Origin of the sequence: Mesotoga sp. H07.pep.5.3 (assembly GCF_002752615.1) — a bacterium.
Lineage (GTDB): Bacteria > Thermotogota > Thermotogae > Petrotogales > Kosmotogaceae > Mesotoga > Mesotoga prima.
In genome coordinates, this window is the sequence record NZ_AYTV01000026.1 from 57,672 (window position 1) to 115,202 (window position 57,531).

Genomic DNA, 57,531 nt, shown 5'->3' on the forward strand with positions numbered 1-57,531 from the left:
TCTACTCACCTACTATATTGAGATTGTATCCAAGCAGGGAAGATTATCAAACAAAAGTCTTGACTCTAATTGTCAGAAATGGTAATTTATCTTCACCTCTTCAGTCTTCGACTCTCCAAAGCCATAGGTTATTTCTGCTACAAAAGTTGGTGATGCGTCTCTATCGGCCTCATAATAGACAGTTTTTGCTAACTCCTGCGAATTGCCTAACGGTAGAAAGAGAGTCTCTCTCGTATCCTGTCCTTCGACAACCTTTATTGCCGCTTCAGAAATTCTAAGCTCTTCATCTCTGCAATAGTGCGTGTATAGATCAAATGAGTAGTGGATCTTGTCCGTTTCAAGAAGCCAGGCATGTCCAAGCAGTTGATAGCGCTGAACGTTGTAAAGATCGTGAGGAATGGCAAATTCGTTGCTCAATGTCTCTTTGTTTCCATCTATAACTCTAACCTGACCGTGATATGTTTCATCAGGCAAGAGCTCGATCATGGCAGTAAAGACACCGTTCTCTGATTTGAGCTCATAAGAACGAACCTCTGCATCTTCATCGATTATATTGAGAAACAACTGACTTCCTTCAGTGGATTCAGAAAGAGTAACTGAGGCCTTGAGTGCTACTTTTTCAAGAGTTGTCGAAGATCTGGTGAAGTGAACCGATTTGACAACATCACCGGATTGCTCGATTCGGTTTCGAATATCGGATACAACTGTATCGAGAGAGGCAACTCTCGATTTGAGAGTGAAAAGGTCGGTGCGAACTGTCGAAATCTCTTCCAAGAGTTTGTTTGATGTAATAACTGTTGTTGCGAGATTAACGATTGCAGCCGCCGAAATCAATACAACCAATAACCATGCGATGCCCTTACTCATAACACCATCTCCTACTGAGTATTCACCCCGGCAATTTGAATAATATCACGACTTTCGTCTTAGCTCAAACACAATGGGATTCGATGCAATATAATTTACTAAAAGGGGGTCCGAAGATGATTGCTGAGAATGTGAAAAGGCTGAGAAGTGAAATACCTGATTATGTTACAATTGTAGCTGCATCGAAAACGAGAACCGCTTCAGAAATTTTGGAGATTCTGGAAAGTGGCTTGAAAGATGTCGGTGAGAACTACGTTCAGGAGGCAGAAGGAAAGTTCGAAGCCATAGGCAACAAAGCTAGATGGCATTGTATTGGGCACTTACAGAGAAACAAAGTGAAGAGGGCCATAGAGATATTCGATATAATTCAGACCGTAGATTCATTCAAGCTCGCAGAGGAGATAGACAAGAGATGTTCATACCTTAGTAAGAAGATGCCGGTCATGGTCGAAGTTAACAGCGGCAAGGAGGAGAACAAGGCCGGTGTCTTGCCGGAAAATGTTCTACAGCTGATAACCGAAATCTCACCGCTCAAGAATATTGCGGTGGTCGGTCTAATGACTATGGGGCCTTTCACAGAGGATCCTGAAGAGATAAGACCTAGTTTGAGGCTTACGAGAAGACTTTTCGAAGAGATCTCAAAAGAGAAGATCGAAGGAGTCGAGATGAAGTACCTATCGATGGGAATGTCCAATTCCTACAGGGTAGCGATCGAAGAGGGTTCAAATATGGTTAGACTGGGAACGATTATCTTCGGAGAGCGACAATAATGATTCTGGCCAGCTGATCTCGGTTGCGATAGGGAGTCAACAGGGTCAATCTTTCGCGGGATTTCTTTCGAGATTCAGAGGTTCAATGCCTAGAAAGATTAGATGCGAACAAAGGGCTTCACAAAGTCTTCAGCCTATGAAGATCAAGTGCTGCTGGCATTTGAGAGAAGTTCAAGTCCTATCCTCATTCTCTTCGTGTCGACTTCCAGGACCCTTACCTTCACAATCTGGCCCACGCTCAGTACCTCGAGAGGGTCTCTAACCCTTCTTCCCATCTTGCTCTTGTGAATAAGCCCATCCTGCTTGACCCCTATGTCAACAAAGGCTCCGAAATCTACGACATTTCGAACAGTCCCCTCCAGTTCCATCCCCGTGGACAGGTCTTCCATTGAAAGGACATCCGTTCTAAGGATCGGTTTTTCGAGTTCCTCCCTGGGGTCCAAACCCGGCTTTTTCAGCATGCCTACAACTTCTCTCACGGTTATCGGATTGAATCCCTTATCCTTAGAAAAAGCGTCGAGATCGATCCCGTCGAGTTTTGCCGAGACTTCTTCTTTCCTCGTGAACAACTCCTCAGGGTTGAAGCCAGCGCTCTTGAGGATAACCCTGGCAATCTCATAACTTTCGGGATGAACGGAAGTCCCATCGAGAGCCTCTGATCCATTGATGATTCTACAGAAACCGGCCGCCTGCTCGAAGGCCTTTGGGCCTAGACCGGAGACCTTCAGCAGTTCCTTTCTGTTCCTGAACCCTCCGTTTTCCGCCCTGTGTTTTACAATGTTCAACGCCGCTCTTGAGTTCAATCCAGATATGTATTTGAGTAAATGCTCCGATGCGGTGTTTAGACTGACGCCTACTAGATTCACAACGGATTCGACCTCTCTATCGAGCGTCTTCTTCAATTCCGACTGATTTACATCGTGCTGGTACATGCCGACACCAATAGCCTCCGGAGGGATTTTCACGTATTCGGCCATTGGGTCCTGAACCCTCCGCGCAATCGAGATCGCTCCTCTTGTTGTTACGTCTTCGTTCGGGAACTCCTCAATCGCAACTTTTGAGGCCGAGTAGACCGAAGCGCCCGACTCCGTTACAATCATATATTTGACCGGAAGTTTGTGCTCCTTTATCAGTCTGCTTACAAAGACCTCTGTTTCCCTGGAACCTGTACCGTTGCCGATAGATATGAGTTCAACCTCTAAGGTTTTTATGGCCTGAACCACTTTCATCGAAGAGTTTATGTAGTCGTTCTGAGGTGGGGTCGGATATATCACATCATGATAGAGAAGAGAGCCGTCCTTTCCAATTACCGCCACTTTGCATCCTGTCCTGTAACCCGGGTCGATACCCATTACGACTTTTTCCCCGAGAGGAGGCTGGAGGAAGAGATCCCTGAGATTTCTGGCGAAAACATGGATCGCCCTTCCCTCAGCCTCTTCTCTTATCATGTTTCTCACTTCTCGTTCAATAGAAGGCATGAGCAATCTAGAGTAAGAATCCGACGAAGCCTCTACCAGTTCTTCATAGTAAGCAAGATACTCTTTCCACCCTATCGAGTCTCTCAGAGAAGGCAGAATATCGAAGGGTAACTCCAGCTTCAACGAGAGAATCTCCTCCCGTTCTCCCCTGAAAAGAGCCATAATCTGGTGAGCGGCCAGCTTAGAGATCGGTTGAGAAAAATCGTAGTAGTCCCTGTAAACCTCGCGCTCGTCCTGCTTATCTGAATGAGAGCTTCTGATTGTCCCTTTTTCCTTAAGTTGATTTCTCAGCCTTTCCCTCACGGATATCTCCAGGGAGAACTCTTCGGCGAGAATATCCCTGGCTCCTTCTAGAGCCTCTTCTATCTGAAATATCTCCTGTTCGGTATTGACAAAAGTAACGATAAAGGTTTCGTCCTTGATCCTTGATGTCTTCAGGAAATCTGCCAGCGGTTGTAGCCCCTTTTCCCTTGCTTTGTCCGCTCTGGTTTTCTTCTTCGACTTGAAGGGAAGGTATAAGTCCTCAACCAGCTGAAGGTTTTTTGCATCATTGATGGCGGCTTCCAGTTCCTCAGTGAGTTTGCCCTTTTCTTCTATGATTCTGAGAACTTCTTCTTTTCTGGAACGAAGCTTCTTTGCGTATTCAAGTGCATCGGAGATTTCTCTTAACTGTATCTCGTTCAGTTCACCGGTCTTTTCCTTTCTGTATCTGGCAATGAATGGTATAGTCTTTCCTTCTTCCAGCAGTTCAACGGCACTTTCCACTTTCCATCTCGGTAGAGAGAGCGAGTTAGCAATGTCTGTTACAATTTCATTCATCCGATGTGACCTCCAGAACCGTCTTTATGGTCTCTATCGGGAAGGAACCGTAAGCCGTTTCGTTTGAGAGGACCACTCCCGCGAATCCTCGCCTTTGAATGTCCTTTAGATGACAAAGCTCACTCCTGGTGGCGAAGGGTGCATCTACCATGTGTTCAAGAACTTCACCAGCCATGAGCACAGGTTTGTAGAGTTTACGGAGATTATCCGAGAAGAATGTATAGAAATCCACGAGGCCTCTCGCCCCTAGTTGGGCTCCGAGGTCACCTCTACAGAACCAGATCTCGTCACTTGAAGCCGAGATCTCCTCTATTCTGGAAAACGGCAGCTCTCTTTCGATCTTGGAAGCTACTTCTCTTCCGGAGAGTTCCTTCAGTTCGATTACCTCGCTTGGACTGGAAACAAAGGAGAGCGCATATCTAACGAAGCCGTACTTCCTTGTGGCAAGCACGATGTCAGAATCTCTCGAGGAGAGTTCTATCTGGTTTATCGGATGGGGAGAGATATTCATACCTTTGGCCGGTCGAATAACGCCGCCTCTCAGAACCATAGCTCTTGCAAAATCTGCCTCGAGTTTGAGTACCTGCAGTTCAATCCTACCATCTTCTATTGAGACCCTCATTCCGGGAGAGAGGTATGAAAGGGTTCTGGGATCAACCGCTATGCTTCTTAGTTGAGAGGACTGGCAGCCAAGAACAACCTGTTCACCAGCCTTTACTTCCATTATCGGCTGACTTCTGGACAGCCGAAGCTTGGCACCCTGTAGATCGATATACAGAGGAAGAGCACAGTTATCCTCGTAGTAAGAGATGAATTTTTGAAGCTCTTCAAGAGAAACGTGAGAGGAATTGAAACGTATGGCCGATGCTCCCGACATTTCAATCGACTTGAGAAGTCTACGTTCATTTATTGTGGCAACGATTGAAAACTCTCCCATCTAGATCACCTCTAAAGAGATTATATCAGCAACGGGATTTGAGAACTCAGCGTTTTCAAAACGATGAAACATCTCGTTTCCAGCCAGTATGTGAAATGATGTTTATTTAGTCGATTACTCTGCGGAAAGAAGTCGGCAAAGAAAGGATTTTCATGATCGGTTGCAGCTATATTAGGCCCTCGTCTATACACTCCTCAAGGGCCTTGACGGCTTTGGAATCGTACAGCAAGCCGGCTTTGGACTTGAGCTCTTGAAGGGCTTCATTGCAGCTCATCGCCTCTCTATACGGTCTCTTTGAAGTCATGGCGTCAAATGAATCTGCAACGGCGACGATTCTAGCCTCCAGAGATAATTCGCTCCCCTTCAGCCCATCGGGATAGCCCGACCCGTCAAGTCGCTCGTGATGATGCCTTATTATGTCCTGGGTCTCTTCAAGGAAGTTCCCCTTAACCATCTCGCAACCAGTAACTGGATGAAGCTTGATTATCTCGAACTCCTCCTTGCTCAATCGAGAGGGTTTCTTCAATATCGAATCGTCTATTTCAATCTTTCCGATGTCATGGAACAAAGCTCCCATCGCAATAACTTCCTGTTTCTCTGAAGGAACGCCAAGTTTTCTTGCAATTGCCAGAGAAACATCTCTCACTCTCTTTCCGTGGCCATGAGTGTATGAGTCTTTAATCTCCACTTTGGAAAGAATATCCTTCATTACCGCCATATTATTGCTTATGTATTTGAACAGCGGTCTTGAAGATACATGAAGCAACCTAACGTCCGTCTGGGGCTTTAGTTCGACAGGAGACTTGAGATTGTGAGCATAAAAGTAGTCTCCGGGTCCTAAATTGACTTCTTTTTCGGAGTAATTGCACGAAATGGTTCCCTCTATGATGTAGTAGAATTCGAGCAGGTCCCCGCCCGAAAATGTATCCAGGAACGTTACAACTCCGGAGCGCAATTCATACATCGAAATCTCTACGCCATCGCCATGCGCCAACAGAGAGAGCGAAGAATTCTTCTGGGTAACCGTTTCGATGGTTTCGCTTGACTTGCAAACTTTGAAACCTTCCATCTCTTCCCCCAAAAATAAAGCCTATAGAATACGTTGATGCTCAAATACAGTGTATCATATATACTCTGAAGGTTTTAGCTAGTCAGAAATGCCGTAGATGACTACGGCATTTCTGGCACGATTAGTTTATTTGGCTCTTCTAGTCGTCGATTATCAGAATGGGATCGACCATGAAGATCTTGTAACCGAGTTTTACCGGCACATAGTAACAAATAGCATTGTAACCGATCTCTTTGATTTTCTCAATGGCACTTTGTGAAGTGCGTAGAGCCGTGTTCACGAGATCGTTCCCCAGATCGTCGATCAGATTCTCATAGGCCTCCAGAGAAAGACCGGTTTCTTCAAAACGCTCTGTAAAGCACTCTGCTTTCTCTATGGCGGTCTCAATTAGCGATTCGATCCGCTCGTTTGCCGATTCCGCTATCTCCTTCGCTACGTCCAATGAAGAACCGATTAGAGACGATGCAGACGACACAACGAAGAGGAGTACTAATAGATAAGCAAGAATTCTTCTCATACAAATCTCCTCCTTTTTCTTTCGAATGTATTAATCATATCATATAATCTATTGATTTCAAATAAAGATCTTTCCTTCATTAATAGAAAACTACCTTTGATTTGTTTCGCTCTGTAAAGCCTGTGCTGTGCTATTCTGTAGTTGCTGTATTTTCGTATAATAATAGCGAGGTGATGCTTTGACTAGATATGTCGATCTTACAAGAGTAATCGAAGACAATCAGCCGGTCTATCCAGGTGATGATCAGACGAGGCTCCACAGGTCGAGAGCCTTGAGCGAAGATGGATACAACAACCACAGACTTGAAATAAGTATGCACTCGGGAACCCATATAGACGGTCCCATGCATCTCACCCAATCAAATCTCTATGTAGATCAGATCGAGATCGATAGACTTATAGGCAAGGGAATTCTCCTAGATGTGAGGGGCGAAACAGAGATAACAATTAAGCCGCAATATGAAGAAGCGATCTCCGAAGACTCGGTTGTTCTTTTCTGGACTGGAAGGGATTCCCTGTTTGGTAGCGAGGACTATTTCTTGAAGAACCCATACCTGACTTCCGATCTGGCCGAATTTCTGGTAAAGCGTAAAACGAGAATGGTTGGTTTCGACTCATCTTCTCCGGATCGATACCCTTACGATATCCACAGAATTCTTTTCCGTGGAGGCTGCTTCATCGCAGAGAATCTTACCGGTCTTGAAAACCTGTCGAATTCGAAAGAACTGGAAATCTTCGCGATTCCGTTGAAGATCCATGCTGATTCCTCTATAGCCCGAATCTTTGCCGCGGTGAAACAGGGAGGAGACCCTTGAGGATTCGGACAGTCGGCAGAAGGGGAGTGTTGTTTACCTTTCAAGACGGAGATTCACCGATGGGTGGGGAAACATCCGTCTATTTGATAGAAGGCGGAGATCGCTTTTATTTGTGTGACACGTTTCTAGGAAGTAGGTTTATGAACGTTGTTAAGGATCGAATTAAAGAAAGCCCCAGAAAGGATCTCGTAATCTTTAACTCACATTCTGACTACGACCACGTCTGGGGAAACGGAGCGTTCGACGGGTGCGAAATCGTCGCTCATGAACTTGCAAGAAGAAGAATGGAAGAAAGGTGGGAGTACGATTTCGAAAATCTGGCAAGATTTCGAGACGGAGATGTTTTGAAGAGACTTCCCAATGTCACCTTCAGCGATAGGTTAGTCTTTGAAGATGACGAAATAGAGTTTCGTTATTTGCCGGGGCACACTCTCTGTTCTTCTGTATGCATCGACAGAAGAGATTCGGTGATCTTCGTAGGAGATCTTGTGGAAGATCCTTTACCACTAACTCTCTGGAGCGATCTGGTAACCTTCACGGAGAGTTTGAAGACTGTACTTAAGATGTCGTGTCAGACCGTAATTTCTGGACACTCTGGAATCGTCGCTCAGAGTCTTATAAGAAGGAATCTGGAGTATCTGAAATCTCTTTTCCTTGGTGAAGAAATAGATGTTGAAGAAGGCGAAGAGACACATTCATTCAACACAAAGTATCTCGAGTTTCTGCATTATGAAGACAAAGCAAGAGAAATTCTTGGCGAGAGGTTTGACTTCGTGCAGTTCAAGAGAGAGTTTTGGCAGATGCTCGGAGTGGAAAGGGAATCTCTAAAATTTGAATCGAGATTGATCCGACAGACTCCTTCTGAAAGACTTGAAGAGATCTGGCCGCAATTTGAAGAGCTGTTGAAGAGGAAGGATTAAAATGAAAGAGAGTAGAAAACTGAGCGCCATATGAATTCGATGGAGGTGAGAGGATGTTTGGATTTGCGATTATTCCTTTGATTATAGGCATCACGGTGGTTGTGGGACTGATTATGTACTTCACGATTGCAAGGTGAAACGAGAGACAGAGGTTCATAAGCCAACATAGACCTTATTTTCCTTATCACGGTCAAGTGAAATTTCTTTTTGATTAATTGGCATGAAATGTTATTTTCGGGCATCATTGCTCTTCCATCTTAAACTGCTGCCCCTCAAACGTAAGAAACGATTGAAGGGCAGCCGTCGGCTTCTTCCACGGGTTCATCTCCTTCCCTAGATAAAGCTGCTGAAGATGCAAAATAGTAGAATTGGGGATCTCAGCATTCCTCTCCTTCTCTGTAGAATCCTCTCGCCTCCATGCTTTCTTTTTTCAGTGAATCTCTTCGAATGTTTCTTCAACGGTAGGTTCGTACATCTCGTCTATCGGTTCTTCAGAAAAGACCGATCCGCCAAAAGTATTAGTGAGACTAAGAGAAAGCTGATAATACCTTCTTTCTTCTCAGTAATCTCCTCCTCGGGCCTATTAGGTCTCTTATCGGTTCGATCGCTTTATGTAAGGACGATTTGCTAACAGGTTTTTTCCTATCGCAACGAGAGTATAAACCCCGAAATAGGAACTGAAGGGCTACGTTTGCTTCTAAGTTAATGAGAATACTTCGGAAAGACCGCGCAAACAAGATTCGTTGGCTTTCCGTTCCTTCCATGGCCGTCAAATGGACTCGGTTAGTGTACTATGATAGCAGGTAGTCTCTGAAATGGCGGTTTTTCTTGAGATTAAGAAGTTCCGAGGAAAGAGCGAGGGTCGATGGGGAAGATGAAGATCCCTTAGCTTTTCATAGATCTTTCGATTCCTTCAATAATTGCAATGTTGAGAAATTCTTTCTACAATTCTGTCGATACTTTCTTCATTGGGTGGATAGGAACAAGCTCCGTAGGCTCTGTTTCATTTGCCTTTCCAATATTCAATCTTACAGGTGCCGTTGGCCTGACATACGGTGTAGGAGCCGCTTCAAATGTTTCGCGTCAACTGAACGCCGGAGATAAGAAGCAAGCCGATTAGGCGGCATCCACGGCTCTCTTCACAAGTTTTGCAACGGGAATTGCCTTCACCGTACCTGGACTGATATTCCTGGACCCTCTTCTTACCGCTTTCGGGCCTACCGAGACTATTATGGAGTACGCAAGGAAATACACAACGATAAGCATTATGGGGTCGATATTTATCACGATGAACATGACCATGAATAATCTCGTAAGAGCGAAGGGCAACGCCCAGAAATTCATGGTTGCCATGGTCTCTGGAGCTCTTCTCATTGTTGCGCTCTTTCCTGTTTTCATCTTCGGATGTGGAATGAGTATCGTGGGAGCTGCCGTTGCGACAGTCATCTCAGTCTGTTTCGACGATGATCATTCTCGAGTACTACATAAGAAAGAAGAGTTGCACGAATCTATCTATAATACTGTACAGGCTCTCTCTCTTCAGATATATTCTGAAATCTTCAAAATCCGTCTTTCGACACTCCTGAGGCAATCTCTGTCAAGTTTCGCACCGCACTTCTGAATCACGCTGCCGGAAACTACGAGGATCATGTCGTTTCGGCCGTCGGAACAACAATGAGGGTTCTCATGTTGGGGATGATGGTTCTATTCGGATACGATCTTTCATTTCAACCGGTTGCTGGCTATAATTACGGCGCGAAGAAGTCTTCTAGGGTTTTTGAAACTCTGAGATTTTTGTTGATAGTGATTACGGTCTTTGCAGTGGTTTTTACCATTACCGGGTCGACTATACCGAGTTCGATTATAAGCATCTCCTGTAACGACCCAGAAATCATCGATGCGGGTTCCAGAGCCTTTAGGGTGGTAAGCATCTTCTTTTCCACATTCAGCTTCGTGATAACTTCTACGGACCTGCTTCAGGTTTTTGGAAAGGGAATCGCAGCGAGATTGCTGTCGATGTCGAAACAAGATTTCTTCCTTATACCTGCGATTATCTTTTTGCAAAAGATCTTCGAGCTCAATGAGGATCATTTTTCTCGGACAGTTGCCAGTTACTTTGCGCTATTTGTTGCAGCTTTTCTTTCCGTAGCGATTGTCAAAAAACTGAAGTCTCAAAGCAGGGAGCTTTCTCTACGAGAAAGGCAGCCAGTGATTATTAGAATATCACCGGTGTATGACCATCTTTTATGAACGCCCATGACATATCCTTTGAAGTGTGCCCTATTCCGATATTGCCGTATCTGTCGAGCGCAATTAAACCGCACTCACAGTCGAAGTATCTGGCTCTCTCGAGAGCGATGTCGACGGACTTTTGAGCGGGGTACTGTTCCATGAAGAAGGCAACCAGCCTGCTCAGAGTGAGCTTCATAATCTTTTCTCCATGACCCGTTGCGGAGACTGCGCCGAATGAATCCGCGTAGGTTCCCGCGCCTATAATGGGGCTGTCTCCCACCCTGCCGAAGCTTTTCATCATCATTCCGCCCGTGGAGGTTCCGGCTGCCATTCTTCCGTGGTCATCTATCGCGACTGCACCACAGGTAGAATGATACTCCTCGGCCTTTTTCGCCAGCTTGACGCTCTTTCCAAATCTGGTCTTCTCGCCTCTGGCAATTTTCTCAAGTTCTTCTTTCCACTGTACGAGCCTTTTCGGAACGATCAGGTTATCCTCCCTCGGAAATCCTAGAACCGTAACAAATTCCTCCAGTTCAGCGCCGGCAAGTAAAACATGATCAGTCTGTTCCATGACGGCCCGTGCAACCGTTATGGGATGGAGAATCCTCTTCAGACCGGAAACAGCTCCCGCATTTAAATTATTGTCCATTATCGCAGCATCCATTTCGATATCGCCGCGATAAGTAAGCACCGATCCCCTGCCACAGTTGAAGGTCGGGTCCTCTTCCATCACGGACACGGCGGTAACAACGGCTTCTTCTGCGCTGTTTATCTTCTCGAGAGTTAGAAATCCTTGCCTGACTGCCTCTTCGATTCCCCTTCTGTGTTCATCGGCGTCAGTTACGCTCTTGAAACTTCCGGTACCGCCGTGCACAATGATGGCCTTCATACAAACACCTCGTTTCAAGCAAAAGAATCTTCCTTGATTAAAACTAGAACACTCCTCTCTAAAAAAGAACTCAGATGCCACAGCGGGCTAAATCAATTCCCCTCTTCGATTCCCTTAATCTTCTTTTCAGTAATTAGATGCATTCACGAGCAAACGATGAATCTACTTGTTCTTGCCGTCAATCTTTATTGATTTGTATCCTCTCTCCTCTACCTCAAACAGCCTTTTCATCTCCTCCATACCGGTCTTCTTTTCGCTTAGGATAATGAAGTTACCTATCATTTCCGCGACCGCTATGGGACCAACGAAGGAGTTTCCGAAGAGAAGTGAGTTGTTCTCACACAGAATCGACGAATAGGCTTTCGAGTAGACCGGACAGTCAACGGAATCTGTAACGAGAAGAGTCCTCACATTTCTCTCCAGTGCAAAGTCGACCATGTATTCCACTTCTTTTGAATATGGAGGAAAGGTCATCACTATCAAAGCGTCACTTCTTTCCATGAGCTTTATTTTGAAGGAAAAGTCGGAGACCGATCCAGAAAGCAGCCAGGTTGGCTTCCGCTGAAGAACGGAGATTGTGTACCTCATCAGCGAAATCACGTGTTTTGTAGCGCCAAAGCCCCCAAAATAGATGTTACTGGCTGCTCTAATAGTGTCGATCCATTTGTGAAGTTCCTCTTCTCCGATCCCGGATAAAGTATTCTTAAGGTTGTTGATCTCATTCTGTCTGAGCAATTTCAGCTGGTTTTCCACCGGGGCCCTGTCAAGTTCTGTCGTCGCGATCTTCTCATAGGGTAGAAGCCTTCTCCTTAGTTCATGCTGGATAGTCTTCTTCAGTTCATTGAATCCCGAGAAACCGAGACGTCTCGAGAATCGGACTACAGAAGCCTTGCTCGCACCGGCCATAGAGCTCAGTTCTTCAATAGACATGAACCCTACCTGAGAGTATTCTTTGAGAATGAAGGTTGCTATCCTTTTGTATGCAGGTGATAAGTCATCTTTGATTTTCGTTATCTCTTCGGATACCATTCCCATCAACCTTTCGGCAAGAAATTAGTTAATTATCTGACTCATGAAACTATCTTTTCATAATGATAGCATATTGAAACTATGTTTTCATAACAGCACATACTTCTTCTCGCTAGAAACAAAGTTGATCACTGAACTATGGAAGCTTGGATCTTGATCCTCCACTTTGAGAGATTCAATTTGATTGATTTGATATGTTGAAGATCCATTGGAGTAGTTTGGAGCCGTAATGCATCATAATTAAATCTACTCAAGAGGGAGTTATTCTACTTAACAGCGCAGATGATAGAATATAGTTACATTAATTAGGAGAGCGCTTGGGTTATAAACAACTGAGATGGATGGCCACGATGTCTTGACTAACAAATGCATGGATATGAAAAAAGCCTTTCTATCTGAGGAAGTCGAGATTAAACCGTACTGCTATCGGGCTTATGATCAGGGTCCGTACAATAGCTCTAAGGATGGTTTTGAAGATTACCTTGGAAGGCCGTACCTCTCTCGCTCAGATGAGGAGCTGTATTTACCCTTTTTCGACAATAAGGCCCCCAGAAGCGGCAGAGCTCCCGCATGGCAGATTCTGACAGTTTATTCATATGAACCAGACTTTGGCATGGATGAAGGCTTAAGTCTTTCACCTTTACAGAAATTCATGGGAGGAAGTGGAACGTGGCGTCATGAGGAGTTTCATATTATTCTCCGATTCGGCGAAGTGACAGACAGATTTCTACACTTCGACCGTATGAGCATGCTGGCCAATGAAAAGGGAGATAGGTATTGGGCTCTAAGATTTGCAGCCAGGGCTCTCCACTATCTTGAGGACTGCGGAACACCGTATCACGCCTCTCCGGGCACTCCCATCGAAATATTCAAGATACCCTTTCTGTACAGGAAGCAGTTCAAGAAAATCGGCTTTTATCACAAATTTCACGACAGATACCTGGGCTACCGATTGTGGAGAGGTTACGAACCTTTTTTGGAGGAGATAGAGGGGACTGAGGCCGGCGTCTTCGATAGGCTCGAAAAAATGGCGAAGACAATTAGAAGGAGAGCCTTCGATCTTCTGCCCGAGGTAGAACTGTCTGTGAAAAGACTTATCGGCGGCAATTCATTCGAGAATCCATCACCAGAGTTGTCAAAGGAGTATTATGACAAACTCGTCAGTTCCCAGGATACCCGTCGACTGGATGAAGTAAGCTGCAAGATACTTCGTAATCTCTCTTCGGGAGTGAAGTTTTACCTGAATCACCTGGAAAGAAGGCTTAACTGAAAGTCGCTTGGAACTTCCTTATCACTGGAAAAGCCGCCTGGATTACTCGGTGAATTGAAACCCCTCTTCGAAAAGTTCAAGGCAGGCCTCGACGACTCTGCGATCGTAGAACCTTCCGGAGTTCTGCCGTATTTCATCCAGTGCCGCCTCTATTCCAAGAGATGCTCTATAAGGTCTGTGAGAAGACATTGCCTCAACTACATCGGCAACGGCAATAATACGGGCCTCTATTCTGATTTCATCGCCCGTTAATCCTCTTGGATATCCGGATCCATCAAGTCTCTCATGGTGTTGAGCAACGATGTCAGCTATCGGCCATGGGAAGTAAACCTCTTTCAGTATGTCGTACCCCTTCTTTGAATGCTCTCTAACTAAATCGTATTCGAGATTGTTCAGTCTTACCGGCTTCGTCAGTATTTCGGTGGGCACTGCACTCTTCCCTATGTCATGAAGCAAAGCAGCTACCCTTATCGATTCAACGATATCTTCATGCATCTCATCTTCAGAAAACAGCTTTCTCGCTATTGCTGTCGAAAGCTCGCTTACACGTTTCTGATGGCCGGAAGTGTAGGGATCCCTCGCTTCGACAAGCGAAGACAAAGTATTTATAAGTGACTCAAGACTCTTTTTCACCGATTCTTCGGCGATCTTTCTCTCGGAGATATCCAGGACAATGGCAACAAAGACACGTTCGTATTCATTGTCGTGAAGCTGTAGTCTTACTTCAACGGGATATTTGGAGCCATCCTTTCTTATGTGAACGGTTTCGAAGACTTCGTAACTTCCCGGTTCTCTTTTGAGCCTAAAGAGAATATCTTCGAAGGCCCTTTTATCCATCTCCAACTTCAGATCCAGTGGAGTCATCTTTCGCAACTCTTCAAGAGAGTACCCTGAATTCTCTAGAGCACCCTTGTTCGCTTGAAGAAATCTCAGAGTCTCTGGATCGAATATATATAGCTCATTCACTGAAAGATCTACGACTCTTCCCAATCTGGTGAGGGCCATCTCTGCGAGCTTCCATTCGGTAATATCCATGGCGATTGCACCGACCATCGGTTTATCTCCTTCTGAAACAATTGGAAACTTCTGAACATAGAGGATCCTTTCCTTGCCGTCGGTACCGAGTACCCTCTCTTCCCTCACGATGTTCTCCCCGTTTTGAGTCCTTCTATCATCTTGAAGAATCAGCTTGTCGAGTTCTCCGGGATAGTTGGCTTCGGGATTCTTTCCTTTCCAGTCTTCTTTGAAACCAAAGACTCTGGCTGCGAAGTCATTGAAGTATGAAGTCTTCAAGTCACTGTCAGAAATGAACACGGCTCCGGGCAGTTTATCCATGAAAAGAGAAAACCTCTTCTGGAGAACTCTCTCGTTCTTCTCAATTCTTATCTTATGAATCGCAAAAGAAATATCATCCACGATTTCGGAAAAGAGATCTCTTTCATCCTTCGAAAAAGAGAAGCTCTGTTTCATAACTACGGCCATAGCACCCAGGATATTGCCACCGATTCTGAGCCCTTTCGCGAAGACTGCAAGATCATCTGAATCGCTGATTGTTACGCATTGTTTGCTGGACTTTCTTCCAGTTAAGGAGATCACTCCTTCTTCTTCCATTGCCCTTCTCAAAAGAGGAGGAATTTCTCCCGACTCGAAAATGGAGTCGACTTCGAGCAGCTGCGTTCTGTTGAAGCCAGAAGCGGCCCAGTTCTTCACATCTCCATTCTCAATGAGAACAAGAAGACATCTTTCGAAACCTCGGGAACCCGTCATAAGCTCCGTCGCCCTTTTGATCAACTCTTCAACATCGGTTGCCGATACTATCAGCTGGTTTACTCTTCTAATAGATGATAGAACACCGCTCTGATGCTCTAGCTGAGCCTCTAGTCTCAGTGACAGTATTCCATAGGAGATATCTTCGCCGAGCTCTTCGAGAAGGCGAACCTCCTCATTATCAAATGCATCTTCCTCTGTGGAATAAATGACAAAGCCGCCGATGATCTCTTTTCCAATAACAAGAGGCACGGCAATCGATGATTTCAACCCGTACTTCAGAATCGTTTTCTTCCAAGGAAGATAGTCGGGTGAACTGTCGATATCCCTTGAAATGAATGTCCTGCCGGTCTTTATGGCTTTTCCTATTGCGCTTCTGCTCAGTTCGCTGTTATCCCAGGCGACTGCAACTTCGTAGGGATAACCCTTTGCCACTCCGCTTACCGCAACAGGTGTCAGCATTTTCCCCCCGGACTTCTTGAAGGCTATCCAGACAAGAGGGAACCCTCCGTTTTCGACCACGATGTCACAAAGTCCCTTCAGTAAAGAATGTTCATCCTTTGCATGGACGAGAAATTCGTTTGCTCTGAACATTAGGGTTAGCAATTTGTTGAGTTTCTGAAGTTTAATTTCGTCCATCCTGCGCTGGGTAAGATCGGTGTACATTCCGACCATCCTCAAGGGTTTTCCTTCACTGTCTCTTGAGACAATTCGTGCTCTATCACGAACCCAGACAAGAGAACCGTTCTTCCCTATTAGCCTGTACTCCTTTTCATAGAAGGGTGTATCGCCCTTGAAACATCTGTTGAGAACAGACTTCACCTCTTCAACATCTTCGGGATGAATTCTCTTCTCCCATTCGCTGACATGGTCAGAGATCTCTTCGTCAGAGAAACCAAGCATCTCCTTCCATCGCTTGGAGAAAATAACCTTGCCGGTCTCAATATCCCAGTCCCATATGCCTTCGCCAGAAGCATCTACTGCGAAAGTTAGTCTTGCGAGACTTTCCTTCAGTTCCCGCTGAATGATTACTCTCTCAAGGGTATTTGAAAGCGCAACAGCTACTCCCGAAAGAAGTTTCTTTTCTTCCTTAAGAAAAGGACTTCCCTTTATGTCGAGCTCTTCTGTTAAGGAGACACTTATTGTTCCTATTTTCTTTCCGTTCACAACGATTTCCGCTGAAATCATTCTTTCATCAGACCATTGATCGACTGATCTATGCTCATTTCCATCGATCTCTATTCTTATCGCCGTCAGTTCGGGAAATCTAAATCCCCGAGGAAGCTGTTCCAATACAGATACAACTGCTTCATCGGCAGTCGAAGACTTATGAAGCTCATTGAATATTCTGTAAACGCAATCCAATTCCTTCATCCGCTCCTGAAGAGCGAAAACTGATCTTGCCAGGTTGTCGCTGCCTTCTTCAGTCGACACTATAATACCTCTCTCTACTTTAGTAATAGAGTGATTCTAGCATTAAAAACCTTGGTAGCAATCTAATATTCAAACAATGGAAAGCCGTCCCAGATTAAATGGGATAACTCTTCAGTCTGCCCTTTTCAAGGCGAGCTACTGATCATTTCAATACGGAATACTTTATCGAAATTTTCGGGCAGCTCTCTTTGCATTTAAGACATACAAGACATTCCGAAGTGTCAATCTTCATTCCATCTTCTTCGGATTCGATTGCACTTACAGGGCAAACATTCTGACAGATCCCGCAGGAAACACACGGTGGTTTTTCCACCTTCATTCCAAACAACGGTTTTCTTGAAAAGAGAGACAGCATGGTTCCAAAGGGACACATATACCTGTGCCAAAACTCCTCTTCGAATACCAGAGTTATCAGAACAGAGAAGGCAGTTATGTATAGAAGAAGGTTGACCTTGATCTTAAAGATTCTTACCGCTACCATAAGCAAAAGGAAGAGAACAAGTATAGACCATCTGAATACATTGTTCTTGAAGATTGCTGGTGTCTTTAACCTCTTCACTCTAAGCTTTGAATAGAGCCAATTTATGGGTCTGAAAAGTGTTTCCATTGGACAGATCCACCCGCAGTAAAACCTTCCCAGAAATAGAGCTCCGATTAGACCGATCCCGAAAATTAAGAACCACTTCTGGAGATCCCTGCTCCTCAGAAGAAAAAAGAATAGGAACAGGAAGCCAACCTCTACAATTACTCTCAGAGCCGCAGCCTTTCTATTTGTCATATAAATCTCTCCTTTCAATGAAAGTCTATAGCAAAAGTAAGGTCAAGTACGTGATATAAGTCACGAACGTATTAGAGGAGGCGATTTGTGAATAGGTTCTTGATGGTATAGTCTTTACAGTCCAAACTAATGGCGGTGATCCGATGAGAAAAATCGACGGCAGTGAGTGGAGGAATCTTCTTCCCTTTCTTTACAAAAACAGGGAGTTCAACATGTTCATTATCGGCGATATAGAGAATACAAGTCCTGATTCGGACAACATGGAGATTTACCTAGATGGAGACTTTGACAGTCCTAGAGGCATTCTGCTTCGATACTACAAATTTCTCATTCTTTCCGACGGGGCGGGGATGAATTTCAGAGAAGCGGCAGGCGTTGTGAGGAGGTATGAACAGGCTATGATGCTTAGCGGAACCATCTCGGGTATAGATAGGATATCTCCGTATTTGCAGGAGATACGTGAAGAGGAAGAAACTCTCCGCTTCGCAGTTTTGAGGGAACCCAATCTTAATGCGGCCGGGTTTGAGGTAAGAAGGGCTACTACTGAGGATGCAGAGAAGCTTCTGGCCTTTCTTTTCTCAATAGAAGAGTTCCACGCAACGGATGAAGAATCCTTCATGGCCACACTGAAAGACGGGAGCACAAGAAGATACATAATCGAAGATCAGGGCGAAATACTGGCCACGGCGGCCAGTACCTCCGAGAGTTCCGATATGGCAATGATTATTGGAGTCGCAACCGGCAAGGATTTCAGAGGGCGAGGTCTTGCTTCGGCAGTTGTATCCAAGCTGTGTGAAGATCTACTCGCCGAGGGAAGGACACCATGCTTGCTATACGACAATCCAGAGGCGGGAAGAATCTATAATCGGCTGGGTTTTAGAGAGATCGGTAAGCTGAAAACACTCAGGTTCAAAAAACGATGACCTTCAGAAATCAAGGGCTACGCCGATCTGACCCATTGGAACGAAGCTCGTTTCCGGTTTCGTAATTCGCTGATACAGTCCAAGACTCATCCACAGCTGAAATCCTGCTTTGAAGCTGGTATTTAAACTCCATTTGATCTCAAGAAGCATTCCCGCTATGGCAGCCAAATCGAAAGCGTCGGAAAATATCGCTCCGGCACAACCTCTTCCAACAGCTGATATTATCATCTTCTCTCCGAATAAGCTCAAATTACGATCTGTAACTTCCTGTAAGCTAGAAAGACCAGGGACCGCCTGAACCAAATATCGTAATTGTAGGTATCGCTCCCACTCCGCAGTAAATATTGGAGTCCAGTTCCAGAGAGAAAGCGATTATCGCTGGGCTTCTTTTCCAGCTCTCAGTGTTAGCCCGGGGACTGCCACAAAGAAAACGAGAAAGAAAAAGATCATAACAATCGTTTTCATTAAGAAAACCTCCCATCTCAGCGAGATTACATTCCAGTTTGAACGACTAACGATACGATTTTGTACACATTTGACGGGGCAGTTCAATGATAGAATCTTAATAGTGACTGAGAGTGAGGTGTTATTCAGTGGAGCCAAGCGAGATGTCGGCCAGAGAGGTTCTAAAGGCCTTTTTCGAGAGCTACAGGAATCAGGATTTTGAATCGTTGAAGTCACTTTGCACCGATAATATTACCTACATCAATCCCGAGGGACTATCCAGTAATGGCATAGATGAGTTTCTCCAGCTTCTGAAAAGAGAGTTCGAATCATTCGGGGTTCTTTTCGAACCGATATCCTGGGAATCCTCTGTTGAAAGACCTTCATTCTGTTATTTTTCATGGAAAAGAGGCGTCAAGTTTGCTAGAAAAGCCGCCTTAAGGAGAGTTGAGACTTTTGGTTCGGCCTTTCTACTAAAGGTTGAGAAGAAGTGGCAGCTTGTTCACTTCCAGCAAGCGTTTTCTGGTTCTTACGCGAGCCTATTCAGGACAAGGGAAAAGTAATCACCGGTTTTTCATCTAAGAATTGGTTGATCGTATCGCACAGTTTTGGAATGATGTGGAGTTGTTGTAAAATACTACCATAGTACTACGAACCGACTGAACAGATCTGCCCGGCAATTAACGTCATTTTCAGGAGGACAAATCTGTGGATAATACAAAGAAGGCCTGGCTCGTAGTCTTCAGTGGTCTTGGAGTCAACCTTACGCTCGGCGTCCTCTATTCATGGGGAATTATTTCTGCGGCCCTGATAGACGACTTCAAATGGACTGCAACTCAGACTCAAATCCCTTATATGCTGGCTTCTGCGGTTTTCGCTCTCACTATGATTCCCGGGGGAAAGCTTCAGGACAAGTTTGGCCCGAGACCCGTTCTCTTTGTTTCATCGATCCTTGCCGGCCTGGGTTTCTTCTTTTCCGGCCTGAACCTTTCGGTTGCAGGTCTGACGTTTTTCTTCGGTCTTGTCTTCGGTCTTGCAATGGGTTTTGGTTATTCATCGCCAACGCCGGCCGCAGTGAAGTGGTTCCACTCCGACCATAGAGGGCTAATATCTGGAATCGTTGTCAGTGGCTTCGGTCTGGCACCGGTGTATATTGCACCGTTGACGTCAGGCCTCATTGGTCTGTTTGGTCTGCCCACGTCCCTTATGATACTGGGTCTTCTATTCTTTCTAATAGTCTTCACTCTCTCGTTCTTCATAAGTAATCCCCAAGAGGGAGTCGAAAAGGTAAGACTGAAAAAGAAGCCGAGAAAGGTCCATAGACTGACCTCAAAGGATTACACCCTTAAGGAGATGGTTAGAACGCCACAGTTCTACATACTGTGGACCATGTTCTTCTTTGGAACATTTGCGGGATTACTCATTATTGGCCAGATGTCTAAGATCGGTCTTGAGCAGGCATCGATTAGTAACGGCTTTCTTCTCGTGGTTGTATATGCAATCTTCAATTTCATTGGCCGGGTTACCTGGGGAAGCATCTCCGACTTTATTGGGAGAACGGCCACACTTTTCGCTATGTTTGCCATACAGGCACTTGTTTACTTCCTGTTCAGCTCGTTAACAAATCCTCTTGCTTTATTAATAGGCAAGAGCGTTGTTGGGTTCACATTTGGTGGAATGCTTGCAATCTTTCCGGTTGTGACGGCTGACTTTTACGGTGTTAAGAATCTTGGAGTGAATTACGGTGTAATGATAACGGCGTGGGGTGTTGGCGGAGTTATCGGGCCATTGCTCGGAGGAATCGCCCGTGATATCACCGGTGGGTATGAGATAAGCTACATAGTCTCGGCCGTGCTAAGCGTAGCGGGCGCTCTGCTGAGCCTGGTCATCAGGCATCCCGAAGAAGAAAAACGAGAGAAAAATGGGGGAAGAGCCGATGCAAAAGAGAACTGAAAAGCTTAAAAAGATCAGGAAAACGCTCGCCGTGCTGTCCGACGATGTTCAGTGGAAACTCGAAGACGTAGTTCTTACGATCGGAGACCTAATAGATGAGGACAAGAAAGTAACGATCGATGTCCTAAGAGAGATCGGTTCGATGGATTCGCGCAGGAAGAAGCTCTTCATGCTCTATATGAAAGCATCCGAAGAGAGAGACGCCCTGATGAAGCAAAGAATCGAAGATCTCTGGAGTGTTGAAGACGATGAGCTGGAAGAGGTGCTTAAGGAATTATCGAAGCATTCAATAGATGACGGTAAAACTCCAAAAGAGCCTCCTTCAGTAGATTAGAGGCTCTTTTCGATGTATTTCATAAGCGTCTCCAGTTCACCTATCTTCTCATCGACATTTCCTGAATCAATAGCTTCCCTTATGCATGTTTCGACGTGTTTGTTGACAACGGTTGTGTTTGCCTTTTTGAGAAGAGAGATAACGGCGAGGAGCTGTGTCGAAATATCTATGCAATATCGCTCTTCTTCTATCATCTTTATGATACCGTCTATCTGACCCCTTGCTGTCCTGAGAATCTTCAACGCGCCGCTGTGTTTGTGATGAGAATGATTATCCATCTTATCTTTCGATTCCCTTTAACAAATAGCCGGCATCTTCTACAGCTTCTTTCAGCAACCTGTCTTCTATTTCCTTTGAAGTGCTAATGGTTGCCACTCCGGTTCCAAGATCGACTTCTACGTCCTTGACTCCTTCCAGAGCCTTCAATGATTTTTCAACCCTCATCTTGCAGTGGTTGCAGCTCATTCCTTCAATTGTCAGTCTCATTTTCTTCCTCCCTTTCAGATCTTAATTTTCAGCTTAATGCGTTGGTTACTACACTTACGCTAGAAAAAGCCATCGCCGCTCCGGCTACCATTGGATTAAGCCTTATTCCGGCAACTCCGTAGAAGAGACCGGCTGCCAAAGGTATGCCGATTACGTTGTAGAAGAATGCCCAGAAGAGATTCTGTTTTATGTTCTTTATAGTTTCCTTCGATAACTTTATCGCTTTGAAGATGTTGCTTAAGTTGTCGCTCATAAGTACCACATCTGCCGTCTCAATAGCGATGTCCGTTCCAGAACCAACGGCAATTCCAATATGGGCCTCCGCAAGAGCCGGAGAATCATTTATTCCATCGCCTACCATCATCACTGTCTTACCTTCCCTCTTGAGATCGGAAACCTTTTTGGCTTTGTCTTCCGGCATCACTTCCGATATTACATTCTCGATCCCAACTTGGTTAGCAATTGCCATTGCAGTCCTGGAGTTGTCACCGGTCATCATGTAAGTATCTATTCCCATTTTCTTCAGAGACTTAATCGCATCCAGAGAATCCTCTCTCACAACATCAGCGATACCAAGCACTGCTGCCGCTCTACCTTCTATGGAGACAACAACGGGTGTCTTACCCTCACTGGATAACTCATCGACAAACTTCATTTCTTCCGGCGTCAGAGAAATAAAACGATGGTTTCCCATCTTGACTTCCTGCCCAGAGACTCTCGCCAGAATTCCTTTGCCAGAATAAGCCTCAAATGAAGAAACCTCCAGGAGAGGACCACTATATGCACCGGAGATAGCCACATCGAGCGGGTGGGAACTCTTTGAAGCAATACTGGCCGATATTTGCATAACCCTTTCTCTTTCGTGTTTTCCAAATGTGTGCACATCTACTAACCTTGGCCTTCCTTCCGTTATCGTACCAGTCTTGTCAAAAACTACAGCACCAATTTTGTGAGTGGTTTCTAGGGCTTCGCCGTTCCGGAAAAGAATTCCCATTTCGGCTCCCCTACCGGTACCCACCATTATCGCGGTAGGCGTGGCAAGTCCGAGTGCGCAGGGACAGGCTATTACAAGCACCGCTATCATCATGGACATTGAAAAGACGAGACCATATCCAAGCGTTATCCAGACAAGGAAGGTAACTGCCGCAATCACTAGAACGAATGGCACGAAATAACCGCTGACGACATCGGCCATTCTGGCTATCGGAGCCTTTGACGACTGTGCGTCCTCGACGAGTTTGATTATTCTCGAAAGTAATGTGTCACTGCCAACGACAGTTGCCCTCATTTCGAATGCTCCATTTATATTCGTAGTACCGCCAATTACTTTCGAACTCTCTGAGATATCTACGGGAATCGATTCCCCAGTAATCATTGACTGGTCTACTGAACTTGCACCATTCAAGACTTCCCCATCCACCGGGATTCTCATACCAGGTTTGACAAGAAGAACGTCTCCAACCTCTATCTCTTCAATCGCTACTTCTTCGAAGACGTCCTGCCGTTTTACGAGAGCCGTTTCGGGAGAGAGATTCATAAGTTTCATTATGGCATCGGAAGTTCTTCCCCTTGAAAGATTCTCAAGATACTTGCCGAGAGATATTAGAGCGATAATCACTCCGGCCGATTCAAAGTACAAATCTCCTACGTAGCTGTGTCTACCGAGGGCTATTTGAACCGTCGCAAAGATTCCGTAAGAGAATGCCGCTCCCGTCCCTAGACCTACTAAAGTGTCCATATTTGGGCTTCCTCTGAAGAGATTTGGTATTCCCTTGGAATAGAAATCTCTGCCCGCAACTACTATTGGAATCGTTAGAATTAGCTGAACTATGGCGAAGTTAAGGGGATTGAGATTGGGATCGATGATTGCCGGAAGCGAAAGGCCCATCATATGGCCCATGGCAATTATCAGCAGCGGCAGAGCGAAGGCCGCAGAAAATATGAATTTCCTCTTGTAGGATGCTATTGCAGCCTCTTTTTTCAGTCGGCTCTCTTCAAATGCTTCAGTGACGAGGTTGCCTGGCCTATATCCGGCTTTTTCAACTACTTTCTTCACCTCTCCAATTTTCAAGATGTTGGGATCGTACTTAAAAGAAACGGTGTCCGAAGATAGATTGACACTGACATTCTCAACTCCATGCAGCCTTCCGATTGCTTTTTCTACTGCTGCACTGCAAGCAGCGCATGTCATTCCATCAATTTCCATTACAGCCTTCCTAAAAACCGGAATTTCTTTAAGACTGTATCCTGCCCGCTCTACTGCCTCAAATACTCTGCCTTTATCGACTTCCTGGAACACTTCGAATGTAAGACGTTCCGTAGCGAGATTTACTACAGGCCTCTCCACTCCTTCGATTTTAGAGACAGCTTTTTCAACGGCTCTTACACATGCCGCGCAGGTCATGCCTTCTACAATATATTCTTCTTTTACATGATTATTCTCAAAACTCATCTCATTTTTCCTCAGACAGCGCCTTTTTCAGTTGCTCGTACTGCTCAATTGAGATCTCTCCATTAGCCAGTCTTTCTCTGAGAACTCTCATTTCTTTGTCATATGAGGAGGAGATAGTCATTCGACTCTTCAGGATATCAGGCTTCAGAAAGAATACTACCGCAAAGATTACTATTAGGAATCCAAAGAACATCATCGTATCACCCCTTCCATTGGGCCCCCCCTGGGGGGAGGGTTATTCTAATAATACTATAAATTCTGTCGGATTTCAATACATTACTTGAAGAATTTCACTGAGCAGTTTTAGTGCAAGGATCACTGGTAGAACCAATAATGAAGAGAGTGCTTGCATTCGGTTCTACTCTGAGGTACTACAAAATCACAGGTCTTGTTGCCGACCCTTTCTCATGTTGTCATTATTTGACTGAGTCAACGGAGTCCATTTTCGAGAGTTTCGACCAGTTTCCTGCAGAAGTCAGGGATGTCTTTCACCACTCTTCCCCAGACTAGATTGCCATCAACTAATGCCGGCTCGTCTACCCAAACCGAACCAGCATTTATTAGGTCATCTTTTATTCCTTCACTTCCTACTGCTTTCGAACCCCTCACAATTCCTGCCGATATTCCAACGAGACCGGCATGGCAGATCATCCCGATAACCTTTCCTTTTTCGTTGGCATCTCTAACCAGACTCTTCACCTCTTCGAATCGTCTAAGCCTGTCGGGAGCCCACCCGCCGGGAATCACAATCCCATCCATTTTTGAGACGTCAATCGATTTGAAGTCTGAATCCGAAAACGCTTCAAGCCCGCTCTTACCAAGAAAAAGAATGCCCTTCTCCCTGCCAGCAATGACCACCTCTGCTCCTTCTTCGCGAAGCCGCATCACCGGTACCCAGAATTCGAGATCTTCAAAGCCGTCTTCAACAAGAACCGCTATCTTCTTACCTTCTAATCTCATATTTATCCACCCCTTTCTAAAGAGTTATCAAAAACCACTCCAGAGTAGCATCGATGATCTCCAGCACTTTATCCTGTCTTTCGAAAAGGTCGAAAATGTGACCGGAGTCCTGTTGAAGCAGTCTGTCTACACCTTTGTGGTACATTGTGAAGAGATTTGAGACTTCCGGTTGGGGAAAGACCAGATCGTCCTTCGATCCAGAGACAACCAGAAGTGGCCCATCGTAGGAAACGATCTCGGCAACGGGATCTATAAGAAACAGCTCATCAAAGAATTCCTTTCTGAGAACAGTTGTTCCACCCCAGGAAATCTCTGCGGTGATTTCTTCGAGTGGATCTGCTTCAATAGCTCTATCAACGGAATCCTTACCGAGAAGTGCCGAATACGTGTGAACGGGTATTGCGACTGCCGACCAGAGGGCAACACTCTTGACTCTGGAGTCGCGAGCTGCGAGACAGGCTGCGACGAGACCACCCTGACTGAGACCGACTACGCCGACTCTTCGGCTGTCTAAATCTTCCGCCGATGAAAGAAAGTCAATCGAAGATATCGCATCGGATATCTGTTTCGTGAAAGTAGTGTCCTTCCATTCGCCATCACTTGTTCCGGAGCCCCTGAAGTCAAACCTCAACGATGCCAGGCCCTTTTCGGCGAAAAGCCTTGCGGTCATCCTGTAGAGGGATTCTTCAGAACCGTACACAGTGAGATCATCCATATGTCCCAGGAATCCATGAAGTAGCACAACAACTGGCACGGGTCCTTCTGAAGATTCTGGACGTGTCAGAATACCGTTTATTCTCTCTCCCTCGACAAAGAAGTGGACTTCGCTTTCCGTGACGATATGATTTGAGTCTATGGAAGTAGCGAAACAGCTTATCGACAGTGAAATCATCAACATGATTAGCAACGCACTAAGTAGCGACTGTTTCTTCACATGTTCACCCCCGTGTTAAGGACAATGATTACTCTAATATTCTACCGTTTCGATTAGGTCAACGCTTTAGACCAGGGCTGAAGAATGAACTTCTCAACTTCCTCGACTGGAAATCTTTGCGCATGGCTCGCTGTATTCACCAGTTGCTTCATGCTAAAATAAACAAATAGAAGGTGAGATAGTGGCCAGAACTGAAATCGATGCCCAGATTCTCCTGGGTGACCTCGAAAGCATTCTTCAATATCGCCTCAAGAGGAGAGACAAAGAGCGGATCTTCGACGCCTATGAGTTCGCGCGCTTCCATCATCAGGAACAGATGAGAGACTCTGGAGAGCCCTTCATAAGTCACCCCATTGAAGTCGCCAAAATACTGGCCCAGTTTTCCGCGGACAACGACACAATCATTGCCGGAATTCTTCATGACATAGTCGAAGACTGCAATGTTCCACTATCTGAGATCGCAGAAAAATATGGAGATACGGTAGCCCTCATAGTTGACGGTGTGACAAAGATAAGCAACTTGAAGCTAAATGAGAAGCTTGAGTCCAAGATAGTCAAGTCGAGAATGAAAGTCGAGACATTACGAAAGATGCTTCTGGCACTTTCAGATGACCCTAGGATAATCATAGTGAAACTGGCGGACCGGCTTCACAACATGCGAACGCTGGACTTTCTAAAAGATCCTGAAAAGAAGCGTGACAAGGCAAGAGAGACACTTCAAATCTATGCACCGATTGCCCACAGGATAGGTATGCACAAAATACAGGCCGAACTCGAGGATCTCTCTTTCAAGTATGAGTATCCCGAAGAGTTCAAGGAACTAAAATTCAAGGTCAACAGAAAGCTTAAGGAACGTCAGGACATAATGGACGAATACAAAGAAATTGTGCTTCGAGAGTTGAGAAAGAACAGGATCTCCGCCTTGATCGAAGGAAGAGTAAAGCATCTGTACAGCATATGGCAGAAGATGATTAAGAAGAATAGGTCTTTCGATGAAGTATTCGACCTAATTGCTCTCCGTATCGTAACCGGAGATGAAGTCAACTGCTACAAGATACTGGGAGCGGTTCACTCTCTTTGGCCACCAATGCCTGGTAGATTCAAAGACTACATAGCCGCTCCCAAATCGAACGGATACAAGTCACTCCACACAACTTTAATCACCCACAGAGGGGAGCCTTTGGAGATCCAAATAAGAAGCGAGAGAATGCACAAGGAAGCTGAATACGGTGTTGCCTCTCACTGGGTTTATAAAGAAGGCATAGATGTAAAGGATAGAACATGGTTTACGCAGCTCGTTGACTGGCAGAAAGATTTCATAGAAAGCTTCAAAGATATGGAATCTATTTCTCGCGAGCTAGAGGTCGAAGAGGTTTTTGTCTTCACTCCAAAGGGTGAGGTGGTTCATCTTCCGAAAGGGGCCACACCGATTGACTTCGCTTATGCCATCCATACTGAGGTTGGCCATCACTACGCCGGTGCCAAGGTGAACGATCGTCTCGTTCCGGTCAACTATGAACTGCAACTTGGTGATAGGGTTGAGGTAATTGTTAACAAGGCAAGCGAAGGTCCGAGTCTCGACTGGCTGAAATATGTGAGAGCAAACTCGACCAAGGCTAAGATAAAGAGATTTTTCAAGAATGAATACTCGGCGAAACTCGTAGAGAGGGGCAAAGAGATATTCAGAAAGATAAGCAAACGTCTTGCCGTTTCGATGGATGACCTCATTGAGGGAGAACAAATAAAGGCCCTGATGAACAGGTTGGGTGCGCACAATGAAAACGATCTTTTCAGCAAGCTTGGTGATGGATCGGTAACTATGGGAGAGGTTTTAAGCCTTCTTGCGCCGAAGGAAGAAGAGATTGAGACTCTTCCCGAAGAGACGGAACTGATAAAACAGAAACAGGCAAAGGGTAATGAGGTTGTTGTAGGGGGTGAAACGGGAATTGCCGTTTATTTTGCTAAGTGCTGCACGCCGCTTCCCGGGGACGATATCGTTGCTGTAATGAGCAGCAGGGGGATCTCGATTCACACTCGCAATTGTAGAAACCTGAAAGGCATAAGCAAAGACAAGCTTGTGGAGGCACACTGGAACCTTGACACTGGCGGCAAATTCAGTTCCTGGATCGTTGTGGAGTTTGATAGTGCTGATAGAACCATTGTAAACAAGTCTCTTGAGAGACTTGAAAACAAGAACGCAAAAGTAATGAAGTACTCCGTTGAAGCAGGCAGGTGGGGATATGATACACTGATTGCGAATATCCTTGTCAAGGATGTAGCCCATCTTACTTCAGTTATGGAGAACCTCAGGGGTATGAAGGGCGTTCAAAATGTTAAGAGATACGGAGGAGTTTCGTGAGAGCTGTAGTTCAAAGAGTAAGTAGTGCGAGTGTAGTTGTGGACGGAAAGGTCACGGGCAAGATAGATAAGGGGCTTCTTGTTCTTGTTGGAATTGGCAGAGAAGATGATGAGAGAGATGTGGAGTGGCTGGTAGACAAGACGATTAATCTCCGTATCTTTGAAGATGAAAATGACAAAATGAATCTTTCCCTTATAGATGTTTCGGGATCGCTTCTTGCCATATCGCAGTTTACAGTAATGGGTGATGCGAGAAAGGGCCGGCGACCTTCGTTTACCGATGCTGCCGAACCTGAAGTGGCCAGGGGGCTCTTCAACGATTTTCTCCAGATGGCGTCTAAGACTGTGAGAGTCGAGACAGGAATATTCCAGGCTCACATGGACGTAGAACTTGTTAACAGTGGGCCCGTTACAATTTTATTGGATTCAAAGAGAGTATTTTAGGAGGTGTTCTTGTGAAAAGATCCTTGAGATTCATTCTTATTGTGATAATGGTATCGGCTGTCGGAGCGATAGTTGTTTCTGAAGGCGGTGCTGGTCCATCGGAGCCTGCAAAGATTGCATTTGCCAATATGCAGAAGGTGCTAGAAGCGACAAAAGACTGGGTAACTTTGAACATCGATTATCAGAAAGACACGAAGTTTTATCAGGGCCAGTTAGATACTCTTAGCCAAGAATATCAAGATCTGGCAAATTCTGGAGCGAGTCAAGACGCCCTTCTACAGAAACAGCAAGAGATCCTTACGAAGAAGAGCCAGTACGAACAAACACTTGAAACGACTTACAATGCAAAGCTTCAGGTAATAATGGAACAGGTCAACAAGAGAATAAAGGATTATGCTACGTTTGTCGGAATAGATATGGTGCTCTCCAGTGAGGTTGTCGTTTATGGTTCTTCCGCGTACGATGTTACCGACGCGATCATTGAATATATGAAAGGTTTTCAGAATTGAGTGATCCTTCTTATCTGAAATGCGAACATCTTGACAAACGCTACGGAAAAAGAAGAGTATTAAAGGATGTCTCGCTGGAGGCATCCTCTCTTGAGGTTGTGGGACTCCTTGGACCAAATGGTGCAGGAAAGACCACCGCCTTCAAGTCTATCCTGGGAATTGTGATTCCTAATTCGGGAAGCATTTTCCTTGATGGTGAGAACATTACACACCTTCCTATTCACGAAAGAGCCAAGAGAGGGATTGCCTATTTGCCTCAGGAAACGTCGATCTTCAGAGGCCTCAAAGTAATCGAAAACCTTACAATGGTGATGAAGCTAACGGGTCAGGAAGACAAATGCCTGGAAAAGGCAAGTGAAATTCTTGACGAATTTGGTATTCTTTCTCTGAAAGATCAAACTGCCTCTCTCATATCTGGGGGAGAAAAGAGAAGGCTTGAATTTGCCAGGACTATGACTCTTTCACCCTCGTTCATTCTTCTGGACGAGCCCTTTGTCGGCATCGATCCAATGACAGTGAAGGATATTCAGAAGATGATCAGAAAGCTAAAGAGCAGGGGGATCGGTGTCATCGTAACGGATCATGATGTTTCATCCATAGCTAAAGTGGTCGACAGGTTATACGTACTGTACAAGGGAGAGGTCATTTCTTCAGGCGATCCTGCGGCGGTTCTTGGAGATAGTCTGGTGGTAGAAAAGTATCTTGGAAGTGATGAATGATGCTTCACGTAACGGTAATAGGATACTCCGGTTCAATAAGCGCGAGCCCCGTGAAGGAGCTTCACGGAATTTGCGAAGAAGTAGGGAGGACTCTTGCCAGGCACGGACACGTTGTTATGACGGGTGGAAGAGACGGGGTAATGGAACTTGTTTCTAGAGCTGTTTCGAAAGAAGGGGGACGTGTTATTGGTGTGCTCCCCGCCGGAGATGAGGGCAACACCCACAATGAAATCAGGATTCGCACTGGGATGGATTTTGCTTTGAGATCGTTGATACTTACTAAATCTGCAGATGTGGTGATTTCAATCGGAGGTCAAGCAGGAACTCTGCTTGAGATAATCTCCTCATATTCTTACGGACACCCCGTCATTCTCATGGGTGGTACCGGTGGCTGGACAGATAGGATAGGGTCGGTGCTCATAGATGGAAAGTATTTAGACGAGAGGAGAACTGCAGAAGTCATGAGAGCAAATAGTATCGAAGATCTTGAGAGGTTACTTGAGGAGGCAGAGAATGGTAAGGTGTAGATTTGCGCCAAGTCCGACAGGCAATCTTCACGTTGGCGGTGTAAGGACAGCGCTGTTCAACTGGCTTTTTGCGAAAAATCAAAATGGAAGTTTCGTGCTGAGAATAGAAGATACAGATACCGAGCGTTCCGAGAAGAGATTCGAGGACCAGATTCTCTCTTCCATGAAATGGTGCGGTCTTAATTGGTCGGAAGGTCCCGACATCGGTGGGGAGTACGGTCCTTATAGACAGAGCGAGCGAGTAGCTCTCGGGTTTTATGATAAGTATGCTCAAGAGCTCGTCGAGAGAGGACACGCATATTATGCGGTCTACAAAAAGTCGAATCAGGAAGACGTGCTGAGAATCTCAATGGAGATGCCTGATATATCAGGTGACGAAGTCTACACAATTAAGTTCAGGATTCCAGAGGGCAAAACGGAATTTTCTGATCTCTCAAAAGGGAAGATGAGTTTTGAGAACGAGAACTTCTCGGATTTCATAATTATAAAGTCCAATGGCTTCCCCACCTACAATTTTGCTGTGGTAGTCGATGATCATATGATGGATATTACTCATGTCTTCAGAGGCGAGGATCACCTTACGAACACTCCAAGGCAAATAATGATCTATAGAGCTCTCGACTGGGAACCGCCTACATTCATGCATATACCACTGATTCTTGGGAGTGACAGGGCTCCGCTTTCAAAAAGGCACGGCCACACAAGCGTGGACCATTTCAGAGAAGAAGGTTATCTTAGCGTGGGGCTTATGAATTATCTGGCGCTTCTCGGATGGACGGTCGATGAGGAAATTTTCGATTATCACGAAAAGGTCAAGGATTTCATTCCTTCCGATATCTCTAACAAAGGCGTTGTCTTCGATTATGAGAAGCTCGAATGGATAAACGGAAAGCATTTGAGATTGCTGGATCCCGAGGAGCTCATGATCCAGTTTGGATTGTGGTTGAAGTTCACCGGAAGATTTGACTACTACGCGATCATTGAGTCCGACCAGTTCTACTCGAGAGAGGTACTCACGATGTGCAGGGAGAAGATAAACACGCTTGAACAGCTATTTGATTTCTCTGCTCCCTTTTTCAGTGATGAGCTCGATTATCAAGAGGAGTATGTTTCCAAGTATCTTCAGAACAACTGGAGCAAGGATTTAATCTCGGCAGCAATAAGGAAATTTGAGGATTCTCTTGACTGGTCTGTTGAAGGAGTAGAAAAAACCGTAAGAGAGCTTGCCGATGAAAAGATAGCTTCGAAGAAGAATACTTTTCAGACCTTGAGAGGAGGGGTAACGGGAAGGCTTGTGACTCCGGGACTTTTCGAGACGATCTCCGTTCTCGGCAGGGATAGGGTCCTCGAGAGACTGGAAAACCTTCTCGAGATGATTGAGTATGAGGAAGGGAATCTCTCTGATTGAGATGGTTGTGTCGCTTGCGGTTTCTGCGATACTTCTGATATCGGTTTTCAAAATAGTGAACATGTCGATTGCGATGTCATTCAGCATTGTGAGAGAGACAAAGAGTTACATGTCGCTTTCCAGAACCTTCGATGTTATTGAAAGAGATCTCAACCGATCAATCGGAAACTTTTCGTGGGGGACCTCCTTCATTAGCTTCGACGCTATTGTTGACGGTCGATACAAGAGAATCAGATATTACGTTTCCGGCGACAGAATTATTAGAAGATCTGGCAACTCTTACAACACGGTGACCGAATTTGTAGACTCTGCCGGTTTTTATGGAGAAGAAGGAAGCGTAAGATTCTTTGTTGATGAAGGAGAAATCCTAATTGGAATTGAAGGTGGATAAAATGAATCCAAAAGATATCAGAAAGATGCTTCAGGCTATTGAGGAGGAGATTTTCTCAAGAGCCGAAATGAATGTGAAGGATATGCTGGAATCTCCATCGGCATACGTAAGGGCAAGGGCAATAAAATCAGCAGTGGAACGCGATATGAAAATCGAGAATATCGAGTCTTTTCTTGATGATCCTTCGCCGGATGTCAGAAAAAACGCGGTTTCTTCGATGGCGAAATTCGGTGAAGATCGAGATTCTATACTGAAGGCTCTTGATGACCCGTCAGACCTCGTTAGAAGCGCAACGGCGAAGGAACTCGTCGAGTTCGGTTATGAGGACGAGGAGTTGGCGAGGAAAATTGCTGCAGATCCTTCAAAAAAGGTTAGGAAGACCTTTGTTATCTCTCTTGCGGAAGCCGGAGAGAGCGAACTCTTACAGGAGTTCAACGGAGATCCAAGCACCGACGTTCGAAGGATATTGTCTGCCTACAATGGCGAACTGCAGCTAGATGAAGAGGTGCTCTCTTCGCTTTCGGGAAAATTCCAGAAACTTGCTATTCATTCAAGGCTCGGTAAACTGGATTCGACTTCTTCAGAAAAGCTTTTGGGTCTTATAAAGGATTTTCGCATTTCAAAGACAAAGCAGATTCTAGTTGAATCTTTAGAACCATTCCCGGAGGAGGTCTCGGTTCCGGCGCTGAGAAAGCTAGTCGAGTCCGAGGATTCAAACGTAGCAATAACAGCACTGAAGACTTACAGAAAAATCAAGGGATACGATGTTTCGTTGTTGCAGGCCGCAGAGAGGTTCATGGATTCAGATGATGAAGAGATGAGATTCGTCGGGGCGCAGTACGTCAAAGGTCTACTTGAACCATCCGCGGTTGATATTCTTCGAGAAGGACTTAATGATCCCTCAGACAGGGTTAGGGCGATATGTATTGAAGCTCTGGCCAACCTAATGGATAATTCTATCTCCGATGTCATTGATGAATCATTGAAATCAACTTCGTCGAGACTGAAGAAGGCTTCACTCAGAGCAGTAAAGAAACTCAAAACATTGGATGTGGGTGATCACGTTTCAAGAATTCTTTCCAACAGGAAGGAAGAGCTTCAGACGAGGATTCTTGCTTCTTCCGTGACGGGTCTTCTCAAACTGGACGGTTTGCTTCCTTGTCTCGAAGAGATAGTGGTAGATGCTTCCAGTGAGAGCCGCCTAAGACTATCGTCTGCCAGAGCAATGGCAAGAATAAACCCCTCACGTTTGGCCGATCTCTTTGGCTTTACAGTATAACAACCGCTGTAATAGAAACCGCCGTCGAAATCAAGATAATCGAGTCATTAATCGACCAGCTCATTTTGTCGAGGCTTCGCAATGTATGGCCGGGCTCGTATCCCATTATTTCCAGAGCGGACGCGGTGTCCTGGGCCTTCTTTAGCGAGGTCGTAATCACGGGTATCACCACTGAGAGAGAGTTTCTTACTCTCTTGAAAAAACTTCCGCCGTTGAATTCCACACCTCTAGCCTTCTGGGCCATAATTATTCGATTCGTCTGAAGCGAGAGAAGAGGAATGAAAGTGAGGGTTAGTGAAAGTGCCATTCCGAGTTCAGAAACCCTCTTAGTTTTCATCGGTAGCTTTCCGACGATTGCTTCAATGGAGGAGGAGATCTCCATGGGGGTTGTTGTATATGATAATGTAATGCTGAAGAAGACTGCAAAAACCATCCTAACAGTCAATAAGGTGGCGTTCAAAAGGCCCTCTTCTGTTATCCTCAGTATCTTCATATCCAGCAGGACTTTTCCGTGCGTAAAGAAGAGCTGGAAGATGACAATTAAGAGTAGAAGAAACTTGATTGTCCAGAGGGTTTTGATGTACTCCCCCAGCGGAACCTTTGAAAGCAAGAGAAGCGAAATCCAAAAGGAAAAAAGGATCAGAGAATCAACAATGCCGCTCAAGAACAAAGATCCCACCGCAAGCGCCACAAAAGAAATCGTCTTGACAACGGGAGACAGTTTATGAATGATTGAGTCGGCAGGGAAGAAGCGACCTAAGGGAATCTCTACCAACCATCTCTCTCCCTGTAACGAACAAAGCTGGTGGGAGTTTCCCATAAGGCTACTTCATAGAGCTCGAACGAATTCCCGCGAATCTTGCCTGCGAGTTTATTGAAAATCCACTCTGCTATGTTCTCTGCAGTTGGTTGCGATAGCACATCATTTATATAAGAGTGATCCAGCACACTCAGGACTTCGTCTCTGACAATTTCTTTCATTTTCAGAAAGTCGATTACCATGTCTTCCTCTTGCTTCTCCCCGGCAACGGTAACTTGAAGTTTATAAGTGTGACCGTGCAGCTTCTCGCACTTACCGTGATACATGGTGAGGTTATGTGCTGCGTCAAAAGTGAACTCCTTCGTTATGAAGAACATTTCTCTGTTCACCCTCCTTCCTCGCAAAACATCTACCCTTGAGAACCAAATATCGTTTTCTGTGTGACGATACTTCGAATTTCCTGTCGAAATCATTCAGTGATCACAAGTATAACTCATCCCAAATGGGTATTCCAGCTACTCCAGTCCGGCCCGTCAGATGCTCCACGATCTAGTATAGTATCCCTGCTTTCTTATCGGACCCTGAAAGAGGAAACCTGCTCTTCTAACCAGAAAAAATGTGGAGACCATCTCAGCCTGGGATTAGAGACAAAACGCAGAACAAGAATAAAGTTAGACTGCAATAGAATTCTAGAACTAGGTTTGACATATATCTAACCATATGTTATGATCTCAGTGTAAGATATATATCGAACCGGTGGAGGAATTGATAATGTCAAATTGCACTACAAAATCGATGAGAGAAGTTACGGAACAGATAGAAAAGGCACGAGTAGAAATCTTGAAGTCCAGACCCTTCCTTACTTTTCAGTAGGACTAGAGAAACCCCAAGAAAAAGAGAGAGCCTTAAGGTTCTCTCTTTTTGAATGAAAGAAACAAAAAAGGGTCTCTACCGAGAGACCCGAAGTCATCTTTCTTTCCGTGGGGGAAAAGGGGGGTTGCTTGTATGTCGCGATTCTACTGGTTTATTTCTTCAGAGTGCAAAAAAGTTTCCGTATCTTATAGAAGCCGATCTGGCTTTATCGATTTCCTTCTGGACATCTTTTCCGATTTTCAAAGATCCCTTCTTCATATCGACTCCTCCTTTTCGTCTGTTCGATTCATCTCTTACATTTTCATCATATCACTACGTTAGATAGTTGTCAAACTATTATTGTTAACGCACAATAAACTTCTAACAATATATCGATTAAGCAGATTTACGATCTTGCACTTTCAAATGGATTTGATTCGACACCGAAGAATACTTGTACATGTTCCGCATTTTAAGTACGTTATAGAGTTGCGTTGTTGATGAATTTCCCTGGTTCAAGGTTTCTCGAACCTTATCCATGCTATAATTCAATACAAGTCGAACTTGAGAGGTGTATTCCTTGAATATAATCCCGGGATACGTTGAACTCGTAGAGATTTTGGTGGCATGTGGTCTTGCTGACAGGAAGAGTTATTTCGACGCAGTTTCACATGATCTTGGATTCGATTTCGAACCGGGTCAAGAGCTAGGGGCATTTCTTCTTAAGATCAGAGAGAATGAGAACTGGTCGATAAAAGTTGTCGCTGACGTATTTTCGGAAATCAAGGACAGCGTCATCTTCTTTTGCGACTTTCCCGAAAGGCCGGGGGGGGAGATTCTCCTCGAGGACTCAATCGAAAGCCTTGCGAATAACTTCGAAGAGAAATCTAGATGTGTAGTAAACAGCATTCTTTCGAACAATCTCAATTTCTCTCAAGAGGAAGTAGATAAGATACTTGAAGGGGATCTAAGCATTGTGCCCGAAGCTGTAAACAAGGCCGAAGATCTCTCTGAAAACACGACATGGTTCATTACTCAGCTGATAAACTTTCCCAGGCAGTCGAAAGAGATCCTGCTCTTTGCTCTTAACGAAATGAAGAAGTACTACGAAGAATCCGGTCTGAGAAAAAAGAATCGCGATCAGATAGCCGAAAAACTAAAGCTCTTCGAAAATGATCAGTATAATCAAATTGCCGAGGGATTTCTTGATTTTTATGGCATTAAGGCAAGAGAAGACTTGCCGCTTCATCTCTTGTTTCAGAATACACTGAAGTATTCAGGGCTTAAGTTTGCAAGCTCCTGCAATACCCAGCTGATAGTATTCAGCGAGCACTTCAAGCAGATTGAAGAGATTATGAATCCATCGGTTACGGACAATACTCTCAGACTGTTTCTCAGAAATCTAGCCGATCAAACCAAGATGCAGATTTTGAAGTCGATATCCGAGGAACCAAAATACGTGGATGAGCTTGCAAAGCTCGTAGGGCTATCCAAAGCGACAGTATCCTACCACCTTTCGACTCTGTCCGAACTTGCCCTGGTTAAGAGCCGAAAAGATCACAGAAGGGTGTACTTCTCTTTGAATAAAGAGCGTCTCGAAAAAATTCTGAAAGGACTTGAGACGCTATACGATGAAGGTGAGAACTAATGGAAATAATCACCGGCTATTTCGAAATATACGATCTGACAATGGCCATTCAGTTTTCGCTGAACACTGGTCCTGTTGAGAAGGTACTCAAGACGCTCGGGGTTGATTATGAGCCCTCTTCTCAGCTCTTGGAATTCAGGGAAACACTTCTTAAGGATGAAGAGTGGTCAACGAGGATGTATATAACCTTTATGAACGAACTGGGTGTTATGGCTCCCATCCTCTTCCCAATAAGGCAGAAGCTTCAAGACGGTATGCAGGTGACGATCGAGGAAAGCCTTAATGTAACGGAAGAGGGAATCGAGTTGATAAGAGACCGTTTCATCCAGGTATTTGCAGATAGAAGGCTCAAGATTTCCCATGATGAGCTGAATCGTATGATAAGCGAGGAACCGCAGAAGGTCTCAAAGGCCATAGAGGCAATAGGCGGTGTAAGCCCGGATACTGTCTGGTTTGTGCACCAGCTACTCTTCTTTCCGAAGACGGCGATGGATTTCCTTTCCTCCAAGACGATGAAAATCTTAAACTATTATGAAGGAAGCGGTTTAAGAGGCCTCAACACTCGGCTCGTAAAAGGATACATAGAGAGTAGTTCGTCACAGAAGATCAAAGACGCCTTCTCGAACTATCTCGACTATTACGATATCGTACTCGATGAGACGAGACCTGTATACATAACTCTTCAAAACTCGGTACCTCATACAAACTCTGGCCTAATGACATATCCGACCTTTCATCTTCTGATAATGGGTCTTGAAGAGGTTACCGAAGATTTCTCGGGCAGAATCCCGCAGGAAGTCAGGCTACGGAGTCTTCTTAAGGTGCTTTCCGACGAGACCAGATTCAAGATCCTGAAGAGACTCAGCAAGGAACCGGCTTTACAGAAGGACCTCGTTGAATTCACAGGCCTCGCCAAGTCTACCATTTCCTATCATATGGGACTTCTGTTCAAGTCATCGTTGATCGACGTTGATCCATTCAGCAGCATAATCTGTGTGAGAAAAGAGACTGTACGGAGGGCAGCAGCCGATATCAGAAATCTTTTGAATTTGAGGGATATGAAATGATTAGAGCAGTAATATTCGATATGGATGGCGTGATAATCGATTCCGAAAAGCTCTATAGAAGGGCCTGTACCGAGCTGGTTTCGGAGCTTGGTGGAAAGATAAGTGATGAGCTCTTCGAGAAGCAGATGGGTCTTAAAATGTCTCAAACTCAGAGAGTAATTGTTCAGACTGCCGGTCTGGATATGGAGCCTGAGGAATTTGGCAGAAGGTACATGAAAAGGTATCTCGAACTTGCCAGAGAGACCGTGGTTCCAAATATCGGATTGATTGAGCTTCTTGATTTTCTTTATGGAAAGGTAGAACTGGCGATTGCATCGTCGACGGAGAAGTCCGCTGTTGAAGAGTTGATGAAGAAAATAAACGTGCTCGAATACTTCTCGGTAATCGTCGGGGGAGATGAAGTTAGGGAATCTAAGCCATCGCCGATGATCTATCAAAGAGCTTCGCGGCTTTTGGGAATTGCCCCGGAGGATTGCATTGTTATTGAAGACTCGCCAAACGGCATTAGAAGCGGTTTCATGGCCGGAATGGAGGTTCTTGGGGTAAGGCACGAGGAGAACATAGACCTTGATTTGTCGCTTTCAAAACATGTGTTCGATAATCTGAACGGGGTTAGAGAGTATTTGGAAAAGAGGTTCGATAGTTTAATTTAATCGAAGAGAATTTTCTCGAGTTGTTTTGAGCTTTTTATTTCCACGGAATTTCTATCTGGCATGAAGATGATTCCATCCTTCCGCAGTTCAGAAAAGTTTCGAGAAACGGCTTCTCTTGTTGATCCAAAAAGGTTTGCGAGTGTCTTCTTGGTATGAGGAAGTTCAAATGAATTGCTTCCCTTCTCAAGAGATAGTTCCAGAAGGTAGCTTGCCAGTTTCTTCTTGACGGTTGATAATGAAAGCAATTCAATGATATATGAGAGATTCAGTGTCTTTTCGGAAATGCTCTTTAGGTAAGAGAACAGAAAACGCTTGTTTTTGAAAGCATATAGGATAGCTTTCTTCGGAATGCTTAGTACTTCCGAATCCTCTTCCGCGAAGACATGTGAGGCGCACTTTCTTCCAGCGAACGCAAGCGCTTCTCCAAAAATCTGGTTCTTTTCAATGTAATTGATAGTCTGTTCACGACCAGAGGGCAATACCTTTGCAATTCTTAACCTGCCCTTGAGAACTATACAAAGTGAATCGCAAAGATCATCTGGAGTGTAGATCACCTGATCGGGCTGGAACCTGACAGTTCGCGAAGCCGAAAGAACTTCGCTTTTTTCATCACTGCTCAAATCGTTGAAGAGATCTACTGTGTCTAACATCTATTCGCCAACCCTGTACCAGTACTGATATTCTTCTCGAAAGCCGATCTTAGAATAGAGACTTATCGCGCTCTCGTTGGGTTTGTCAACCTGCAGATAGGCTGTCTCTGCTCCCCGTTGCCTACCAAGCTCCAAGAGTTTTTCGGTTATCTCTCTCCCGTATCCTTTTCGCCGTTCCGATTCTCGCACCGCTATTCCGAAGAGTCCCACGTGATTGCTTTCTATTACTGCAAACCCGCAACCAACTGCGATTTCTCTCTTTCTAAGGATGATGAAGGGGCTGCCAGGAAGAAGCATAGAAAGTAGTTTTCTTGCCCAGGCTTGATTTTCTCTTGCCCTGCTATTCAGAGAGAAGAAGAGTTCGAGCCATTCCTCCTCGGGCCTTGAAGCGACATCGGCGTCTGAAAGATCGTGGGGTTCACTGCCTATCGCTCTCGTCATTACCAGTGCTCTATCCCTTTCTTCAAACCCCATCTCTTTGAGGACACTGTTCAGTCCTGCAGGCTTTGAGTCCGCGGTGAGCTTGAACATCGTCCTTAACCCCTTTGACTTATAGAACCTGCTAGCCTCTTTGATCTTTTGCTCTAGAGGTTCGAACCCATCGTAGATAGGATAGACGGAGTTTGACCTGTTTGTATATCCGCCTGCGTATCTCAATACCCAGCCATCAAGGAACTTTGTGTAACCGGCTGGCCAGGAGTTTAAGGAGATCTCTTCAAGCCTACGAATTCTGGACATATTACCTCCGATCATAATTCTTACCCACCGATTCCGGGGCAGAAAGCAAACTCTCTTGCTGTACAAAAACGAACATCCTGATTTTAGTGGCGCATATGAAAAAGCAAAATCCTCCTACGCAGAACCGTACGAAAGAGCGAGAGCAAATTCAATCGGGGAAGTGCTTGAGAGGTGTGACTCTTTCAAAATACTTCTCATTGCAAGCAACGCTTCGATCCAGAATCTGTCTTAAGCATTCCCGTGAGTAAACTTACTGATGCTTTCCAGTATCGGTTCAATAGCTTTCCTGCTTGTGAAATCTACTGCCGTACTGTAAGCCGCCAGCATCCCTCTTTCATCGTCGGAAAGCTCTTCTCCGCGTCTCTTCTTTCCTTTGAGTTTACTCTTCAATAGAATCATCAAAATCTTATCTACGAGTCTCAATCTCTTGAAGTCAAATCCGCCCCTCAAATGGAAGAACTCAATCTTCTCGACAATTTCAGGCGAGAAGTTCTTTGCCTTTATGTCTTCGATAACCTCTGATCTCGCTGGAGAAGCTCCCACGGAGAAGATAATTACCTTCTTATTCTCGAAAGATTTGAAATTCTCTTTTATTGTAGACAATCCACTGATGCCAGTGGCATAGAGTGATCCGCCGAATACGATGCAGTCGTAATCCTTAAGTCTTTCAAGATCGACATCTTCAATATCAAAGAGATCGCCGTGGAGCTCTTCTGCAATCCATTCTGCATATTTCTTCGAACTTCCATATCTAGTTTTGTAAAGGACTACTGTTTTCGACAAGCTCTTCTTTTCCTTCTCCTGAACTGAAGACTCCACAGCTATTTTAACAGTATTTTGGGATTACTGCGTAAAGATCATAAAGCTCGTTCGACAGGACAAGGAGTCAATTTCTCTATTTGGATTTAAATGCATGAACTTGTTATCCAGAGTATTCTAATGTAAAATTGAGACTCTTACCTAACTATGCGGGAGGCTTGCTATGATTCGAAAATTCATGGCCTATTATCGGCCACATCTAGGGCTATTTTTACTGGATATGGCATGTGCTTTCATGATTGCTGGAATCGATCTGGTTTTTCCTAGATTCACTACATTGGCCCTGGATGATTATATCCCTTCGGGTAACATGAGAGGTATTGTGATTATCGCCGCAATAATGGCGTTTCTCTTTGTCTTGAGAGCCGTCTTCAATTACGTTGTCAGTTACTGGGGTCACGTTGTCGGGGTAAGGATGGAGTACAACATGAGAAAGGATATTTTCTCCCACCTGCAGACGCTATCTTTTAGTTATTTCGACAAGGTGAGAACCGGGAAGATCATGTCGAGAATAGTGAACGATCTTCGAGAAATCACGGAGCTTGCACATCACGGCCCCGAAGATGTCTTCATTTCTACTGTAACGTTGATCGGAGCCTTCATAATCTTAATGCAGAACGACTGGAGACTCACTCTCGTTGTCTTTGCCTATATACCTTTTATGGTCTGGTATGGAGTGAGAAAGAGACAGAAGATGGCAAAGGCATTTAGATTGGTGAGAAAGAAGATAGCGAACGTCAATGCACAGCTTGAGAACAGTATTTCTGGTATTAGAGTCGCTCAGTCATTCACCAATGAAGAATTCGAAAAAAGTAAATTCGATCTTGGCAACCAGGAATTCAAGGAATCCAGGCAGTTCGCCTTCAAGTCGATGGCCGAGATGACGACCGGTGTCGACCTGATGATGAACATGTTGAAAGTTACCGTTCTGGCTTTCGGGGGATATCTTACTTACTCAGGCGAGATAACCGTCGGAGCCTTTGTAGCTTACTTTCTTTACGTTGATCTATTTCTCCAGCCGATAAGAAGGCTTATGCAGTTTGCTCAGCAATATGAAGACGGAATGTCAGGTTTTGAAAGGTTCGTTGAAATAATGGAAACGAAGTCAAGCATCACAGATTCGCCGGATGCAGTTGAACTAAATGGTGTCAGGGGAGATATAAGAGTTGAGAAGGTTTCTTTCGCCTACGACGGAGGTGAAAACGTACTCACCGATATAAATCTCCATATTCCTGCCGGTAAGATGGTGGCTCTAGTCGGCCCCTCTGGTGGTGGAAAAACAACTCTTTGCCATCTTATTCCTAGATTCTATGACGTTAAAAGTGGACGGATCACCGTTGACGGAGTGGATATTCGTGACGTTACCATTCACTCCTTAAGAACCCACATCGGTATTGTTCAACAGGATGTCTTTCTCTTCGCAGGAACAATTAGGGATAATATTGCTTACGGTAAGGGCGACGCTACAGACGAAGAGATAATTGAGGCTGCAAAGAGAGCGAATATTCATGATTTCATCATGAGTCTCGAGAACGGATACGATTCTTATGTCGGTGAAAGAGGAGTAATGCTTTCCGGAGGTCAGAAGCAGAGAATATCAATCGCGAGGGTCTTTCTAAAGAATCCTCCCCTTCTCATTTTAGATGAAGCCACTTCTGCGCTGGATAATGAGACTGAGCTGAAGATCCAGGAGTCTCTAGAAGCCCTTTCGAAAGGACGCACAACACTTGTAATTGCCCACAGACTTTCCACAATTAAGAACGCCGATGAGATAGTTGTGATAACGAACAATGGAATCATAGAAAGGGGCTCTCATGACGAACTCCTCGAGAAGGGCGGACATTACGCGGGGCTTTATAGGGCTCAGTTCAAGGGGTATATACCGGATATGTGATCTCTCCAGTAGATACTCCCGTAAATATCGGGAGGGTTGAGAGGGGTCAAAAAAAAAGGCATGTTCATCAATGGCTTTGGAATACTCTGAATTAGCAGATGGAAGACTCTCTTGAAAGTCTCTCAGTTCTATGTCAGCCTGCGCCTTCCGAGCGCAAAATTTCAATTCGTGAAGTGAATTATGAAAATTCATTCTCCCGTTTGTTTGCCACCACTTGAGATCAAAGGTTTCGCGATCCGGCTCCAAGAGGTGTATTCCATTTTCAAACACGAATAAGTCTTTAGCTGTAGGGTTATCCACTTGAGGATTATTTGTTATACTTAGGCTGGTCTTGGATCTGTGGAGGGACGCATATGGACATAGAGAATGATTTTCTATTCAGATGGTACGAGCGGCAATTACTTGTTGAGGGAATGACCAGGTCGTTCCTGCTGAGATTGGCCGAGGAGACATTTGGTCATCTATGGGGCGCGACTGAGGAACTTACCGCCGAACTCCTAATAAGAAGTGGTCTTTCCGGAATCACTAGAGATTTTCCAAGGCACAGAATTCTCCCCTTTTATTCGCCTCTGATTTACAGGCAGAAAGAGACCATGGAATTCAGAGATGGAGACGATTTCAAAATCGAGGAAGATTGTGGAAAGAGAATTGTAAGCTTTCCACACACTCTGTCGATTATGTTCTCACCTTTGATAGCCGGAAAGGTTTTTTCCTGGCTCATGAATGGAAGCAACGAGATCGGTCCCATTTGTGATCTCCCGTTAGATTTGCAGAGGGCGTCCAGAAAGGGAAGAGTGATGGTTGTTGGAGCCGGCGGATTGGGCTGCCCATTGATAAAAATCTTGCTGGATAACGGAATTGATGACATATGTATCATCGAACCGGGTGAAATTAAACTTAACAATTTACACCGACAAATATTGTACGATTATGGAGATGTTGGTCTTTCAAAAGCGAGTGTAATTGAAAAAAAGATTGCACAGCGGTACAGTGGCGTTCGGGTTAAGATCCGTAAAGAAAGTTTCGATCCAACCCTCATCAAGACTGAAAAACCCGACGTAGTTGTCAGCTGCGTTGACAATTATGAGGCTAGGTATCTGATAAATGATTCCTGCTACCGCAACTGTGTTCCCTTTGTCGATTCGGCCGTAGAGAATTTCGGCGGATATGCGATGTTTAGAGATAAAAGAGTGCCTTGCTACAGGTGTTTCATGGGCGACAACAGAAAGGATACGGGGGCACAAAAGGGGATACTGACTTTTGTAAGCTATTTTGGAGGCATGCTAGAGGCGGCCATGGTGTTGACTTTTCTGAATACCGGAATGTGTGGAGACGATGTTTTCTGGTTTGACCTGAGAAAGGGTAAATTCGAGAGCATTTCCTTTGAACGACGTGAAGGTTGTCCCGTCTGTTCTTCAGCCAAGAGGTGACGAAGCTTGGAAGTAGTCTATGGAAACAATCGATGGAGTTTCGACAGAGATCTTACCTTCAGTGAACTGATAGAGGAAACACAGCTTGGGTCTGTCTCTCCTCTTGTTCTGGTAGACGGAAGATTTGTCGGTGAAGATGAGCTGATCTCGGCAAAGTCGAGGGTTCTCATAATCGTTGCAGCCAATGCAGACCAAACGGGCGCATAGTAACGCATACTCACGTATAAGCTCACAAAATCCCTTCTTTTGGTCTTCATCGTTTCGTGGCGGAATTAGGTTTTTTTGTAGGGATCCTCTTTTAAATGTAGAATTTTAAAGGATAGTTGGAATATATATGGAGGTGGAGAAATTGGAAAGAAAAAAGGTTTTGATTCTCGGCGCTGCCGGAAGAGACTTTCATAACTTCAACACTTACTACAGAGACAACGAAGAGTTCGAAGTAGTAGCTTTCACGGCGACGCAGATACCTGGAATCGATGGAAAAAAGTATCCTGCGGAACTCGCAGGCAGACTCTATCCAAATGGCATTCCGATAGTTCCGGAAGAAGAATTCGGCAAATTGATCGACGAGCACAAGATCGATCAGGTCGTTCTCGCATACAGCGATCTTCCACATCAATATGTCATGGAGAGGGCGGCAATAGCAAACGCACACGGTGCGGATTTCATTCTTCTTGGGCCCAGCAAGACAATGGTTAAGTCCTCGAAACCGGTAATCTCTATCTGCGCAGTTAGGACGGGCTGTGGAAAGAGCCAGACAACCAGAAGAGTGCTCGACATCCTGAGAGCCAAGGGGAAGAAGGTTGTCTCTATCAGACATCCGATGCCTTATGGAGATCTCGTGAAACAGAAGGTCCAGAGATTCGCCGATTATTCGGATCTAGATAAACACGAATGCACTATTGAAGAGAGAGAGGAATACGAACCTCATATAGATCGAAATGCCGTTATATATGCCGGGGTCGACTACGAAGCGATTCTCAGAGAAGCTGAAAAAGAGGATGTAGACGTAATAATATGGGACGGCGGAAACAATGATTTCTCATTTTATAAGACAGATCTGTATATAACTGTAACCGATCCTCATAGAGCCGGTCACGAGACTACGTACTACCCGGGATTCACGAATCTTATGATGGCCGATGTAGTTGTTATAAACAAGGAGGAGACGGCTTCTCCAGAAGATATCGACATCGTCCGAAGGAATATTGCGAAATTCAATCCCGATGCCATTGTAGTTGACGGTGCTTCACCGATAACCATTGAGGGAGGCAAGTCGTCCGAGATAAAGGGCAAGAGAGTTCTCGTCGTAGAGGATGGCCCGACCCTGACCCACGGTGGAATGAAGTACGGTGCGGGATGGGTAGCGGCTAAGAAGTTTGGTGCATCCGAGATAGTTGATCCAAGGCCTTATGCAGTAGGATCACTCGTTTCAACATATGAAAAGTACAACCACCTGGATCAGATCCTTCCAGCGATGGGATACGGTGAGAAGCAGATGAAAGAGCTAGAGGAGACCATTAACAAGGCCGACGTAGATCTTGTTATAATTGGAACTCCGATTGACCTGAGAAGGGTAATCGACATAAAGAAACCTGCCGTAAGAATCGGTTATGAGCTTCAGGAGATAGGGAAGCCCGATCTAGAAGAGATAATAGAAGACTTCCTTAAGGAGCATAATATATAGTAGATCAGCAAAAGGGGGACTGGATAATCCAGTCCCCCTTTTTTATTGCTTCTTCTCTATCGGTATGTAGATGTCAAACTCCGAATCTTCTTCCCCCGTGAATCTTTCGTCATATAGTTCAAACTCGTTCAAACCAATTGGTTCATACTCGAAGTTCTGAAACCACTTTGCATGGATGTACTCATAGGTATTTTGCAGTGAGTCAAGCTTTCCCGTATGAGTGAAAACGGCATAGGTTGCCTCAGGCACTTCTGCCCCAACCATTCCCTCCGGGATTATTCTCAGAGTCGAGACGGCCAAAGAGGCTATGTAGTCGAACTTGCCGTCTATGAAGTCTTCTTCTCCAGTGCACATCAATCCGTAGCTTTCCTTCGCCGATATGACATTCTCGATCTCGGTATGCCTCTCCATTAAATCTCTCCAGAGTTTCGGGCAGTTGTTCGCTGGATCATTTCCGTAGTACTTCAGACCAATGACTTTGAACGCCGATTTGTGGATGATCTTTGGTTCCATTCTTATTCCTCCCTTGAGACCAATCGGGTCTTTTTTGCACAGTCTCTTTTTCTGAGTGACGGCGAAGTCGAGTCAAAGCCTGCGATACTTGCCAGGCTTCACGTAGTATCTGCTTTTGAATGCTCTGGTAAGTGATTCCTGCGAATCATAGCCTAACTGCAAGGCGATCTCCAAAATACTTATCGAGGTTGTAGCAAGTTTTTCGGCAGCTACGCTCAACCTTCTACCCTTGCGATACTGGCCTATCATCTTGTCCACAGTGTGAAAGAAGATCCGCTGAAGATGAACTGATGAGTAGAAGCTTTCTTAACAGAGATCGTCGAGAGTTATCGGGGATGAAAGGTGCCCCTCAATGTAATCTATGACGGAGTTCACGCAATCGATGTAATCCTCTTTCAAAGGAGTGTCTCTGGACATCTTCCACCTCCATCTCCGCAATAATCGTCTTAAAGATTATACAAGTATGGAAGGGCTTGTTTTTCATCGAAAGAATCATGATGGAGTTTCTTCTCTAAGCTGAGTCAATCCAAAAACAATTCGCACTGAACGAAACCGTTAATCACGCCAACATCAGTACCCAATAAGCCTTTCAAGCTTCTTAGCCGCTTCTATTGTGCTACTTACTTCTTTCGGCAGAGGAGGTATTCCCTCGAAACCCGTTTTTCTGACGAAGTCGACCAGCATCGCCCAAAGTTCCTCAGGGTTCCAGTTAGAAAGTTTGTCCAAGGTATCTAATCCTGCATCGCAGTATAGCCTCACCCTAACTCCTTTCATTCCACCAAGTCTTGAAAGATCCGAGAGTTTAAGGTACTCAAGTATTTTCTCCATTTCAGTCCCGATGCGTGCAGCCAGGCTTTCTCTTAGCTCAGGTGAAAGGGCACTTCGATCATTTGATAGGTGGCAAATATGCCCGCTTTCGCGAGTTTTTCCATTACTATCGTGTCGCACCAGGGAATTTGTGTATTCTCATTCTTTCCCTCTTTGCCGCGATTCCTTTCTCACGAAGCTCTGAGGCGAATTTTGCGAGTGAAGGTTCAGAAAGAAAACTGAAATACTGGCCTATCCTACGGAGTTTTGCTTCAGACGGGCCTTGTCATTGCAGTTCGATTTTGCGAAACTTTCAATATCCTCTTTTTCTGCCTCTTCAACTGATTTCTCATTCGAATCAAGAAGGAATTTCTCGAGGGATGCAACGCCAGACAACGTTGTGCTGATAACATTCTAGCTCTTACCTTTACTCTTCAAGAAGGCTATGATATCTTCGTTTTTTATCATCCATTTATCTCTTGCGAAGAGAAAACACCGAATCGATCTGGAGAAAACCCTCTTTAGCTACTGAATGTATATGGTCATACAACGTCTCGATTACAGCGCTTCTACAGTTATCTTCGAAGCAAGACTCATTACATCATCGAATCTACAAAGCTCTGTGCCTGGTGTCATGACGGTAGCTGAACTGGCGGCACCAGCCATTTTCAAGGCAGTTTTCACCGTCTCGCCAAGTTCTCTGTACATGCAGTATGCCGCCAGGAAAGAATCCCCTGCACCAACCCCGCTCTTGACAGGTACTTTAGGTACCCGAATACGATAGAACTCCCCACTCACTGATGCAATCGCTCCCTCGGCTCCCATAGTCAGTAGAATTTCTTCGATTGAATACTTGTTCGACACTTCGGAAATGGCCTTTCTAAAATCTATCTCCCCGATTAGCTCGCGATTGAGCAGTCTCTGAAGTTCGTGAATATTTGGCTTTATTCCTCTTGGCTTGGCCTCGACCCCCTTGGAGAAAGGCTCCTTGTCGGAATCGATATAAACGTTGACTCCAATTTTCCTCATCCTTGAACAAAGCTGAGCGTAGATATCGCTGCTTACTCCTTCCGGTATGCTTCCGCACAAAAGAAGGTAGTCGTCCTTTCTCAAAAGTACGTCGATTGTCTTGTACAGTTTATAGACTTCCTTGACGGATATTACCGGACCGGGAAGACTCATTCTGTATTGACCGCTTCCAGTCTGTACGAGAATGTTGGTCCTTGTTTCTTCTTCACTTCTTACCGTTGCATAAACGACTCCCTCATCGTCGAGCATCTCTTCTATTACCTTTCCGGTATGACCTCCAAGGAAAGCTACAGCGACCGAATGGCCTCCCAGTTCATTTATCACACGTGATACGTCTACACCCTTTCCTGCGGGGTAATCTTTGACTCTATCTACCCTCACCGTATCGTCCTCAATAAGAGCGTCTGTATATAAGAATCTATCTAGAGCTGCGTTCAAAGTCAGTGAGAAAATCACCATTTACACCCCCTACATCCTGCCGAGACGATAGTTTATGATTCCGAGTACTACAATCACGCTTGTCTCGACTCTCAGAGTCCTTCTTCCCAACGAGACGGGCGTACATCGGGTCGAGATGTCTTTTATCTCCTCCGGCGCGAAGCCCCCTTCGGGTCCCACTATCAGTCGCAGTTTTCTTTCACAAGCGAGTTTTTCTTCCACTTCTAATAAAGGTCTGCCGCCGAATTCCAGAAGCAGGTTGTATGATCCTTCTAGAGGAAGTGTCTGGGATACAGTAATCTCGGGAATGTAAGGATTAACACTCTGCTTGGCCGCTTCCCTTGCGACCGCATTGAACTTAGTCAGCTTAGTTTCATCAACTCTTGAAACCGATCTAAGGCTATTGAACAACTCGATTCTGTCGACTCCCAGTTCGGTTGCTTTCTCTATCAAAATATGAAGCCGTGGCCACTTTGTCGCTGCCACGGCTACAGTAATACTCTTCCCGTCTCTCTCAACGTACTCTCGCTCGACTACAGTTCCCGAAGCAGATGATTTCCCGAGTTCTTCGAGAAGAAATCTGTAAACGGTACCTCTCCCATCAATGCCTGTCAGTTCATCACCGGGTTTTGCTCTCGTCACTCTCAGATGTTTGGTTTCACCGCCGTCTAGAATGACTCTGTTGTCTTCAGGCAGGACGAAGAAGGCATTAGGCAATTAACCAATTACCTCCTGCCTCATGTATGGTACGAGAGCTTTCGGCACGTCGATCTTTCCGTCTCTTCTCTGGTAGTTCTCGACTATTGCTACCAGGGTCCTTCCAACGGCCAGTCCAGAACCATTTAAACAGTGTACAAACTTCAGTTTGTTGTCAACATCTCTGAACCTTATGTTGGCTCGTCTTGGCTGGAAGTCCTCAACGTTTGAGCAGGAGGAAATCTCCCTATAAGTGTTGTAAGAAGGCAACCAAACTTCAAGATCATAAGTCTTTGCCGCGGCAAACCCAATATCCCCGGTACAAAGAGAGACTACCCGGTAAGGAAGCTCCAATTTCCTGAGAACATCTTCAGCATCGGCCGTAAGATTTTCAAGAGCATCGTAAGAGTCATCGGGATGGGTGAACCAGACAAGCTCAACCTTGTCAAATTGGTGAACTCTTATCATGCCCCGAACATCCTTTCCGTACGATCCGGCCTCTCTCCTGAAGCATGCACTGTACGCCGTGTACTTTTTGGGCAGGTCACCTTCGAGGATCTCGTCCATGTGCTGCGAAACGAGTGGGACCTCTGCAGTTGGTATCATGAACATATCGTCCGGGTCGATTCTGTAGGCCTCCTCCTCAAATTTAGGTAGTTGGCCCGTTGCCTGCATAGTATCTCTCTTAACCATGAAAGGCAGAGCTACTTCCTCGTACCCCTTTGAGTGGTGGAGGTCAAGCATGAAGTTAGCTATGGCCCTCTCAAGTCTTGCAAAGTCTCTTCTAAGAATCGTGAATCTCGCTCCAGATATTTTTGCGGCTCTTTCAAAGTCTATAAGTCCGGTTTCTGGGCCGTAGTCCCAGTGAGGTCGGATTTCAAAGTCGACCTTTCTCGGTTCTCCCCACATCCTTATGACGACGTTATCTTCCTCACTCTTGCCAACAGGTGTGGTCGACGAAGGAATATTGGGTAGATAGAGAAGCTTTTTCTTCAGTTCTTCTTCTATCTGAGAAGTTTGGAGATCAAGTTCCTTAACTTCAGATGAGATTTCTTTTGCCCTTTCCATAAGGGAAAGCGAAAGGCTTTCGTCTTTGCTAGCTTTGGCTCGGGCAATCTCCGAAGATATACTGTTTCTCTCGGCCTTTTTCTGTTCAACGACCTGCAGCGCCTCTCTCCTCTTTGATTCCAGATAGACTATCTCATCCAGCAGCTCCGAGGTCATCTGCCTGTACTCAAGGGCCCTCCTCACAATTTCGGGGTTTTCTCGAATCAACCTTACGTCAATCATTATTTCTTCCTCCTGCTAAAAAACAAGCTCTATCTCTACGTTTTTCCCTTCAAATGAATCATCCGTCGTATCGTATATCAGGTCGGAGGCCCAGATTTTCCTACTATTCTTGAAGTCATCGACAAAGACGTTTCCCTTTAGGTTCAGAAGGCCGGTATCTCCGAAGTATTCAAAGTAAAGAGTGTCAACATTCAAATCTCCCTTGTAATTTATGAAAATAAGCTCGGGCGTTGCTTCCACAGTTTCTTCAGCAAAGCCTTCATAGTATTCCGTCTTTTGATCAAAGTTAAGAATCTCTGTCTCGTATATGAATATATCCTTTCCGTCCTCTTCCTTTGAATAGATGACTGCCTCCACATTTCCGAAAAGAGTTCCCGTGGAGTTTTCCAGATTGTAGTCGAGGGATAGAGCAGTTGCTTCGCCTGTCTGGAATCTAACAAAGGTCTCACCTTCGGTTACGAAGCTCTCCCAATCAGTAGCGCCCTTTGTGGCCGTTGCAAGGGGAGTTTCGACGTAAATATCTCCGTCCTTATTGATAAAAACGTTACCGATGAAGGTAAAAACCTCTTTTTGAAGCGATCCAAGCACTGTGTCTCCCTTGATTCGCACGGTACTTGCAAAGACCGTTGCGGTAAGGAAAATGACAATCAATCCGATAATCAGGGTAGTTCTTCTCTTCATAATTACCTCCAGACGATTAGTCTTTCGTTTTCTTGCTGTCCATTATTTCGAGAAGGTTCTTAACAATAACCTCAAGTTCTTTCACCTGATCGGACTTGATCTCAGTCATTACAGATTTCAAGTACTCCACCCTTCTGTCGATGACCTTCTCGATTAGTGTCTTTCCGGCGGCGGAGATGTCGATAATGTATGATCTCCTATCTTTGTCGGAACGTCTTCGCTCTACCAGATCAGCGTCGATGAGTCTCTTTACAAGACCCGTTGTCGTGCTCTTCGTTATTCCAAGCCAGCGACTGATGTCACTCATCCGTTTCTCTCCGTTAAAGAAAAGCACCTGAAGGACATCGAATTGGGCAGGAGTGATCGGGAAGTCTCTCAAAACCTTTCTTCCTTCCCTTCTGATTCTCGTGGAAATCGTTCTTAGGTTCTTCTCAAGAATTGCAGCGTCTTCCTTTTTGACTTCACCAACGGACATCACAGCACCTCCAAACCCCTTGTATTAGTTTACTGAAAACGATACTATTCAAAACATTATATCATCATCCATGCACCGGTTAAGACTGATTCTGCACCTAAAGCTGTTCATTCGAAGGTTTTGATGCCTTTATAGACATGTGCTGAAGCCTCCTGAATGGTGATGTATAATTTCAGTATGAAATCGGCCAAACGAGATCTATCCGAACTTGTGAGATTTGATGCTGCATACAGAGCTGATCACAGAGTTATTGCGGGGGTGGATGAAGCAGGAAGAGGCCCTCTCGCCGGTCCTGTTGTGGCCGCTGCCGTTATAGTCTTGAATCCCGTCGATGGCGTGTACGATTCGAAGGTTCTATGTAGAAAGACGAGAGAGTTGTTGTTTGGACAAATACTTGAGAATTCTATCGTAGGAATCGGTCTTTCCTCTCCTGAGGAGGTTGATATTCTCAATGTCTTTGCGGCTACCAGGTTGGCAATGAACAGAGCATTGAGGATTTTGTCGAGGAAGCCAGACTATGTAATAGTTGATGGAAAGTCGCTTAGACTCGATATAAGCGGTGAATGCATAGTGGGTGGCGATCGAAGAAGTGCAGCGATTGCGAGTGCCTCGATAGTGGCAAAGGTATTCAGAGATCGAATAATGGATTCACTGGACATCTTGTATCCCGAGTACGGTTATAGAAATCACAAAGGTTACTGCACCGATATGCACCTAAGAGCACTTAGAAAGCATGGACCGACCACCTGGCACAGACTGACATTTAGGCCTGTCAGGGAATTGATCACAAAGGAAAGGGCAAGCCGCTGGTCGAATGAGAGTGAAGTAAGCCTAATCAGGCTTTTCAGAGCGGGGCTGGCGACTATGGAGGCCGACAAATGAAGAATGAATTTGACGGAAGTGAATGGTTAAGGCTAATTGAGACAATGAAGATATTGAGATCACCTGGAGGATGTGAATGGGATATAGAGCAAACTCATCAGTCGCTAAAACCTTACTTGATCGAAGAAGCTTACGAGGTACTCGATGCAATCGATGGCGGAGATGATAAGGAGCTGGCTGAAGAGCTTGGCGATGTCCTTCTGCAGGTTGTCTTTCATGCGCAGATTGCAATGGAAAGAAAGGCCTTCACGATAACGGATGTTCTACAGGTTTTGACGGACAAGTTAATTAGAAGGCATCCCCACGTCTTTTCAGATTCGGAGGGTTACTCATATCGTCAGTGGGAAGAAATAAAGGCAAAGGAAAAAGCTAAAGATTCGGGAAAGAGTTCTTCGATTGGTAAGATAAATAAGGCTCTTCCCGCGCTGAGCTTGGCGCGAAGAGTTCAGGAGAACGCTTCCGTGGTCGGTTTTGATTGGGGAGAAATCGAAGGACCCCGCGAAAAATTGAATGAAGAGATAGAAGAGCTGGACAGCGCGATAGTCGAAAAGGACAAAAAAAAGATCGAAGAGGAGATAGGAGATGTTCTCTTCACGGTCACGAATCTATCTAGATTCCTTGATGTTGATCCCGAAGCAGCTTTGAGAAAATCAACAGAGAAATTCTTGAACCGTTTCCACGAAATGGAGAGTCATATTGAGAAGCATGGCCTTGATATCAACAATATGACCATAGATGAGTTGAATCACCTGTGGGAAATAGCGAAGGAGGGTACAAATTGAAGAAGTTTATCGCTGCCCTGATATTATTATTGATCACTGCAGTAGCGCTTTCGCAGACGGAAACCCTTTCTGAAACAGGTATAGCCGCCGAGGTTAACGGTGAGATCATCACCATGGATACTTTCCTTTCGAAGGTTTTGCCTAACTATACCGAGATATCGAAGAGAATAGAAGAGGTAGATCCTCTTTTTTCGGAAATGCTCCTCAATACTGAAGCGGGTCAGAAACTGCTAGAGGAATACGAAAGAAATTCTCTCGAAGCTCTTATTGAAGAGACTCTTCTAATTCAGTATGCAAAAGAGGTTGGGATCGAAGCCGATATCGAGGCTTTAAGGGAAGTAGTAAGTAAGTCAATCATGGACACACTCACCGAACTTCAGATTGAGAAGTCGGATGCGGACCTTTTCTACGTTCTCAAAGGTTACATCGACGGATTAAGCTCCTATGAGGCGAAGGTGGTCAGAGATCTCGCTTACAAAGAGGTTCTAAGTTCCCTGTATGAAGCCGTTACAGTGAATGCGACAGTCACTGAAGAGGAGATAGAGCAGTACTATCTGGCCAATTCTTCGAGATATGCTGTAGAAGAGGAGAGGGCCGACATGAAGGTGCTTCTCTTTGATTCCTTCTCGGAAGCCTATTCGGTTTGGAAAGCTGCATCCAGGGATGCTAACCCTTCTTCGGTTTTGGATACTTTCCCGGAAGTGCAGTCCGGGAGTTATACGAGAGAAGAAATCGAGGCGCTGAATCCCGAACTTGTGAAATCGCTTTTCAAACCGACAGAAGGTGAGTTGCTTTCTTCCGTGGTGACTCTTGACAATAAGTACGCGGTAATCTATCTCGAATCATATTCTCCTGCAGGAGCAAAGGGCATTGAAGATGTTAGGGAAGAAATACAGGGGATATTGATTTCGGAAAAAAAGGATCTTTTCTGGAGAATCTGGCAGGAACAGGAGTTCAAGCCTTTCAAGGAAGAGGCTGTCATAAAAAGATACTACGAAACGGGTGGAGGAGAATAAGTTGAGTGTGACAAAAGAAGACGTTATGAAGGCCCTTGGAGAAGTATATGATCTCGAAATAGGGTTCGATGTAGTCTCTCTGGGGTTGATATATGGAGTGGAGCTAGAAAATGAGAACGATGTCAAGGTCAAGATGACTTTGACGACGCCTATGTGTCCTCTTGCCGGACTGATGCTTGAAGATGCAAGGCGAAAGGTCAGCGAGATTGAGGGAATCGGCGATGTGAAGATGGAACTCACTTTTGATCCACCATGGTCACCCGAGATGGCTAGCGACGATGTAAGAAAGATCTTGGGAATGTGAATCTACAAGAGCTAATCCATATATCGAAAAGAAAGCTTTCGGAGGCGGGAATAGAGAATTCCCGCTTCGTTATGATATCCCTGTTTAGGGGAGTTCTTTCCTTGAATGAAGCCGATCTGATCCTCAATGGAGAGAAGGAAATCGAATCGAAGTTAAGCGCAAAATATATGAAGGCCGTGGAAAGAGTTGTTGAGGGAGAGCCGATCGACTATGTATTAGGATTCAGAGAATTCTTTGGAATCAGGCTTGAGGTTACAAGGAGTGTTTTGATACCCCGAAATGAAACGGAAGAGCTAGTTGAGATAGTCATCGACGAAGAGAAGAATTCGAAAGTGTTCGCCGATATCGGAACTGGAAGCGGGGCGATAGCCTGTGCTTTAGCCCGCAATATTCCTTCTTCACTGGTCTTTGCAACAGACATCTCTAGAGATGCTCTCATGCTTGCCGAAAAGAATGCCAGAACGAACGGAATATTCAATATTAGATTCATTGAAGGTGACAACATATCAGGACTGAATGACTTTCTAGATTCTGTCGAGGTCATCGTTTCCAACCCACCGTATGTAAGGACGGGGGATCTAGATTCTCTGGACACCAACGTGAGGAAGTACGAACCTATGGTTGCTCTGGATGGAGGAAAAGACGGTCTTGACTTCTACAGGGAGTTTTTAAAATATCTACCAACAGGGAAAAAAGTTTATCTGGAAATATCTCAGTATGAGGCCGAGGGATTAAGAGAGTTAGTTTCTGATCTTAATGGATATTCCTGTGAATTCAAAAAGGATTTGTCTGGAAATTACCGTTTCATGATTCTTCGTCCAGAAGTCTGAGAGCTTCCTCCGAAAAGCTTTCAAGTTCAACTGAGAATATGTAGTCGGCAAGGTAATCAAGGCCAGTTTCATCTCTGTTGACAATCGCGACTCTGGCACCTGAGGATTTTGCAATTACTGGAAACTGAGCGGCGGGGTAAACCATCAAGGAGGATCCCATAGCTATAAAGAGATCGGACTTCAAAGCAGCATTCTCGGCTCTTCTTATTGCATCCTGGGGTAGCATTTCTCCGAAGAAAACGATGTTTGGCTTGATCAGGCCACCGCAATCACATCTAGGAACATCGGATCTTTCAAGCAGTAACTCGACTTCTTTCCTTGTAAACCGTCTCTTACACTGCATGCATTCGAATTTGGAAACGGTCCCGTGTAGCTCCACAACTTCTTCTGCCCCAGACTTCTGTTGAAGTCCATCGATATTTTGCGTGATTATCGTCTCAATTAGACCCAGGGTTTGTAGTCTGGTGAGGAGAATGTGAGTAGCGTTTGGGCTTACGTCCGACATAGTGTGTATTCTCTCCTTTGCTACTCTATAGTACCTTGCTGGATCTTCAATGAAAGAGCTTAGCTCGAAGATGTCCGGAGAAATCTTGCTATATAGACCTCCCGGACTTCTGAAGTCGGGAATGCCGCTAGCGACAGATATACCTGCCCCCGTTAGTACAGAAGTGCAGGTCGATTCTCTTATCAGTGAAATGAAGTTCCTTGCTTCTTGACTTAGTCTACTCACCTCTCGAGAATTGAATCTTCGGGAAGATAGTCTTGCCCGTATTAGTCCATATGAATTCATTTCCATCTGCGGCTACGGTTGGAGCTGGATCTAGATTAATTACCTTTGCGTCGGTCGGTATTGAAATTGTTAAGGAATAGGCATCACCTGTAAGGTCGAACTCCATGTCTCCCATGTCGGTATTAACAACACCATTTTCAACCGCTGCAAAGCCTGCAATAACAGCATGTTCGACTACTTTAACTCTGTTGGAACTCAGAACAGTTGCCGTTGACTGGAAGCTCTCTACTAACATCAGTCTGTCGAAGCTTTCCGAAAACTGAGTCATCGATTCCTGAAAGTCGGCCAGTTGTTCTTCCTGAGGCTTATCATACTGCTCGAGAAACTGAGTCATCTGGTCTGGCTTATTGAAGATTATCTCTGTCTCGATGTCAAGTGTCGCCCGTCCCTCGTAGTCATATGAATAGTTGCTGGTTGATGACAGGGTATCTATGTCCAGCCTGTTGTTGAATGCCATAAACATATTTATTGCGGTCATTCCAACCATGACAACAACAAGTATGATAAGAAGGGTATTGAATTTCATTTAAAACCTCCTGACGATTATTAGATTGATTCTGAGAATATGATAACATCATTCTGTGCTAAAATACATTGTACAAAGCTTTTCATTTGCCTTTGACGATCGGTAAAGGTTTTTATTTCGAGTTTCCGGTTTGGAGGGATTTCAGTGCGAATTCTTAGCGGTATGCGGTCTACTGGCAGACTTCACCTCGGTCATTTTATCACTCTGGAGAAGTGGAAAGAACTGCAAGACCAAGGGAACGAATGCTTTTACTTTGTGGCTAACTGGCACGGACTTACTTCCCATATAGACGAAACCTCTTCTTTTTACGATTGGAGTCTTGATATAGTGAGAACATACGTTTCGGCAGGTCTCGACCCAGAGAAATCTGTTCTCTTCATTCAGTCTGCAATAAAGGAGCATGCAGAGCTTTTTCTTTATTTCTCGATGCTCGTATCGGTTTCAAGGCTTGAACGAGTACCCACTTACAAGGATCAAAAGGAACAGATAACAGACAGAGATCTTTCAAGCGGCGGATTCTTACTGTACCCTGTTCTTCAGGCCGCAGATATTCTAATGTATCT

Annotated in this window: 60 protein-coding genes and 2 pseudogenes (1 of these 62 cut by a window edge); 31 read left to right on the forward strand and 31 right to left on the reverse strand. The window is 45.0% G+C overall.

Going from position 1 to position 57,531, the window contains the following annotated elements:
- Positions 1–72: 72 nt before the first annotated feature.
- Positions 73–867, reverse strand: coding sequence for a hypothetical protein (locus tag V513_RS13180; protein WP_099773099.1), 795 nt, complete (start codon positions 865–867; stop codon positions 73–75).
- Positions 868–983: 116 nt separating this feature from the next.
- Here V513_RS13180 and V513_RS13185 point away from each other — a divergent pair, with 116 nt between their 5' ends.
- A complete protein-coding gene (locus tag V513_RS13185; protein WP_014731306.1) occupies positions 984–1,637 on the forward strand; it encodes a YggS family pyridoxal phosphate-dependent enzyme in 654 nt (217 codons plus the stop codon).
- A gap of 143 nt (positions 1,638–1,780) precedes the next feature.
- Here V513_RS13185 and V513_RS13190 read toward each other — a convergent pair whose 3' ends face one another.
- From V513_RS13190 to V513_RS13205, 4 genes are all read right to left on the reverse strand, one after another.
- On the reverse strand, positions 1,781–3,934 hold the full coding sequence (locus tag V513_RS13190; protein WP_099773100.1) for a Tex family protein: 2,154 nt from the start codon (positions 3,932–3,934) through the stop codon (positions 1,781–1,783).
- On the reverse strand, positions 3,927–4,871 hold the full coding sequence (locus V513_RS13195) for a pyruvate kinase (RefSeq protein ID WP_099773101.1): 945 nt from the start codon (positions 4,869–4,871) through the stop codon (positions 3,927–3,929). Before V513_RS13195 ends, V513_RS13190 begins: the two co-directional genes overlap by 8 nt.
- A gap of 166 nt (positions 4,872–5,037) precedes the next feature.
- Positions 5,038–5,940, reverse strand: a complete 903-nt coding sequence (locus V513_RS13200) for an HD-GYP domain-containing protein (protein ID WP_099773102.1) — start codon at positions 5,938–5,940, stop codon at positions 5,038–5,040.
- 139 nt (positions 5,941–6,079) lie between these two features.
- A complete protein-coding gene (locus V513_RS13205; RefSeq protein ID WP_099773103.1) occupies positions 6,080–6,457 on the reverse strand; it encodes a hypothetical protein in 378 nt (125 codons plus the stop codon).
- Between the two features lie 178 nt (positions 6,458–6,635).
- Here V513_RS13205 and V513_RS13210 point away from each other — a divergent pair, with 178 nt between their 5' ends.
- From V513_RS13210 to V513_RS13230, 4 genes and pseudogenes are all read left to right on the forward strand, one after another.
- A complete protein-coding gene (locus V513_RS13210; protein ID WP_099773104.1) occupies positions 6,636–7,271 on the forward strand; it encodes a cyclase family protein in 636 nt (211 codons plus the stop codon).
- Complete coding sequence (locus V513_RS13215) at positions 7,268–8,191, forward strand: MBL fold metallo-hydrolase (protein ID WP_099773105.1); 924 nt, start codon at positions 7,268–7,270, stop codon at positions 8,189–8,191. Before V513_RS13210 ends, V513_RS13215 begins: the two co-directional genes overlap by 4 nt.
- Positions 8,192–9,116: 925 nt before the next feature.
- A pseudogene (locus tag V513_RS14390) lies at positions 9,117–9,812 on the forward strand (MATE family efflux transporter).
- The gene (locus V513_RS13230) at positions 9,782–10,441 is read left to right on the forward strand and encodes an MATE family efflux transporter (protein WP_099773107.1); all 660 of its coding nucleotides are present in this window, start codon (positions 9,782–9,784) and stop codon (positions 10,439–10,441) included. The pseudogene V513_RS14390 and the gene V513_RS13230 overlap by 31 nt, the downstream one beginning before the upstream one ends.
- Here the strand turns inward: V513_RS13230 and V513_RS13235 are convergent.
- Together V513_RS13235 and V513_RS13240 are read right to left on the reverse strand one after the other, a co-directional pair.
- Positions 10,407–11,312 (reverse strand): isoaspartyl peptidase/L-asparaginase family protein, encoded by a 906-nt coding sequence (locus V513_RS13235; protein ID WP_099773108.1) that lies wholly within the window; start codon positions 11,310–11,312, stop codon positions 10,407–10,409. The genes V513_RS13230 and V513_RS13235 overlap by 35 nt on opposite strands.
- Positions 11,313–11,474: 162 nt before the next feature.
- The gene (locus tag V513_RS13240) at positions 11,475–12,341 is read right to left on the reverse strand and encodes a MurR/RpiR family transcriptional regulator (protein ID WP_257212139.1); all 867 of its coding nucleotides are present in this window, start codon (positions 12,339–12,341) and stop codon (positions 11,475–11,477) included.
- Between the two features lie 355 nt (positions 12,342–12,696).
- On the opposite strand from V513_RS13240, the gene V513_RS13245 reads away from it, so the two are divergent.
- Complete coding sequence (locus tag V513_RS13245; protein WP_257212140.1) at positions 12,697–13,611, forward strand: hypothetical protein; 915 nt, start codon at positions 12,697–12,699, stop codon at positions 13,609–13,611.
- 42 nt (positions 13,612–13,653) lie between these two features.
- Here the strand turns inward: V513_RS13245 and V513_RS13250 are convergent, their stop codons facing one another.
- Together V513_RS13250 and V513_RS13255 are read right to left on the reverse strand one after the other, a co-directional pair.
- Complete coding sequence (locus tag V513_RS13250; RefSeq protein WP_099773110.1) at positions 13,654–16,812, reverse strand: PAS domain S-box protein; 3,159 nt, start codon at positions 16,810–16,812, stop codon at positions 13,654–13,656.
- Positions 16,813–16,954: 142 nt separating this feature from the next.
- Positions 16,955–17,590: a 4Fe-4S binding protein gene (locus tag V513_RS13255; protein ID WP_099773111.1), complete on the reverse strand. Its 636-nt coding sequence runs from the start codon at positions 17,588–17,590 to the stop codon at positions 16,955–16,957.
- A 143-nt stretch (positions 17,591–17,733) separates the two neighbouring features.
- Between V513_RS13255 and V513_RS13260 the strand changes: the two genes are divergently transcribed.
- Positions 17,734–18,513: a GNAT family N-acetyltransferase gene (locus V513_RS13260; RefSeq protein ID WP_099773112.1), complete on the forward strand. Its 780-nt coding sequence runs from the start codon at positions 17,734–17,736 to the stop codon at positions 18,511–18,513.
- 3 nt (positions 18,514–18,516) lie between these two features.
- Here the strand turns inward: V513_RS13260 and V513_RS13265 are convergent, their stop codons facing one another.
- Positions 18,517–18,741, reverse strand: a complete 225-nt coding sequence (locus V513_RS13265; protein ID WP_039882310.1) for a hypothetical protein — start codon at positions 18,739–18,741, stop codon at positions 18,517–18,519.
- Positions 18,742–19,106: 365 nt separating this feature from the next.
- Here V513_RS13265 and V513_RS13270 point away from each other — a divergent pair, with 365 nt between their 5' ends.
- From V513_RS13270 to V513_RS13280, 3 genes are all read left to right on the forward strand, one after another.
- Positions 19,107–19,520, forward strand: coding sequence for a nuclear transport factor 2 family protein (locus V513_RS13270; protein ID WP_099773113.1), 414 nt, complete (start codon positions 19,107–19,109; stop codon positions 19,518–19,520).
- A 145-nt stretch (positions 19,521–19,665) separates the two neighbouring features.
- On the forward strand, positions 19,666–20,910 hold the full coding sequence (locus V513_RS13275; RefSeq protein ID WP_006488325.1) for an L-lactate MFS transporter: 1,245 nt from the start codon (positions 19,666–19,668) through the stop codon (positions 20,908–20,910).
- The gene (locus tag V513_RS13280) at positions 20,894–21,244 is read left to right on the forward strand and encodes a hypothetical protein (protein WP_006488323.1); all 351 of its coding nucleotides are present in this window, start codon (positions 20,894–20,896) and stop codon (positions 21,242–21,244) included. Before V513_RS13275 ends, V513_RS13280 begins: the two co-directional genes overlap by 17 nt.
- On the opposite strand, the gene V513_RS13285 is transcribed toward V513_RS13280, so the two are convergent.
- The 6 genes from V513_RS13285 to V513_RS13310 form a co-directional block, all read right to left on the reverse strand.
- Positions 21,241–21,522: a metal-sensing transcriptional repressor gene (locus V513_RS13285; RefSeq protein ID WP_006488321.1), complete on the reverse strand. Its 282-nt coding sequence runs from the start codon at positions 21,520–21,522 to the stop codon at positions 21,241–21,243. The genes V513_RS13280 and V513_RS13285 overlap by 4 nt on opposite strands.
- Before the next feature lies 1 nt (position 21,523).
- Positions 21,524–21,730 carry a heavy-metal-associated domain-containing protein gene (locus V513_RS13290; RefSeq protein WP_014731321.1) on the reverse strand — a complete coding sequence of 69 codons (207 nt, stop codon included), beginning with the start codon at positions 21,728–21,730 and terminating at the stop codon, positions 21,524–21,526.
- A gap of 28 nt (positions 21,731–21,758) precedes the next feature.
- Positions 21,759–24,182, reverse strand: coding sequence for a heavy metal translocating P-type ATPase (locus V513_RS13295; RefSeq protein ID WP_099773114.1), 2,424 nt, complete (start codon positions 24,180–24,182; stop codon positions 21,759–21,761).
- Position 24,183: 1 nt separating this feature from the next.
- A complete protein-coding gene (locus tag V513_RS13300) occupies positions 24,184–24,378 on the reverse strand; it encodes an SHOCT domain-containing protein (RefSeq protein ID WP_099773115.1) in 195 nt (64 codons plus the stop codon).
- Between the two features lie 233 nt (positions 24,379–24,611).
- Positions 24,612–25,142, reverse strand: a complete 531-nt coding sequence (locus V513_RS13305; RefSeq protein ID WP_099773116.1) for a type 1 glutamine amidotransferase domain-containing protein — start codon at positions 25,140–25,142, stop codon at positions 24,612–24,614.
- Positions 25,143–25,158: 16 nt separating this feature from the next.
- Positions 25,159–26,076, reverse strand: coding sequence for an alpha/beta hydrolase family protein (locus V513_RS13310; protein WP_099773117.1), 918 nt, complete (start codon positions 26,074–26,076; stop codon positions 25,159–25,161).
- A gap of 181 nt (positions 26,077–26,257) precedes the next feature.
- On the opposite strand from V513_RS13310, the gene V513_RS13315 reads away from it, so the two are divergent.
- The 8 genes from V513_RS13315 to V513_RS13350 are packed head-to-tail and all read left to right on the forward strand — an operon-like array spanning position 26,258 to position 33,711.
- Positions 26,258–28,435, forward strand: a complete 2,178-nt coding sequence (locus tag V513_RS13315) for a RelA/SpoT family protein (RefSeq protein WP_006488309.1) — start codon at positions 26,258–26,260, stop codon at positions 28,433–28,435.
- On the forward strand, positions 28,432–28,878 hold the full coding sequence (dtd, locus tag V513_RS13320) for a D-aminoacyl-tRNA deacylase (protein WP_099773118.1): 447 nt from the start codon (positions 28,432–28,434) through the stop codon (positions 28,876–28,878). The genes V513_RS13315 and dtd overlap by 4 nt, the downstream gene beginning before the upstream one ends.
- Before the next feature lie 11 nt (positions 28,879–28,889).
- Entirely contained in the window at positions 28,890–29,387 is a 498-nt protein-coding gene (locus V513_RS13325) for an OmpH family outer membrane protein (protein ID WP_006488305.1), read from the forward strand.
- Complete coding sequence (gene lptB, locus V513_RS13330) at positions 29,384–30,106, forward strand: LPS export ABC transporter ATP-binding protein (RefSeq protein ID WP_006488303.1); 723 nt, start codon at positions 29,384–29,386, stop codon at positions 30,104–30,106. Before V513_RS13325 ends, lptB begins: the two co-directional genes overlap by 4 nt.
- The gene (locus V513_RS13335) at positions 30,103–30,633 is read left to right on the forward strand and encodes a TIGR00725 family protein (protein WP_014731324.1); all 531 of its coding nucleotides are present in this window, start codon (positions 30,103–30,105) and stop codon (positions 30,631–30,633) included. The genes lptB and V513_RS13335 overlap by 4 nt, the downstream gene beginning before the upstream one ends.
- Positions 30,620–32,041 (forward strand): glutamate--tRNA ligase, encoded by a 1,422-nt coding sequence (gene gltX / locus V513_RS13340; RefSeq protein WP_014731325.1) that lies wholly within the window; start codon positions 30,620–30,622, stop codon positions 32,039–32,041. Before V513_RS13335 ends, gltX begins: the two co-directional genes overlap by 14 nt.
- Complete coding sequence (locus tag V513_RS13345; RefSeq protein ID WP_099773119.1) at positions 32,016–32,432, forward strand: PulJ/GspJ family protein; 417 nt, start codon at positions 32,016–32,018, stop codon at positions 32,430–32,432. The genes gltX and V513_RS13345 overlap by 26 nt, the downstream gene beginning before the upstream one ends.
- A gap of 1 nt (position 32,433) precedes the next feature.
- Positions 32,434–33,711: a HEAT repeat domain-containing protein gene (locus V513_RS13350; protein WP_099773120.1), complete on the forward strand. Its 1,278-nt coding sequence runs from the start codon at positions 32,434–32,436 to the stop codon at positions 33,709–33,711.
- On the opposite strand, the gene V513_RS13355 is transcribed toward V513_RS13350, so the two are convergent.
- Both V513_RS13355 and queD read right to left on the reverse strand, forming a co-directional pair.
- A complete protein-coding gene (locus tag V513_RS13355) occupies positions 33,701–34,486 on the reverse strand; it encodes an energy-coupling factor transporter transmembrane component T family protein (protein WP_014731328.1) in 786 nt (261 codons plus the stop codon). The genes V513_RS13350 and V513_RS13355 overlap by 11 nt on opposite strands.
- Complete coding sequence (gene queD / locus V513_RS13360) at positions 34,480–34,848, reverse strand: 6-carboxytetrahydropterin synthase QueD (protein WP_014731329.1); 369 nt, start codon at positions 34,846–34,848, stop codon at positions 34,480–34,482. The genes V513_RS13355 and queD overlap by 7 nt, the downstream gene beginning before the upstream one ends.
- 1,046 nt (positions 34,849–35,894) lie before the next feature.
- Here queD and V513_RS13365 point away from each other — a divergent pair.
- The 3 genes from V513_RS13365 to V513_RS13375 are packed head-to-tail and all read left to right on the forward strand — an operon-like array spanning position 35,895 to position 38,691.
- Entirely contained in the window at positions 35,895–36,971 is a 1,077-nt protein-coding gene (locus V513_RS13365; RefSeq protein WP_257212148.1) for an ArsR/SmtB family transcription factor, read from the forward strand.
- Entirely contained in the window at positions 36,971–38,038 is a 1,068-nt protein-coding gene (locus tag V513_RS13370) for an ArsR/SmtB family transcription factor (protein ID WP_099773122.1), read from the forward strand. The genes V513_RS13365 and V513_RS13370 overlap by 1 nt, the downstream gene beginning before the upstream one ends.
- Positions 38,035–38,691 (forward strand): HAD family hydrolase, encoded by a 657-nt coding sequence (locus V513_RS13375; RefSeq protein ID WP_099773123.1) that lies wholly within the window; start codon positions 38,035–38,037, stop codon positions 38,689–38,691. The genes V513_RS13370 and V513_RS13375 overlap by 4 nt, the downstream gene beginning before the upstream one ends.
- Here the strand turns inward: V513_RS13375 and V513_RS13380 are convergent.
- The 3 genes from V513_RS13380 to V513_RS13390 form a co-directional block, all read right to left on the reverse strand.
- Positions 38,688–39,341: a Crp/Fnr family transcriptional regulator gene (locus V513_RS13380; RefSeq protein WP_099773124.1), complete on the reverse strand. Its 654-nt coding sequence runs from the start codon at positions 39,339–39,341 to the stop codon at positions 38,688–38,690. The two genes, V513_RS13375 and V513_RS13380, sit on opposite strands and share 4 nt — an antisense overlap.
- The gene (locus V513_RS13385) at positions 39,342–40,079 is read right to left on the reverse strand and encodes a GNAT family N-acetyltransferase (protein ID WP_257212149.1); all 738 of its coding nucleotides are present in this window, start codon (positions 40,077–40,079) and stop codon (positions 39,342–39,344) included.
- Between the two features lie 228 nt (positions 40,080–40,307).
- Entirely contained in the window at positions 40,308–40,862 is a 555-nt protein-coding gene (locus V513_RS13390; RefSeq protein WP_257212150.1) for a flavodoxin domain-containing protein, read from the reverse strand.
- 199 nt (positions 40,863–41,061) lie between these two features.
- On the opposite strand from V513_RS13390, the gene V513_RS13395 reads away from it, so the two are divergent.
- From V513_RS13395 to V513_RS13410, 4 genes are all read left to right on the forward strand, one after another.
- Complete coding sequence (locus V513_RS13395) at positions 41,062–42,792, forward strand: ABC transporter ATP-binding protein (RefSeq protein ID WP_014731334.1); 1,731 nt, start codon at positions 41,062–41,064, stop codon at positions 42,790–42,792.
- Positions 42,793–43,145: 353 nt separating this feature from the next.
- Positions 43,146–44,222: a HesA/MoeB/ThiF family protein gene (locus V513_RS13400; protein WP_099773127.1), complete on the forward strand. Its 1,077-nt coding sequence runs from the start codon at positions 43,146–43,148 to the stop codon at positions 44,220–44,222.
- Between the two features lie 6 nt (positions 44,223–44,228).
- Positions 44,229–44,429 (forward strand): hypothetical protein, encoded by a 201-nt coding sequence (locus V513_RS13405; protein ID WP_006488272.1) that lies wholly within the window; start codon positions 44,229–44,231, stop codon positions 44,427–44,429.
- A 142-nt stretch (positions 44,430–44,571) separates the two neighbouring features.
- The gene (locus V513_RS13410) at positions 44,572–45,909 is read left to right on the forward strand and encodes a cyclic 2,3-diphosphoglycerate synthase (RefSeq protein WP_014731336.1); all 1,338 of its coding nucleotides are present in this window, start codon (positions 44,572–44,574) and stop codon (positions 45,907–45,909) included.
- Positions 45,910–45,951: 42 nt separating this feature from the next.
- Here V513_RS13410 and V513_RS13415 read toward each other — a convergent pair whose 3' ends face one another.
- The 8 genes and pseudogenes from V513_RS13415 to V513_RS13450 form a co-directional block, all read right to left on the reverse strand.
- The gene (locus tag V513_RS13415; RefSeq protein WP_099773128.1) at positions 45,952–46,422 is read right to left on the reverse strand and encodes a GyrI-like domain-containing protein; all 471 of its coding nucleotides are present in this window, start codon (positions 46,420–46,422) and stop codon (positions 45,952–45,954) included.
- Positions 46,423–46,494: 72 nt separating this feature from the next.
- Positions 46,495–46,707, reverse strand: a pseudogene (locus V513_RS13420) (helix-turn-helix domain-containing protein); the annotation flags it as partial.
- A gap of 285 nt (positions 46,708–46,992) precedes the next feature.
- On the reverse strand, positions 46,993–47,370 hold the full coding sequence (locus tag V513_RS13425) for a DUF4332 domain-containing protein (RefSeq protein ID WP_180274905.1): 378 nt from the start codon (positions 47,368–47,370) through the stop codon (positions 46,993–46,995).
- 417 nt (positions 47,371–47,787) lie between these two features.
- Complete coding sequence (locus V513_RS13430; protein WP_099773130.1) at positions 47,788–48,717, reverse strand: 1-phosphofructokinase family hexose kinase; 930 nt, start codon at positions 48,715–48,717, stop codon at positions 47,788–47,790.
- A 9-nt stretch (positions 48,718–48,726) separates the two neighbouring features.
- Positions 48,727–49,413 carry an RsmE family RNA methyltransferase gene (locus V513_RS13435; RefSeq protein WP_014731338.1) on the reverse strand — a complete coding sequence of 229 codons (687 nt, stop codon included), beginning with the start codon at positions 49,411–49,413 and terminating at the stop codon, positions 48,727–48,729.
- Positions 49,414–50,682 (reverse strand): serine--tRNA ligase, encoded by a 1,269-nt coding sequence (gene serS / locus V513_RS13440; RefSeq protein WP_099773131.1) that lies wholly within the window; start codon positions 50,680–50,682, stop codon positions 49,414–49,416. It lies immediately after the preceding gene.
- 15 nt (positions 50,683–50,697) lie between these two features.
- Positions 50,698–51,363 (reverse strand): LptA/OstA family protein, encoded by a 666-nt coding sequence (locus V513_RS13445; protein WP_099773132.1) that lies wholly within the window; start codon positions 51,361–51,363, stop codon positions 50,698–50,700.
- 16 nt (positions 51,364–51,379) lie between these two features.
- A complete protein-coding gene (locus V513_RS13450; RefSeq protein WP_014731341.1) occupies positions 51,380–51,838 on the reverse strand; it encodes a MarR family winged helix-turn-helix transcriptional regulator in 459 nt (152 codons plus the stop codon).
- 177 nt (positions 51,839–52,015) lie between these two features.
- On the opposite strand from V513_RS13450, the gene V513_RS13455 reads away from it, so the two are divergent.
- The 5 genes from V513_RS13455 to prmC are packed head-to-tail and all read left to right on the forward strand — an operon-like array spanning position 52,016 to position 55,652.
- The gene (locus tag V513_RS13455; protein WP_257212152.1) at positions 52,016–52,720 is read left to right on the forward strand and encodes a ribonuclease HII; all 705 of its coding nucleotides are present in this window, start codon (positions 52,016–52,018) and stop codon (positions 52,718–52,720) included.
- Complete coding sequence (gene mazG / locus V513_RS13460; protein WP_099773134.1) at positions 52,717–53,502, forward strand: nucleoside triphosphate pyrophosphohydrolase; 786 nt, start codon at positions 52,717–52,719, stop codon at positions 53,500–53,502. Before V513_RS13455 ends, mazG begins: the two co-directional genes overlap by 4 nt.
- Positions 53,499–54,518 (forward strand): SurA N-terminal domain-containing protein, encoded by a 1,020-nt coding sequence (locus tag V513_RS13465; RefSeq protein ID WP_014731344.1) that lies wholly within the window; start codon positions 53,499–53,501, stop codon positions 54,516–54,518. The genes mazG and V513_RS13465 overlap by 4 nt, the downstream gene beginning before the upstream one ends.
- A gap of 1 nt (position 54,519) precedes the next feature.
- Positions 54,520–54,822 (forward strand): metal-sulfur cluster assembly factor, encoded by a 303-nt coding sequence (locus tag V513_RS13470; RefSeq protein ID WP_014731345.1) that lies wholly within the window; start codon positions 54,520–54,522, stop codon positions 54,820–54,822.
- The gene (gene prmC / locus V513_RS13475) at positions 54,819–55,652 is read left to right on the forward strand and encodes a peptide chain release factor N(5)-glutamine methyltransferase (RefSeq protein WP_099773135.1); all 834 of its coding nucleotides are present in this window, start codon (positions 54,819–54,821) and stop codon (positions 55,650–55,652) included. Before V513_RS13470 ends, prmC begins: the two co-directional genes overlap by 4 nt.
- On the opposite strand, the gene V513_RS13480 is transcribed toward prmC, so the two are convergent.
- Together V513_RS13480 and V513_RS13485 are read right to left on the reverse strand one after the other, a co-directional pair.
- Positions 55,627–56,382, reverse strand: coding sequence for an SIR2 family NAD-dependent protein deacylase (locus tag V513_RS13480; RefSeq protein ID WP_099773136.1), 756 nt, complete (start codon positions 56,380–56,382; stop codon positions 55,627–55,629). The genes prmC and V513_RS13480 overlap by 26 nt on opposite strands.
- Positions 56,375–56,968, reverse strand: a complete 594-nt coding sequence (locus tag V513_RS13485) for a DUF4897 domain-containing protein (RefSeq protein ID WP_014731348.1) — start codon at positions 56,966–56,968, stop codon at positions 56,375–56,377. The genes V513_RS13480 and V513_RS13485 overlap by 8 nt, the downstream gene beginning before the upstream one ends.
- Positions 56,969–57,112: 144 nt before the next feature.
- On the opposite strand from V513_RS13485, the gene trpS reads away from it, so the two are divergent.
- A protein-coding gene (gene trpS / locus V513_RS13490; protein WP_099773137.1) for a tryptophan--tRNA ligase crosses the window boundary here: on the forward strand, positions 57,113–57,531 show its beginning. The gene runs 565 nt beyond the window's last position; 419 of the gene's 984 nt are visible here — the first part of the coding sequence; it begins with the start codon at positions 57,113–57,115; its stop codon lies off the right edge, out of view.

What these genes read in the sequence shown, in the direction of transcription:
- V513_RS13180 (WP_099773099.1), bottom strand. Translation starts at nt 867, where the DNA reads ATGAGTAAGGGCATCGCATGGTTATTGGTTGTATTGATTTCGGCGGCT.
- V513_RS13185 (WP_014731306.1), top strand. Translation starts at nt 984, where the DNA reads ATGATTGCTGAGAATGTGAAAAGGCTGAGAAGTGAAATACCTGATTAT.
- V513_RS13190 (WP_099773100.1), bottom strand. Translation starts at nt 3,934, where the DNA reads ATGAATGAAATTGTAACAGACATTGCTAACTCGCTCTCTCTACCGAGA.
- V513_RS13195 (WP_099773101.1), bottom strand. Translation starts at nt 4,871, where the DNA reads ATGGGAGAGTTTTCAATCGTTGCCACAATAAATGAACGTAGACTTCTC.
- V513_RS13200 (WP_099773102.1), bottom strand. Translation starts at nt 5,940, where the DNA reads ATGGAAGGTTTCAAAGTTTGCAAGTCAAGCGAAACCATCGAAACGGTT.
- V513_RS13205 (WP_099773103.1), bottom strand. Translation starts at nt 6,457, where the DNA reads ATGAGAAGAATTCTTGCTTATCTATTAGTACTCCTCTTCGTTGTGTCG.
- V513_RS13235 (WP_099773108.1), bottom strand. Translation starts at nt 11,312, where the DNA reads ATGAAGGCCATCATTGTGCACGGCGGTACCGGAAGTTTCAAGAGCGTA.
- V513_RS13240 (WP_257212139.1), bottom strand. Translation starts at nt 12,341, where the DNA reads ATGGTATCCGAAGAGATAACGAAAATCAAAGATGACTTATCACCTGCA.
- V513_RS13255 (WP_099773111.1), bottom strand. Translation starts at nt 17,590, where the DNA reads ATGACAAATAGAAAGGCTGCGGCTCTGAGAGTAATTGTAGAGGTTGGC.
- V513_RS13260 (WP_099773112.1), top strand. Translation starts at nt 17,734, where the DNA reads ATGAGAAAAATCGACGGCAGTGAGTGGAGGAATCTTCTTCCCTTTCTT.
- V513_RS13265 (WP_039882310.1), bottom strand. Translation starts at nt 18,741, where the DNA reads ATGATAATATCAGCTGTTGGAAGAGGTTGTGCCGGAGCGATATTTTCC.
- V513_RS13280 (WP_006488323.1), top strand. Translation starts at nt 20,894, where the DNA reads ATGCAAAAGAGAACTGAAAAGCTTAAAAAGATCAGGAAAACGCTCGCC.
- V513_RS13285 (WP_006488321.1), bottom strand. Translation starts at nt 21,522, where the DNA reads ATGGATAATCATTCTCATCACAAACACAGCGGCGCGTTGAAGATTCTC.
- V513_RS13290 (WP_014731321.1), bottom strand. Translation starts at nt 21,730, where the DNA reads ATGAGACTGACAATTGAAGGAATGAGCTGCAACCACTGCAAGATGAGG.
- V513_RS13295 (WP_099773114.1), bottom strand. Translation starts at nt 24,182, where the DNA reads ATGAGTTTTGAGAATAATCATGTAAAAGAAGAATATATTGTAGAAGGC.
- V513_RS13300 (WP_099773115.1), bottom strand. Translation starts at nt 24,378, where the DNA reads ATGATGTTCTTTGGATTCCTAATAGTAATCTTTGCGGTAGTATTCTTT.
- V513_RS13305 (WP_099773116.1), bottom strand. Translation starts at nt 25,142, where the DNA reads ATGAGATTAGAAGGTAAGAAGATAGCGGTTCTTGTTGAAGACGGCTTT.
- V513_RS13335 (WP_014731324.1), top strand. Translation starts at nt 30,103, where the DNA reads ATGATGCTTCACGTAACGGTAATAGGATACTCCGGTTCAATAAGCGCG.
- gltX (WP_014731325.1), top strand. Translation starts at nt 30,620, where the DNA reads ATGGTAAGGTGTAGATTTGCGCCAAGTCCGACAGGCAATCTTCACGTT.
- V513_RS13345 (WP_099773119.1), top strand. Translation starts at nt 32,016, where the DNA reads ATGAGGAAGGGAATCTCTCTGATTGAGATGGTTGTGTCGCTTGCGGTT.
- V513_RS13350 (WP_099773120.1), top strand. Translation starts at nt 32,434, where the DNA reads ATGAATCCAAAAGATATCAGAAAGATGCTTCAGGCTATTGAGGAGGAG.
- queD (WP_014731329.1), bottom strand. Translation starts at nt 34,848, where the DNA reads ATGTTCTTCATAACGAAGGAGTTCACTTTTGACGCAGCACATAACCTC.
- V513_RS13370 (WP_099773122.1), top strand. Translation starts at nt 36,971, where the DNA reads ATGGAAATAATCACCGGCTATTTCGAAATATACGATCTGACAATGGCC.
- V513_RS13375 (WP_099773123.1), top strand. Translation starts at nt 38,035, where the DNA reads ATGATTAGAGCAGTAATATTCGATATGGATGGCGTGATAATCGATTCC.
- V513_RS13380 (WP_099773124.1), bottom strand. Translation starts at nt 39,341, where the DNA reads ATGTTAGACACAGTAGATCTCTTCAACGATTTGAGCAGTGATGAAAAA.
- V513_RS13385 (WP_257212149.1), bottom strand. Translation starts at nt 40,079, where the DNA reads ATGTCCAGAATTCGTAGGCTTGAAGAGATCTCCTTAAACTCCTGGCCA.
- V513_RS13395 (WP_014731334.1), top strand. Translation starts at nt 41,062, where the DNA reads ATGATTCGAAAATTCATGGCCTATTATCGGCCACATCTAGGGCTATTT.
- V513_RS13400 (WP_099773127.1), top strand. Translation starts at nt 43,146, where the DNA reads ATGGACATAGAGAATGATTTTCTATTCAGATGGTACGAGCGGCAATTA.
- V513_RS13415 (WP_099773128.1), bottom strand. Translation starts at nt 46,422, where the DNA reads ATGGAACCAAAGATCATCCACAAATCGGCGTTCAAAGTCATTGGTCTG.
- V513_RS13430 (WP_099773130.1), bottom strand. Translation starts at nt 48,717, where the DNA reads ATGGTGATTTTCTCACTGACTTTGAACGCAGCTCTAGATAGATTCTTA.
- serS (WP_099773131.1), bottom strand. Translation starts at nt 50,682, where the DNA reads ATGATTGACGTAAGGTTGATTCGAGAAAACCCCGAAATTGTGAGGAGG.
- V513_RS13445 (WP_099773132.1), bottom strand. Translation starts at nt 51,363, where the DNA reads ATGAAGAGAAGAACTACCCTGATTATCGGATTGATTGTCATTTTCCTT.
- V513_RS13450 (WP_014731341.1), bottom strand. Translation starts at nt 51,838, where the DNA reads ATGTCCGTTGGTGAAGTCAAAAAGGAAGACGCTGCAATTCTTGAGAAG.
- V513_RS13455 (WP_257212152.1), top strand. Translation starts at nt 52,016, where the DNA reads ATGAAATCGGCCAAACGAGATCTATCCGAACTTGTGAGATTTGATGCT.
- mazG (WP_099773134.1), top strand. Translation starts at nt 52,717, where the DNA reads ATGAAGAATGAATTTGACGGAAGTGAATGGTTAAGGCTAATTGAGACA.
- V513_RS13485 (WP_014731348.1), bottom strand. Translation starts at nt 56,968, where the DNA reads ATGAAATTCAATACCCTTCTTATCATACTTGTTGTTGTCATGGTTGGA.